Source organism: Trinickia sp., from assembly GCF_051954495.1.
Taxonomy (GTDB): domain Bacteria; phylum Pseudomonadota; class Gammaproteobacteria; order Burkholderiales; family Burkholderiaceae; genus Trinickia.
The window spans coordinates 1-57135 of record NZ_JBQCHR010000161.1; the positions used below are offsets into that span (position 1 = coordinate 1).

At 65.9% G+C, this 57135-nt stretch carries 46 protein-coding genes and 1 pseudogene (1 of these 47 only partly in view); 18 read left to right on the plus strand and 29 right to left on the minus strand.

Annotated features, from left to right (window positions below):
* Positions 1-107 (minus strand): annotated as a pseudogene (locus tag ACTHNR_RS22055) (glycosyltransferase family 1 protein); the annotation flags it as partial.
* A 274-nt stretch (positions 108-381) separates the two neighbouring features.
* Here ACTHNR_RS22055 and ACTHNR_RS22060 point away from each other — a divergent pair.
* Positions 382-1173 (plus strand): sulfite exporter TauE/SafE family protein, encoded by a 792-nt coding sequence (locus ACTHNR_RS22060; protein WP_440550117.1) that lies wholly within the window; start codon positions 382-384, stop codon positions 1171-1173.
* Positions 1174-1245: 72 nt separating this feature from the next.
* On the opposite strand, the gene ACTHNR_RS22065 is transcribed toward ACTHNR_RS22060, so the two are convergent.
* Complete coding sequence (locus ACTHNR_RS22065) at positions 1246-2976, minus strand: S10 family peptidase (RefSeq protein WP_440550119.1); 1731 nt, start codon at positions 2974-2976, stop codon at positions 1246-1248.
* 540 nt (positions 2977-3516) lie between these two features.
* Entirely contained in the window at positions 3517-4752 is a 1236-nt protein-coding gene (locus tag ACTHNR_RS22070; RefSeq protein WP_440550122.1) for an oligosaccharide flippase family protein, read from the minus strand.
* Between the two features lie 295 nt (positions 4753-5047).
* On the opposite strand from ACTHNR_RS22070, the gene ACTHNR_RS22075 reads away from it, so the two are divergent.
* The gene (locus tag ACTHNR_RS22075) at positions 5048-6295 is read left to right on the plus strand and encodes a glycosyltransferase (RefSeq protein WP_440550251.1); all 1248 of its coding nucleotides are present in this window, start codon (positions 5048-5050) and stop codon (positions 6293-6295) included.
* Here ACTHNR_RS22075 and ACTHNR_RS22080 read toward each other — a convergent pair.
* Positions 6292-7443 carry an acyltransferase family protein gene (locus tag ACTHNR_RS22080; protein ID WP_440550125.1) on the minus strand — a complete coding sequence of 384 codons (1152 nt, stop codon included), beginning with the start codon at positions 7441-7443 and terminating at the stop codon, positions 6292-6294. The genes ACTHNR_RS22075 and ACTHNR_RS22080 overlap by 4 nt on opposite strands.
* A 304-nt stretch (positions 7444-7747) precedes the next feature.
* On the opposite strand from ACTHNR_RS22080, the gene ACTHNR_RS22085 reads away from it, so the two are divergent.
* Both ACTHNR_RS22085 and ACTHNR_RS22090 read left to right on the plus strand, forming a co-directional pair.
* On the plus strand, positions 7748-9145 hold the full coding sequence (locus ACTHNR_RS22085) for a hypothetical protein (protein ID WP_440550128.1): 1398 nt from the start codon (positions 7748-7750) through the stop codon (positions 9143-9145).
* Positions 9142-10341 carry a glycosyltransferase gene (locus tag ACTHNR_RS22090; RefSeq protein WP_440550131.1) on the plus strand — a complete coding sequence of 400 codons (1200 nt, stop codon included), beginning with the start codon at positions 9142-9144 and terminating at the stop codon, positions 10339-10341. Before ACTHNR_RS22085 ends, ACTHNR_RS22090 begins: the two co-directional genes overlap by 4 nt.
* Positions 10342-10358: 17 nt before the next feature.
* On the opposite strand, the gene ACTHNR_RS22095 is transcribed toward ACTHNR_RS22090, so the two are convergent.
* Together ACTHNR_RS22095 and ACTHNR_RS22100 are read right to left on the minus strand one after the other, a co-directional pair.
* Entirely contained in the window at positions 10359-12110 is a 1752-nt protein-coding gene (locus ACTHNR_RS22095) for an FAD-dependent oxidoreductase (protein ID WP_440550133.1), read from the minus strand.
* A gap of 163 nt (positions 12111-12273) precedes the next feature.
* Positions 12274-12837, minus strand: coding sequence for a putative colanic acid biosynthesis acetyltransferase (locus ACTHNR_RS22100; protein ID WP_440550136.1), 564 nt, complete (start codon positions 12835-12837; stop codon positions 12274-12276).
* A 179-nt stretch (positions 12838-13016) separates the two neighbouring features.
* On the opposite strand from ACTHNR_RS22100, the gene ACTHNR_RS22105 reads away from it, so the two are divergent.
* A complete protein-coding gene (locus ACTHNR_RS22105; RefSeq protein ID WP_440550139.1) occupies positions 13017-13547 on the plus strand; it encodes a hypothetical protein in 531 nt (176 codons plus the stop codon).
* 3 nt (positions 13548-13550) lie between these two features.
* On the opposite strand, the gene ACTHNR_RS22110 is transcribed toward ACTHNR_RS22105, so the two are convergent.
* The 9 genes from ACTHNR_RS22110 to ACTHNR_RS22150 form a co-directional block, all read right to left on the minus strand.
* Positions 13551-14801, minus strand: coding sequence for a glycosyltransferase WbuB (locus ACTHNR_RS22110; protein WP_440550142.1), 1251 nt, complete (start codon positions 14799-14801; stop codon positions 13551-13553).
* Positions 14798-15985, minus strand: coding sequence for a glycosyltransferase family 4 protein (locus tag ACTHNR_RS22115; RefSeq protein WP_440550145.1), 1188 nt, complete (start codon positions 15983-15985; stop codon positions 14798-14800). The genes ACTHNR_RS22110 and ACTHNR_RS22115 overlap by 4 nt, the downstream gene beginning before the upstream one ends.
* A 6-nt stretch (positions 15986-15991) precedes the next feature.
* On the minus strand, positions 15992-16945 hold the full coding sequence (locus ACTHNR_RS22120) for a GDP-L-fucose synthase family protein (protein ID WP_440550148.1): 954 nt from the start codon (positions 16943-16945) through the stop codon (positions 15992-15994).
* A 10-nt stretch (positions 16946-16955) separates the two neighbouring features.
* Entirely contained in the window at positions 16956-18083 is a 1128-nt protein-coding gene (gene gmd / locus ACTHNR_RS22125) for a GDP-mannose 4,6-dehydratase (protein WP_440550151.1), read from the minus strand.
* 79 nt (positions 18084-18162) lie between these two features.
* On the minus strand, positions 18163-20403 hold the full coding sequence (locus ACTHNR_RS22130) for a polysaccharide biosynthesis tyrosine autokinase (protein ID WP_440550254.1): 2241 nt from the start codon (positions 20401-20403) through the stop codon (positions 18163-18165).
* Between the two features lie 73 nt (positions 20404-20476).
* Positions 20477-21625 (minus strand): polysaccharide biosynthesis/export family protein, encoded by a 1149-nt coding sequence (locus ACTHNR_RS22135; RefSeq protein WP_440550153.1) that lies wholly within the window; start codon positions 21623-21625, stop codon positions 20477-20479.
* A 133-nt stretch (positions 21626-21758) separates the two neighbouring features.
* Positions 21759-23156 carry an undecaprenyl-phosphate glucose phosphotransferase gene (locus ACTHNR_RS22140; protein WP_440550156.1) on the minus strand — a complete coding sequence of 466 codons (1398 nt, stop codon included), beginning with the start codon at positions 23154-23156 and terminating at the stop codon, positions 21759-21761.
* A gap of 19 nt (positions 23157-23175) precedes the next feature.
* The gene (locus tag ACTHNR_RS22145; RefSeq protein WP_440550159.1) at positions 23176-24684 is read right to left on the minus strand and encodes a mannose-1-phosphate guanylyltransferase/mannose-6-phosphate isomerase; all 1509 of its coding nucleotides are present in this window, start codon (positions 24682-24684) and stop codon (positions 23176-23178) included.
* Between the two features lie 15 nt (positions 24685-24699).
* Positions 24700-25698 carry a GlxA family transcriptional regulator gene (locus tag ACTHNR_RS22150; RefSeq protein WP_440550162.1) on the minus strand — a complete coding sequence of 333 codons (999 nt, stop codon included), beginning with the start codon at positions 25696-25698 and terminating at the stop codon, positions 24700-24702.
* Between the two features lie 369 nt (positions 25699-26067).
* Between ACTHNR_RS22150 and ACTHNR_RS22155 the strand changes: the two genes are divergently transcribed.
* The 4 genes from ACTHNR_RS22155 (at position 26068) to ACTHNR_RS22170 (ending at position 32450) form a co-directional block, all read left to right on the plus strand.
* A complete protein-coding gene (locus tag ACTHNR_RS22155; protein ID WP_440550164.1) occupies positions 26068-26382 on the plus strand; it encodes a hypothetical protein in 315 nt (104 codons plus the stop codon).
* Positions 26383-26872: 490 nt separating this feature from the next.
* A complete protein-coding gene (locus ACTHNR_RS22160; protein WP_440550167.1) occupies positions 26873-28888 on the plus strand; it encodes a hypothetical protein in 2016 nt (671 codons plus the stop codon).
* Between the two features lie 155 nt (positions 28889-29043).
* A complete protein-coding gene (locus tag ACTHNR_RS22165) occupies positions 29044-31071 on the plus strand; it encodes a hypothetical protein (RefSeq protein WP_440550169.1) in 2028 nt (675 codons plus the stop codon).
* Positions 31072-31295: 224 nt separating this feature from the next.
* On the plus strand, positions 31296-32450 hold the full coding sequence (locus ACTHNR_RS22170) for a helix-turn-helix domain-containing protein (protein WP_440550172.1): 1155 nt from the start codon (positions 31296-31298) through the stop codon (positions 32448-32450).
* Between the two features lie 6 nt (positions 32451-32456).
* Here ACTHNR_RS22170 and ACTHNR_RS22175 read toward each other — a convergent pair whose 3' ends face one another.
* From ACTHNR_RS22175 to xdhA, 7 genes are all read right to left on the minus strand, one after another.
* Complete coding sequence (locus tag ACTHNR_RS22175) at positions 32457-33413, minus strand: LysR family transcriptional regulator (protein WP_440550256.1); 957 nt, start codon at positions 33411-33413, stop codon at positions 32457-32459.
* 26 nt (positions 33414-33439) lie between these two features.
* Entirely contained in the window at positions 33440-34081 is a 642-nt protein-coding gene (locus ACTHNR_RS22180) for a DsbA family protein (protein WP_440550174.1), read from the minus strand.
* Between the two features lie 95 nt (positions 34082-34176).
* On the minus strand, positions 34177-35679 hold the full coding sequence (locus ACTHNR_RS22185; RefSeq protein ID WP_440550176.1) for a TAXI family TRAP transporter solute-binding subunit: 1503 nt from the start codon (positions 35677-35679) through the stop codon (positions 34177-34179).
* Positions 35680-35744: 65 nt separating this feature from the next.
* A complete protein-coding gene (locus ACTHNR_RS22190; RefSeq protein ID WP_440550178.1) occupies positions 35745-36860 on the minus strand; it encodes an NADH:flavin oxidoreductase/NADH oxidase in 1116 nt (371 codons plus the stop codon).
* A 230-nt stretch (positions 36861-37090) separates the two neighbouring features.
* Entirely contained in the window at positions 37091-37645 is a 555-nt protein-coding gene (gene xdhC, locus ACTHNR_RS22195; protein WP_440550181.1) for a xanthine dehydrogenase accessory protein XdhC, read from the minus strand.
* Entirely contained in the window at positions 37642-40023 is a 2382-nt protein-coding gene (xdhB, locus tag ACTHNR_RS22200; RefSeq protein WP_440550183.1) for a xanthine dehydrogenase molybdopterin binding subunit, read from the minus strand. The genes xdhC and xdhB overlap by 4 nt, the downstream gene beginning before the upstream one ends.
* 76 nt (positions 40024-40099) lie before the next feature.
* A complete protein-coding gene (gene xdhA, locus ACTHNR_RS22205; RefSeq protein WP_440550186.1) occupies positions 40100-41686 on the minus strand; it encodes a xanthine dehydrogenase small subunit in 1587 nt (528 codons plus the stop codon).
* A gap of 279 nt (positions 41687-41965) precedes the next feature.
* Between xdhA and ACTHNR_RS22210 the strand changes: the two genes are divergently transcribed.
* The 3 genes from ACTHNR_RS22210 to ACTHNR_RS22220 all read left to right on the plus strand — a co-directional run bounded on the left by ACTHNR_RS22210 (position 41966) and on the right by ACTHNR_RS22220 (position 45573).
* On the plus strand, positions 41966-43189 hold the full coding sequence (locus ACTHNR_RS22210; RefSeq protein ID WP_440550189.1) for an MFS transporter: 1224 nt from the start codon (positions 41966-41968) through the stop codon (positions 43187-43189).
* Between the two features lie 277 nt (positions 43190-43466).
* Positions 43467-44861 (plus strand): selenium-binding family protein, encoded by a 1395-nt coding sequence (locus ACTHNR_RS22215; RefSeq protein WP_440550191.1) that lies wholly within the window; start codon positions 43467-43469, stop codon positions 44859-44861.
* A 70-nt stretch (positions 44862-44931) separates the two neighbouring features.
* Positions 44932-45573: a hypothetical protein gene (locus ACTHNR_RS22220; RefSeq protein WP_440550194.1), complete on the plus strand. Its 642-nt coding sequence runs from the start codon at positions 44932-44934 to the stop codon at positions 45571-45573.
* 58 nt (positions 45574-45631) lie between these two features.
* Here ACTHNR_RS22220 and ACTHNR_RS22225 read toward each other — a convergent pair whose 3' ends face one another.
* Together ACTHNR_RS22225 and ACTHNR_RS22230 are read right to left on the minus strand one after the other, a co-directional pair.
* Entirely contained in the window at positions 45632-46852 is a 1221-nt protein-coding gene (locus tag ACTHNR_RS22225; RefSeq protein WP_440550197.1) for a pyridoxal-phosphate-dependent aminotransferase family protein, read from the minus strand.
* 162 nt (positions 46853-47014) lie between these two features.
* Complete coding sequence (locus ACTHNR_RS22230) at positions 47015-47575, minus strand: plasmid fertility inhibition factor family protein (protein ID WP_440550199.1); 561 nt, start codon at positions 47573-47575, stop codon at positions 47015-47017.
* Between the two features lie 170 nt (positions 47576-47745).
* Here ACTHNR_RS22230 and ACTHNR_RS22235 point away from each other — a divergent pair, with 170 nt between their 5' ends.
* Positions 47746-48564 (plus strand): crotonase/enoyl-CoA hydratase family protein, encoded by an 819-nt coding sequence (locus tag ACTHNR_RS22235; RefSeq protein WP_440550202.1) that lies wholly within the window; start codon positions 47746-47748, stop codon positions 48562-48564.
* 66 nt (positions 48565-48630) lie between these two features.
* Here ACTHNR_RS22235 and fahA read toward each other — a convergent pair whose 3' ends face one another.
* Positions 48631-49977: a fumarylacetoacetase gene (gene fahA / locus ACTHNR_RS22240; protein ID WP_440550205.1), complete on the minus strand. Its 1347-nt coding sequence runs from the start codon at positions 49975-49977 to the stop codon at positions 48631-48633.
* The gene (gene hmgA, locus ACTHNR_RS22245; protein ID WP_440550208.1) at positions 49974-51314 is read right to left on the minus strand and encodes a homogentisate 1,2-dioxygenase; all 1341 of its coding nucleotides are present in this window, start codon (positions 51312-51314) and stop codon (positions 49974-49976) included. The genes fahA and hmgA overlap by 4 nt, the downstream gene beginning before the upstream one ends.
* Positions 51315-51655: 341 nt before the next feature.
* On the opposite strand from hmgA, the gene ACTHNR_RS22250 reads away from it, so the two are divergent.
* Complete coding sequence (locus ACTHNR_RS22250; protein ID WP_440550259.1) at positions 51656-52471, plus strand: EAL domain-containing protein; 816 nt, start codon at positions 51656-51658, stop codon at positions 52469-52471.
* 20 nt (positions 52472-52491) lie between these two features.
* Here ACTHNR_RS22250 and ACTHNR_RS22255 read toward each other — a convergent pair whose 3' ends face one another.
* Complete coding sequence (locus ACTHNR_RS22255; protein ID WP_440550210.1) at positions 52492-53352, minus strand: IclR family transcriptional regulator; 861 nt, start codon at positions 53350-53352, stop codon at positions 52492-52494.
* Between the two features lie 98 nt (positions 53353-53450).
* Here ACTHNR_RS22255 and ACTHNR_RS22260 point away from each other — a divergent pair, with 98 nt between their 5' ends.
* The 4 genes from ACTHNR_RS22260 (at position 53451) to ACTHNR_RS22275 (ending at position 56350) form a co-directional block, all read left to right on the plus strand.
* Complete coding sequence (locus ACTHNR_RS22260; protein ID WP_440550213.1) at positions 53451-54641, plus strand: acyl-CoA dehydrogenase; 1191 nt, start codon at positions 53451-53453, stop codon at positions 54639-54641.
* A gap of 322 nt (positions 54642-54963) precedes the next feature.
* A complete protein-coding gene (locus ACTHNR_RS22265) occupies positions 54964-55266 on the plus strand; it encodes a DUF883 family protein (RefSeq protein ID WP_440550216.1) in 303 nt (100 codons plus the stop codon).
* A 144-nt stretch (positions 55267-55410) separates the two neighbouring features.
* Complete coding sequence (locus ACTHNR_RS22270; protein ID WP_440550219.1) at positions 55411-55797, plus strand: phage holin family protein; 387 nt, start codon at positions 55411-55413, stop codon at positions 55795-55797.
* A 157-nt stretch (positions 55798-55954) separates the two neighbouring features.
* Complete coding sequence (locus ACTHNR_RS22275) at positions 55955-56350, plus strand: DUF3318 domain-containing protein (protein WP_440550222.1); 396 nt, start codon at positions 55955-55957, stop codon at positions 56348-56350.
* An 80-nt stretch (positions 56351-56430) separates the two neighbouring features.
* Here ACTHNR_RS22275 and ACTHNR_RS22280 read toward each other — a convergent pair whose 3' ends face one another.
* Positions 56431-56910, minus strand: coding sequence for a type IV pilin protein (locus ACTHNR_RS22280; RefSeq protein WP_440550226.1), 480 nt, complete (start codon positions 56908-56910; stop codon positions 56431-56433).
* A protein-coding gene (locus tag ACTHNR_RS22285; protein ID WP_440550229.1) for a pilus assembly PilX family protein crosses the window boundary here: on the minus strand, positions 56907-57135 show its 3' portion. It continues 248 nt past the right edge of the window; only the last 229 of its 477 coding nucleotides appear in the window; its start codon lies off the right edge, out of view; it ends in the stop codon at positions 56907-56909. The genes ACTHNR_RS22280 and ACTHNR_RS22285 overlap by 4 nt, the downstream gene beginning before the upstream one ends.

The following is a 57135-nucleotide window of genomic DNA, read 5'->3' on the forward strand; positions in this document are numbered from 1 at the left end:
GCGACGCAGACGGCATGACCGCTCGCCCGATGGCCGATCGCGATGCCCTTGACGAGCATTTCCGCGCCGGAAAGCCGAGGCGCGAGTACCAACTGAAGAATGCGCATGGTGTCGTTGCCCCGAGCCGAACTGCTCGAGCGCCATCGGAACCGTACCGCACCGCCCCCTGCCCCCGTGCGCCATCGTCTAGTCGTCTTCGGACGCGGCTCGCTGTTTGGGCGCGCCGAATCCGACGCTCATTTATCGCCGAATGTTCTAACGATATCGCGGAATGTTCTAAAGGATGCGGCGGCCGCGGCTTACAATCGCTCCCTCATCCGCGCTGATCCACCCTCATCCACCGTCCTCCAGCCCCGGCCGCTCGACCATCCCTATCGCACGATGCATTTGCCCCACATCAACCTCCTGTACTCCGCGTCCGGCCTAGGCGTCGGCTTTCTCGTCGGCTTGACGGGCGTGGGCGGCGGGTCGTTGATGACGCCATTGCTCGTGCTGCTCTTCGGGGTGCACCCGGCCACCGCGGTGGGAACGGATCTGCTCTACGCCGCCGTCACGAAGGCAACGGGCACGCTCGTGCATGGGCTCAAGGGTTCGGTCGACTGGCGCATCACCGGCCGGCTCGCCGCCGGCAGCGTCCCCGCGGCGATCGTCACACTATGGCTGCTGCATCGCTTCGGCATGCATTCGAGCGCGGCCACGTCGCTGATTCAGCACGTGCTCGGCACGGCGCTCTTGATCACCTCGGTGGCGCTGATCTTCCGGCCCCAGCTTGCCAAGTTTGCGGCAGGCCGCGGCCCGCGATCCATGAGCCCCACGCGCACCGCGCTCCTCACGGCGCTCACGGGCGCCGTGCTCGGCGCGCTCGTGTCGCTCACCTCGGTCGGCGCCGGCGCCATCGGCGTAACTGTTTTGCTGCTGCTTTACCCCCTGCTGCCTACATCGCGCATCGTCGGCTCCGATATCGCACATGCGGTGCCCCTCACGCTGGTCGCGGGCATGGGCCACTGGATGCTTGGCTCGGTCGATGGCGCCATGCTCGTCTCGCTGCTGATCGGCTCGCTGCCCGGCATCGCACTCGGCAGTCATCTGTCCGCACGCTCGCCCGAGGCGCTGCTGCGCAATCTGCTCGCGGCGGTGCTCGTGCTCGTCGGCGTGCGGCTCGTCTGGGCGTAGCGCCGGGGGGCGGGACGACCGAACCGCCCCCGCCCCTTCCGGCGCGCCTTTCCCTACCGGCTAAGACGCGCGCTAGTTCGCCATGCCCGGCGGATGCTGCCGGTTCAGCACGCGCATCAACGCCGAGCGGTTCGCCATCACGGTGTCGTAGAAACCCGCCAAGTCGCCCTTCATCGCCGTACGGGACGGATCGTCGAGGTAGATCATGTGGCCTGACGGATAGCGCCGCGTGAGGATGTTCGACTGCAACGACGGATCGATCGGCATGCTCGCGAGCGTGAGCGCCGTTTGGAAGAACGGCGTGACCGCGTCGTAGTAGCCGTTGGCCGAGAACACTTTCAGATCCGGGTTCAGCGTCATCGTCGCGGCCAAGTCGCCGGCCGTGTAGAGCGTGTTGCCCCCGCCCTTGGCGGCCCCCGTCGGATCGACGTGACTGAAGTCCCAGTTGTTGAAGACCTGATCGTTCAGATCGACGAACGAGGACGTCGACGTGTATTTCAAGCCGTTGTGCAGGTAATCGTTCCACTCGACCGTATAAACGCCGGCCACATTCGTGATCGAAGGGTCGTTGCCGCCCGCGTTCGGCAGGATGAACGGGCCGATGCCCGTATTGATCGATGTCGCGCGGCCGTCGTACTGACCGATGGCGGTCCCCGGCACGAGCGTGCCGAAGAAGTTGCCGAAGCCGGCCGGGTTGCCGTATTCCTGAATCAGCGTGATCGGATCGACGCCCAGGTACTGCTGCATCTGCTGAGCGACGGGCAGCGTCATGTTCAACCGCGTATTGACGAAGCCGCCGTCCCCGGGGTTGGGCGCCTGCGCGAGCGGCATCAGCGTATTGGTCGCATAGTTCATGACTTGCTGCATATAGGTGGGCAAGTCGGTAGGCGGCGGAAAGATGCTGTCCTTCTTGTAGTAGTACGCATCGGCCGCAAGCGTCGGGAATAAGCCGATGGCGCTGACCGCGTTCGAGTAGTCGAGAATCGACGATTGCAGCGTGATCCCGTTCAGCTCGATGCCGTCTTCGTGCAGCACCCACGAAACGACTGCACTGCGCGCCGTGCCGTACGATTCGCCGAACAGAAACTTCGGCGAATTCCAGCGGTTGTACATCGTCAAGTAGCGCTGGATGAAGCGATCGATGGAGCGCGCGTCTTGGTCGACGCCCCAGAAGTCCTTGTTCTTGAACGGCGCGATGGCCGCCGAGTAGCCCGTGCCCACGGGATTGATGAAGACGAGGTCGGAGTGGTCGAGCAGGCTGTCGGGGTTGTCGAGCAACTTGTACGGCGCGGGGGGCGTGAAGTTCGGGAACGACGATTGAATGCGCTTGGGCCCAAACGAGCCGAGCAGCAGATAGACCGACGACGAGCCGGGGCCGCCGTTATAGAAGAACGTCACGGGGCGCGGTTTGGTGGGATCGGGATTGTCCGCCGTATAGGCGACGTAGAACATCTTCGCGTTCGGCTGCGACGTCGAGGCGTCGATCGTGGTCAGATGGCCCGCGCGCGCCGTATAGGCGATCGTCTTTCCACCGATCGTCACCGAATGGTGAGAAATGGCGACGGCCTCCTTCGCGTCGGCCACCGAATCGTTCGGCCCGGCGCCGTAGACGTCGTTGTCGTTCAACGCCACGTCGGCGGGCGGCGTGGCGGAAGTCGGCGCCGAGGTCGCGGCCGAATTGGCGGCCGCGCCGCCGTTCGTCGACGAACCGTCGCCACCGCCGCAACCGGCGAGTACGATGGCGGCAAACGCCGCGGCCGCGAACGGCGCCGCCTTGCTTCTCGATAGCCACATGTTTTTCATGATTGTTATCACCTTTATGGAAAATTCACTTTGAATACCACCGCCTGAAACACACGTTTTCGGCGACGCTTTTCGCGTAGCCGCCGAGCATTCAGACTGAAGCCGCACGGCGACTCGCAACCCAATACGATTTCGAGCAAAAGAGATATCGAACGGCGAGATGCCGCGAAATAACGCAGGCAATACGGCACCGCGAAGCACTAAGCCCCGTAGTTATTCCGACACCGATCGTTCAAGGACCGTGAAGCCGATCGCCTCACATCGAATAACGCATATGCACACCGTCACACGCGCATACGCGTAATCGACCGTTATATTTCGCCGCCAAAAATATCCCAAGAAAATCGAAAATAATTAACGGCGATTCATTCGAGGCATTCGTCGAATTTCATCATAAATCGATATACTGATTTGTCATTCTCGCGCATATCGATTCATTTCGATTCTTTCAAATTGATTATTCTCGATCGAAGAAGCGATGCATTGACGCTATGCGCATGCCGTTGCACGACATTTCGCATGCTCGACGTTCGGCGCCGGTCAGCGCGGCTTCACCGCCCGGTAGACCATCCACAGGCCCGCGACCGCGAGCCCGGCGGTCATCCCCCATGCAATGCCGATCACGCCCCACGCATGCAATGAGACCGGTACGACCGCGAACAACACGACGACTTGCATCGCCGAAGCTTGCGCCGCCGTACGCGCATCGCCCCGCGCACGCAGATAAGCGACCAGCACGGCGATCAAGGAGCCGAGCGCCATGTTGACGACGAAGACGCGAAAGAGCGGCACGGCCGACATCCACTGCGGTCCCAGCACGAGCGCGAACAACGGCGCCGCCAGCGCGCGCAGCACGAGCACGATGAGCACGACGGCGCATGCGCCGAGGGCGAGCCATCGCTTGAAAAGCCGTGCCGCTTGGGCGGCGTCGGCGCGATGATGGGCGGCGAACGTCGGAAACAGATACTGCGACAGCGCGAGCGCCGCATCGGCGAGCAGCATCTGCGCGAGTCGAGACGACATTTGATAGGCGCCAAGCTGGGCCGGCCCGAGCATCTTGCCGACGACGACCTTGTCGAATTGATTGAGGACGAGGTTGACGACGCTGCCGGCCCAGATCCAGCGCGAGAACCCGAGGTAGTGGCCGATGCCCGACCAGCGCGGCGCGAGCGGCGGGCGGTGCGCCAAGACGGCCCATGTCAGCGCGCTTTTGATCGCTTCGCCGCACAACATGCCGATGAGGACCGAGGACGCACCCGCGCCCGTAAGGGCCAATGTCAGGCCCACACAGCAATCGGCCAGCGCCGCGCCCACTTCGATGGCCGCTAGGCGCGAGAAGCGGCGCTCGCGCTGCGCGACGTAATAGCCCGGCGAAGCGCAACCGCGCACGAGCGGCAATATCGCCGCCATCTGCAGCAGCCACGCGCCGCCCAAATGGAATTGGCCCGCCATGAACGGCGCCAGCGCGAGCAGCACGAGCGCGACGCCTGCCCCGCGCGCGACCAGCGTCGTAAAAACCGCGCCGAGTTCGTCACGCGTAGGGGTGTCCTTGCCTTGGACGACGGCTTGCGCGAGCCCCGTGTCGGACAACGATTCGGCGATCGCGACCGCCAACAGCGCCACACTGACGCTGCCGATCGCCGCCGGCCCGAGGATGCGGCCGATCGCCAAGAACTTGACCGCAACGAGCCCGCGCACGGCCACTTGCTGCGCAAGCACCCACGTCGCGGCGTTCGGCGCGAGAGACGCGCGCAGCGACGACGCGGCGAACCGCATCGATCGCGCTCTGTGCTCCGGCAAGGTGTTCACATTGGCAGGGCGAGGTAAAACGGCAAATGGACCGCGAAACAAAGTAACGCGTCGATGCCGCCGAGAAACGCCATGTGATAGCGACGATCCGCCAGACCCGCGCGCGCGGCGCGCCCTGGCGGAAACGCGCGAGACATTGGCGGCGCACGCCTAGTCGCCGGTGCTACCGTTTTCGCGATCGATGCCACGAGGCGCGGCGAACGCCGACGCGAAGCACACCGCCATGCCGGCGCCCTTTTCCCGTCCTTCCCTGCCGTCGACCATGCCGCATACGCCGCCCTCGTCATACTCGCCGCTCCACACGAAAGTGCTCGTCATCGAGCCGAACTTCACCGGGCATCGCTGGCGTTACGCGCAATGGGCCGCGCAAGCCTATGCCGAGGCGGGTCGACCCTGCTTGATCGCCACGGCGCCTTGCAACGAAGACCACCGTCTCGCGCGCGAGATCGTGGCCGCGCGCCACCCCGATCTCGAAGTCGCGTTCGTCGACGATCCGCCGCCCGCGCGCGGCATCGCGGCCCGCATCGAGCGCGTCCCCTACGTGCGCTATCACCGCTATTTCGAACACGTCTACCGCGTCGCACGCGAGCTCGTACGCGATCGAGTGGGTCTTGTCGTCGTCCCTTACGTCGACTACTTTCTCTACGCCGTGCCGTTTCTCGGCTCGCCCTTCGGTGACACGCCGTGGATCGGCATCACGATGCGTTCGACGTTTCATCATCGCTCGGTCGGCATCAAAGCGCCCGACCGTCCGCTCGTCGACATCGTGAAGGCGCAACTGTTTCGCCGCGCCGTCGGCGCACGCGGGCTGCGCACGCTGCTCTCGATCGATCCGACGCTGCCCGAATGGACGGAGCGCGCACTGCCGGCTCGGCACGCCGCGATCAGCTATCTCGCGGACCCATTCCCCGACGCGCGCGCCGATGAGCCGGCGGCGGCGCGCGCGCGGCTCGGCTTCGCACCCGGGCCGCATCTGCTCGTCTATGGGTCGATCACCGAACGCAAGGGCATTCGCGAACTCGTCGCCGCGCTCGAGCGCATGGAGCGGGCCCCCACCCTCGTCGTGGCAGGCGAGCAAGACGCCGATACCCGCGCGTTCTTGAGCGAACACGCGCCGCACTTGACGCCGCCACCCATCGTCGTCGATCGATTCATCCCGAACGACCTCGAGTTCGATCTGTTTTCCGCCTGCGATGCCGTGTGGCTTGGCTATAACGGCCACTACGGCATGAGCGGCGTACTCGTGCAGGCCTATCGGTTCGACAAAACGGTGATTGCGACGTCGGAAGGATTGATCGGATGGTTCTGCGCGAGCGGGGCACTCGGCCCGGTGCTCGACGATCTGTCGGAAGCGGCCATTGCGCGGGCCGTCGCCCAAGCTTTCGACGGTTCGCCTAGAACAGCTCGGTCGCAGACCAGCGGACATCAAGCGCTGCTTGCGCGCAACACGCTCGACGCATTCAAGCGCACGCTGCGCGAGGCGTCGACGGCGGAGGGCGTACGCGTCTAGGACTGGGCTGTACGCATCGAGCCCGTGGCCGGCGCGCTCGTGTCTCGCAGAGCCGGAAACAACGCGTTTCGTAGACGCAGGAACGGAAACTCGATGGCTCGCGTCGTCACGTAGCCGACACCGATCGCGATCGCCGATTGCAAGGCGAGCGCGGCGGCCCAGATCACTAGGCGCGGCACGCCCGCTCCCGTGGCCTTGGCGATGAATGCGTCGCCCGGCGCGAGCGCCAGCGAATGCCAGAGATAGATTCCGTACGAATAGACGCCCACCCATGCCACCGCGCGGAACCACCACGTATGGCGTATTGCGGCGGCATGCTCGAGCATGAGGACGATCAGCGCGACGAAGCCGATCGATTGAATCGTATAGCCGATGCTTTCATCGAGCGCGTAGTGCGGCGTCGCTAAGCCGAGCCATGCGGCAAGGCCGGCGACGAGCGCGACGAGCAGCCAAGTTTGACGCGCGAAACGTCGATACAGATCGGGGAGCATCCAGTAGACGACAGCGAGCATCACGCCGGCCAGCAAGCTGTCGATCCGGTATTGCGTATAGCCGAAGGCAGCGTCCAGGCGCCCTTGTGCGACCGCAACCGAGCGCATCGCCAATACGCTCAGGCAAACGAGGCCCAGCAACGCGAGTATCCCGCGCGCGCCCAGACGCCACCGCGCGAATAGCAGCAGCACGGCTGGCAGAAACAGATAAAAGTGCTCCTCGACCGCCAAGCTCCACGTTTGTGAAATCGAGGTGCCGAGGTAGTTCTGCAGGTGCGTGAGATTCTGAACGAGAAAGGTGTCGAGCGGATGCCGCCGTACGATCGCATGAAACGCGATGAGCACGTAATAGGCCGGCCAAATCTTAAAGATCCGTCTGACGATGAAGCGCCGCGCATCGATTGCGCCGCGTTCGGCGTATTGCTTCAGCAGCAGCCCGCCGACGAGAAACCCGCTCAGCGTGAAGAAGAGATTGACGCCCTCTCGACCGAAATGCGTAAACGGATATTGGGCGATGGAAACGATCGTCAGCCCCGGATCGACCGAGCGAAAGTGATACCCCATCACGGCGAGAATCGCGATCCCACGCAGGAAATCGAGTTCGATCGACCGATTGCGCACGAGGGCTTTGGCCCCTCCGAACGGATTCTTGATCATCGTCGGTTCCTTCCCCGTGGCCGCCGTCGATTCGGCCCTTCGATCTTCGGTCGAGCGGTGCAGATGCATCCGCCAATATCGCGGCGGCAGCCGACAACATGCGCGGCGCCCATGATCGCGGCACGGCCCTTGCCGGACGACGCCGCATGCGGCCACGCGTCGACCCGTCCCCGTCCGCCGAACGCTAGTCGGGCGCCGCCAGCCGACGCTTTCCGCACCCAGGCGAGCGGTATAGTCGGCTCGTGAATCGGGCCTGTGACGAACGACGGGCCACCCCTCGCCAACGAATGGAAACCGCTCCGTCATGTTAGAGGCGCAATACCGATTCGCATTGGGGGTGCGTCAAGCGACGCGCAATCCCTATGCGCACTTGTGGATCTGGCTATTCGTCTTCCCGCTCGCCATGGACTACAAGGCGGCGGCGACGGGCGACAGCCATGTCGCGCAAATTCTGCTGACGATCCCAACGCTCGGCGCGGGCGTCATTCTCGCGCTGATCGGCCCGCGCTTTCGCGACCGCTCGCCGCTGCGCGCCGCGCTGAGCCTCTCGCTGATACTGGCCGTACCGGCGAGCCTCGTTACAGAGTGGATCGAAGCAAACACCGTGGGGCACTACCTGCGCGTATTGCTGCCCTTCGCGTTGTTTCAACTCGGGTTCATCGCGGCTTGCAGACCGTGGCAGGAAGCGCGCATCGAACAGTTCGAGAAGGCGCTGTTCTGGGGCAACGTCGTGAGCCTCGCCTTTACCTGCCTCTATGGGCTCATGGTCGCAGGTCCGCTCGCGGAGGTCCGCTATCGGATCGTCTCCGTGACCTTCCTAGGCTTGCAAGGCGTCTTGCTGCACGAGTTCGTCATCGCCAAACGCTTTACCGCTCTCACGCTTGCGCTGTTCATGGCGACCATCGTCATCGAACTGTTGAGCGTGACCCGCTCGCTGCTGGTCGGCACTGCGTTGCTGTTTGCGCTGGCGGTGTGGATGAGCGCCGCGGGGTCGCACTACCTTGCACACGCGACGCTGCGCGCGGCGCTGGGCGCCGCACTGCTCGGCGCGATGGCCGTGGGCGCCGCGTCGTGCTTTCCCGACGTCACCGAGCACTGGGTGCAGCGCATCGAGTTCGCGAAAGACGCCACGCGGACCGGCGAAGACCCGACGACGATCACCCGCCTGGCCGAAATGCGCGATCAATACGACCAAACCGTCGACTCGTTCGGTTCGTTGCTGTTCGGCAAGGGCTATGGCCACGCGTACGGCTATTCCCCCGCCTTCTTGCCCGACGTCGCGGGACAAATCAGCAAGAAGGATTATTTTGAGCAGCGCGACTGGGCCGCGGGACATAACTTCTGGGTCTATCAGTTCTTCGCCGGCGGCCTGCTCTTCGGCCTGGCCTTTCCCCTCGCGCTGCTTTATGCGCTAGCACGTTGCGCGCTCGCGTACCGACGCTGGCGCATCGATGCGCCCGACGCACCTCAGTTGCCCGTGCTGGGCCGCGCCATCCTGCTCACGGCTGCGCTGCCCGCCACCTCCGTGGGCGGCAATCCGCTCGGCCCGCGCTTTTCCGGGCTCGTATTCGGCGTGTCGCTCGGGCTGATGGTGGCCATGCATGCGCAGCTGTCTCGGCGCGCGGCCGCCGCGAACGCACCGGCCCTCGCACCGCGCGCTCACGCGCCGCCGCCCAAGCTCGAAGCCCTCGACGCGCCATGAAGCTCCTCAACGTATTGCCCACGCTCGACCCCGCCGCCGGCGGCCCGGTCGAAGGCATGCGTCAAAGCGCGCTCGCTTTGGCCGCGATGGGACATCACGTCGAAGCGGCGACGCTCGACGATCCGCGCGCGCCGTTCCTCACGGCGGCGCCGTTGCCCGTGGCCCCGCTAGGGCCGGCGCGCGGCAGATACGGCTATGCTCCGCAGGCGCTCGGCTGGCTGCGCACGCATGCCCCGCGCTTCGACGCGATCGTCGTGCATGGCCTTTGGCAATATCCCGGCTTCGCAACGCGTCAAGCATTGCGCGCGCTCGACGTACCGTATTACGTGTTTGCACACGGCATGCTCGATCCGTGGTTCAAGCAAACGTACCCGCTAAAGCATGCGAAGAAGTGGCTCTATTGGCCGTGGGGCGAATATCGCGTGCTGCGCGATGCCCGGGCCGTCCTCTTCACGACCGACGAAGAGCGGCTTCTGGCGCGGCAATCGTTCTGGCTCTACCGCGTGCGCGAACGCGTCGTTTCGTTCGGTGCGGCCGCGCCGCCAGGCGACGCGGCGCGCCTGCGAGCCGCGTTCTTGGCGGCGTACCCGTCGCTGTCGGGGCAACGGATACTGCTTTTTCTCGGTCGGCTTCATCCGAAGAAAGGATGCGACATCGTGCTGCACGCCTTTGCACAGGTTGCGCAGAGCGACCCGACGTTGCATCTCGCGTTCGCCGGCGCGGGCGATGACGACACGATCTCGCAGCTTCACGCCCTCGCCGCCCGGCTAGGCATCGCCGGACGCGTCACGTGGACGGGCCTGCTGCAAAACGATCTGAAGTGGGGAGCGCTCGCCGCGAGCGACGCCTTCGTCTTGCCGTCGCATCAGGAGAACTTCGGCGTGGCCGTCGTCGAAGCGCTCGCGAGCGGCACGCCCGTGCTGATCTCCGACAAGATCAATATCTGGCGCGAGATCGCGGCCGATCGCGCCGGCTTCGTCGCATCGGACACCGTCTCCGGCGCGCTCGCCAATCTGCGCCGATGGCTGGCGCTCGACGCAAGTTCACAGGCCCGCATGCGCATGCAGGCGCGCGACGCGTTCGCCGCGCGCTTCACGGTCGATGCGCACGCCCGGCGGCTGCTACAGGTGCTCGAGGAAGATCGCGACGCCACCTGTCGGGCGAACGCCGCGGCCGCGCCGCGCGCCGCCGCCTGAGTCGACGCGCCGTTCGGTCAACGCCGCCGCGCGCCGTCGGGCAACGGGTGTTTGACGATGCGGGCAAGGACCGAAGCGAACGGCAGCGCTGCCGCGAGCGGCGCGGCAACACGGTCCGCTCCTACGTCCGATGGCGCCTTGGAAGCGACGAACGCATCGGGCGTATGCAGCGACTGCACGAGATGACCGGCAAGTCTTAGCGCAAGCGCGGCGATCGTAATCGTCGGGAAATTCGCGCCCACCGTCGGGAACACCGAACTGCCGGCGACGAACAGATTGTCGATGCCGAACACCTTGCAGTCGCGATCCACGACCCCTTCACGCGGCGAATCGTGCATGCGCGTCGTGCCCATGTGATGCCACGTCCCTTCAAGCGTCTCGGGCCACGCGCGGCCCTCTAGCGGTGCATCGAGTTCCACCTGGCCGACGCCGCTTCGGCGCAATTCCTCCGCCATCAACGCGAACGTGCGATCGAACGTGCGCTGCGCGAGTTCGGTGAGCCGCCATGCGACTTTGACGCGCGGCATGCCGAGCCTGTCGCGCTGCTCGCTCAACGTGACGCGGCTGTCGCGATTGGGCTGCGCTTCTACGATCGCCTGCAGCTTGACGTCGCGGATCAGCGAGCGCGGCTGCAGCAGCCGCGTCAGGCCGAAGCCGGCCGTATCGAGCGGATGCGCCAGCATGGTCGCGAGATCCTCGCTAAAGCGCCAGCCCGGCTGATCCTTGCGTAGCAATGCCTGCTTGCAGCGGATCAACGCCTCGGCGCCTTCGCTGCCTTCGCCGTAAAACAGCGAGAAAAACCACACGCGCGAATTCAGCAGGCGTTCACGGCGCAGCATCTCGGGCGTCAGCGCGAACTGCGACGAGATGGGCGTGCCGTGCGCGGCGACCGCGGCGTTTTGATAGTGATACTTGATGTCGTAGAGCTTGTTGCGCGACCACGCTTTCGAGAATCGAACGCTCCCCGACATGATGCGCGGATGATCCATGAAATACCGGCCGACGTTGTCGAACGCGTTACCCAAACCCTCGGCCTGCACCCGATTCGACGCGAGGAGCAGCCGCGCGTTTTCGATCCCCCCCGCGGCAAGCACGAAGCGTTTGGCCGTGACGGTCATGCGCCGCCCCGTCAACGTCGCCACCTGCACGCGCGCCACGTGGGCCGCATCGGCATCGGTATCGATGTGCACGACGTTCGCGTGCAAAAACACGCGAATGTGCGGCGAGCGTTCGAGGTCTCCCCGATAGAGCTTGCCGAACCGGGCGGGCGGACTGAACTGCGCGATCGTATCGCGCACGTGCCCCGTGACGAGCGGAATGCGCTTGACGTCGGCGCGCCCGATCGATCGTTCCCAAAACGCAGGGTCGAACTCGTTGGGGCCGAGCTTGAGCAGCGCGTGCGTGCGTGCGTAGTGTGGTGCGAGTTCGTCGAGCCCGAACGGCCAGCCGCTGCCCGGCACCCAATCGCGCGCCTCGAAATCCCAAGGATCGAGCGGCCTGCACCAGCCGCCCCAGCAGTTGCTGCTGCCGCCGAGATAGCGGCTGCGGCTGCCGTCGGCAAACGCATACGGCAACCCGACGTTCTCGCCGCGATAGAGATCGCGCGTATCGTCGTCGGGCCGATACCCGCCGCTCTCGAGCAAGCAGGTGTCGATGCCGCAACGATCGAGTTCGAGCGCGAGCGTAATGCCGGCGACACCCGCGCCGACGATACATACCGTCGTTTCGATTTCCCGACCTTCGTCGATGCCCCGCGTATCGATGAACATGACTTCTCCGTTCCTTCTTTCCGCTTATCTTCGGGCCGCCGTGCCGCATCCATCCGACAACATCACGGCGCGTTTCGCCATGGCCGCGCGAGCTTGCATTCGCCTTGCATGGGCGAACGAATGCGGGCGCTCGGACACGCGTGTTTCGTTTTCGGCGAACGTTTCAGGAAGGAAATCGACGGCGAATGAAACGGCACGGATTGCCGCCGTAGACGCCGCCCGGCGCGAGCGAACGATGCACGACCGAGAGCGGTGTGACGAGCGCCGAGCGTCCGATGCGTACGCCCATTTGCACGACGCATTTGGAGGTGATCCAGACGCCGTCTTCGATGACGATCGGCGCCACGCGCAAATCCATCGTGGTGGCCGCTTCGTGCGAGCCGGTCGTCAGAAACGCGCCCTGCGAAATGCACACGTGCGAGCCAATGAGGAGCGGCGCTTGGTTGTAAAGCCAGACGTCCACGCCGAACCAGCAGTGATCGCCGACCTCCAGATTCCAAGGCGCCTTGACCCGCAGCGGGTGCGGGAAGCGGCAGCCCTCGCCGATCTTCGCGCCGAATAGACGCATCAATGCCACGCGTAAAGCGGAACTCGGATTGAGCTTGTTGTTGACGACGCATGCTTCCAGCACGAACCATAGCGCTTGTACGAGCCAAGCGCGTTTGGCCACGTAATTGCCCTTTCCGGCTTGACTCAGATCGATGACGGGCACGAGCGGGCGGTCCATAGCGGTTCGCAATACGACGACAGGTTGGCTGCCTGGGATGCCGACGATTATCCCGCGCTATAGGTCCCGCCTCGCGCTCCGGCATGAGCCGATGGCGGAGCGAACCGGTGTTTTGGCGGAGCGAGCAGCAGCGTGAGCGAGAGCATGCAAACGTGCCGATGCGTACAATGGAGGCCCGCGTGAATCTCGGATTTCGATGCCTGCGTGCGGCGCTGCTCGCGGCTTTACCGGCCTTCGTCGCCCCTGTCGGGGCGCAAGCGCAGCAATTCATGGGTGAGCGAGCCCCAAACAACGCGGCGGACCAGCGCCTAGCCCCTGAAGATCGCGATGCGGCCGCCCGCGCCGCCGCGGATCGGCTCGGAGGGATCGGCGGCGATCCTGAGGCATTGCTCGGCGCACCGGCGGCGCTCGACGATCCGTATCGCTCGGCGTACGACGCGGCAGGACGCGAGGGCTCGGCCTTGCGAAACACGCAACGCGTACCGCGTGGGGCGCTGGCGAACGAAGGATACGGGCCGAAGCCCGCGGCGCGAGGAAACGGAAAAGCTAAGGCGCCGCCCGATCTGGCCGCCAACGACGACCCGGGCGAAGCAAAAGCGAACAAAGCCGATCCGGGCGCTCAAACGCCGATGGGGTCGGCGCTGTCGATTTACCACGGGCCCGGCGATGTCGGGAAAGCCGCGGGGCAGGTGTACAAGATGCCTTGGTAACGCCTATGGGCGAGCCGGCTCCTGCCGGTACGTTGCGTCGCGGCATGCCTGCAACGTCGCTTCCAGCTTGGTCATGATCGCTGCGGGCGAAAGCGCGGTCACCGCGTAGTGTCTCGCCGCCTGTCCAAGCCGCGCGCGCATGACTTCGTCGTCCGCCAACGTTTCGATCGCAAAAGCCAGCGCCGCGCCGTTTTCAGGTTGGACCACGGCGCCGCGCCCCGCGAGCGCCTCGCAAAGCTGTGTGCCCTCGCGCGCCATGGCGACGATAGCGCGGCCGCTCGCCATCATTCCAGTCAGTTTCGACGGCATGACGAGATCGGCTGCGTCGGCGCGCTGCGGCAACACGTGGATATCGGCGAGATTGAGCAGTTCGTTGAGCCGCTCGGCCGGCTGCAGACCGATCATGACGCAGTTCGTCAACCGCTCGCATTCGCGCGCCAGCGTCTGTCGCCAGAGCCCATCGCCGCAAAACACGAATCGGATATCGGCGCGCGATTCGAGCAGCGCGGCCGCCGTCAACACATGTTCGAGTCCTTGCTTCGCGCCCATGTTTCCGGCATAGAGCACGACCTTGTCATGCTCTCCGATACTCAACTCTCGCCGGTACGCGCTTGCACGATCGAGCGGGTGGATCGCTTCGACATCGACCCAATTCGGCAGGCAAAGGGCGCGCGACGGATCCACGCCAAGCGCCGACAACTTTTGAACCATGCGCTCCGAGATCGACGACACGATATCGAACCGATGCAGCACAGCACGCTCGAAGGCATGGGCGGCGCGCTCGGCATAGCGCTGTTCCAGCAAGCCCAGTCCAAACGCCGCATCCACCTCGAAGTCCTGTACGTGCAGCCACGACTTGGCCCCCGTCGCGCGTGCGAGCGTCAGCGCCGCCGGTGCGCATAGCAAGGTAGGCGCGATAGACATGACGATATCGGGCCGCCAGCGCCACTGCGCCAGCACCGGCAGCATGGAGGTCAAGGCGAACGAGGCCAAATGCGCCACACGTGTCGCCCCGCCCGGATGCGACGGCACCCACAGCGGTGCACGGCGCACCGCGACGCCGCCGCGAAGCTCACGCGCATAACGCCACGCCGACCAGCCGGCCGCCACGCGCCACGCCGGATAATACGGCGGCGCGCACACCACGCGCACCTCGTGCCCGCGCGAAGCCAGCATCTCGGCCATCTCCGCCGTGTACTTGCCGGTGCCCGTCAGTTCCGGCGCATAGTTCAAACCGTAGATGAGCAGCTTCATTGCCGAGCACCGCGCGCACGCGCCGCGGCTTGATCGTCGGTCGGCTCTCGCAGCATCGTCGCGCAGCCGCGCTCGATGTTCGTCGCGGCGGCGCGCGGATCGAAACGCGCGATGCGCGCCATGCAGGCGCGCGCCGTCTGCCCAACGTCGCGAAAGCGCGATGTCGCTTCAAGTAACGCTTGCGCAAGCGCGTCGACGTCGCCGGCGGGAAACGACAGGCCCGTTTCGCCTTCCACGATGAGCTCAGGCATGCACCCGCAACGGTCGCTGACGACGGCCGGGCACCCGTGACTCAACGCCTCGTTGACCACGAGCCCCCAAGGCTCGCTATAACTCGGCAGCACGAGGCAAGTTGCGCCGAAGTACTCGTTCGACAACGGTTCGTCCTGCAGGCTGCCGACGAATTGCACGGCATCGCCGAAGTGCAGCGTGTGGGCTCGCGCGTGCAGCGCATCGTGCTGCGGCCCCGTTCCGACGATCCGCAACGTGGCGTTCGGTCGCGACTTTCGCACGCGCGCGAACGCATCGAGCAGCGTGCCAATCGCCTTTTCTTCCGACAGCCTGCCGACATAGAGAAACACAGGAGCCTCGTCGAGGCGCGCGGACGATCTGGCAGCCAGCGCGCGCTCGGCCGAGAACGTACGCGGCAGCGCGGCGGCTTGGCACGGTACGAAAATTCGATCGCGCTTCGCGCCGAGCGACATCAGGTACTCCCGGCTGCGTTCGCCGAAACCGAAGTAGCCGTCGCAGAGCGAGAAAAAGATCCGCTTGGGTATCGACGTGACGAGCCGGCGCGGCCGGTCGAACGCGGTGGAATCGCAAAACACGGCGCGCCGCTTGCGTGTGACGATGCATGCCGCCAGCATCGCCCAATACTCCGGCCGGTGGTACCCGGGCAACACGACAAGCTCCGATTTCGTCTGCAGCACTTCCGTCGTGAGCCGGGCGATCATCTTCCAGGTCGGCACGTCCTCGTAGCACCCGTCGAACAGTTTGCGCATCGGGTAGCGATGAAACGAATAGTCGACCTCGGAAAAACCGATCCGGTCGGTCTCCGTATCGGCAATCTGCACCATCGCATAGCGGATCGTGCCCGCCGCCGACAAGTTGTGGAGCGCGGAAAACACCGCCCCCTTGTGGCGCGACCAGACGACGTTATGAAAAATCGTCACTGTGGCTGTCATGCTCTCTCATCCGTGAGACGCCGCATCGAAAACACCCTGCTGCGCAGCGTACTGAGCGTAGGTGGCGCGAATGCCGTCCGCCAGGTCGATCGTCGAGCGCCAGCCCATCCGTGCAAGCCGCGACACGTCGAGCAACTTTCGCGGCGTGCCGTCGGGCTTGGACCGGTCGAATACGAGCTGGCCTTCGAAGCCGACGACGTCGGCAACGCATTGCGCGAGTTCGCGTATCGTCAAATCCGTTCCGGCGCCCACGTTCAATACGCCGTCGCGTACGTCGTGCTCGAGCACGAAGCGGGTCGCGCTCGCCAGGTCGTCCACATGCAAAAATTCGCGTCGCGGCTCGCCGCTGCCCCATACGGTCAGCGTTTTCGCGTGGGCGCGCTTCGCTTCGTGCGCCTTGCGAATCAGCGCGGGCAGGACATGGCTGCCCGCGAGATCGTAGTTGTCGTTCGGGCCGTAGAGGTTCGTCGGCATCAGTGCGACGTAGCGTGTGCCGTATTGACGGTTGTACGCTTCGCATAGCTTAAGGCCGGCGATCTTCGCGATCGCGTACGGTTCGTTGGTCGGCTCCAGCGGACCGCTGAGCAAATACGATTCGAGAATCGGCTGCGGACACAGCTTCGGGTAAATGCACGAGGAGCCGAAAAACACGAGACGTTCGACGCCCGCGCGATACGCACCGTCGATCACGTTCGTTTGAATCGCCAGATTGTCGTAGATGAAGGCCGCCGGCTTCGTGGAATTCGCGAGGATGCCGCCCACGCGCGCGGCCGCCAGCAGGACGACATCGATCGCCTCGTTCGCAAAGAAGGCGCGCACGGCCTGCTGGTCGGTCAAATCGAGGGTGTCGCGCGTGCGCGTGACGAGATTGCGATACCCGTGCGCCGCGAACTCGCGTACGAGCGCCGAGCCCACCATGCCGCGGTGCCCCGCGACGAAGATCCGTGATTGCCGATCCATCGTCGCGCACTCACTCGTGGTGCTCGAGCGCCTTGAAGCCGGCCAACGTCACGAGCGCATCGCGCCGTGCGATCTGGTAGTCGGCCAGCGCCATCTCGCGCACAAGCGATTCGAACGACGTGCTCGGCTGCCAGCCGAGCTTCTCGCGCGCCTTCGAACAATCGCCTAGAAGGGAATCGACCTCCGTCGGCCTGAAGTAGCGCGGGTCGACGCGCACGATCACGTCCCCCGGCGATACGCGCGTTTCGCGGCTACTCACTTTCTCGACCACGCCTACTTCCTCGAGCCCGCTGCCCTCGAAGCGAACCGTAATACCGAGCTCCGCCGCCGCACGCTGAACGAATTCGCGCACGCTGTACTGCGCGCCCGTCGCAATGACGTAATCCTCGGGCGAGTCTTGCTGCAGCATGAGCCACTGCATTTCGACATAGTCGCGCGCATGCCCCCAATCGCGCAGCGAGGACAGATTGCCTAGGTAGAGTTCGCGCTGCAGGCCCACCGCGATGCGCGCGAGCGCGCGCGTGATCTTGCGCGTGACGAAGGTCTCGCCGCGCACGGGCGATTCGTGATTGAACAAGATGCCGTTGCACGCGTAGATGCCGTACGCTTCGCGGTAATTGACCGTCGTCCAATAGGCGAACAGTTTCGCCACGGCGTACGGGCTGCGCGGATAGAACGGCGTGCTCTCGCGTTGAGGGGTCTCCTGCACGAGGCCGTAGAGTTCCGAGGTCGATGCCTGGTAGAAGCGCGTGCAGTCGTGCCGGCCGAGCATGCGGATTGCTTCGAGGATGCGCAGCGCACCGAGCCCGTCGGCGTTCGCCGTGTATTCCGGCTCGTCGAACGATACCGCCACGTGGCTCTGCGCGGCGAGGTTGTAGATCTCATCGGGCTCGACGTTCTGGATGACGCGTATGAGGCTCGTCGAATCGGTGAGGTCGCCGTAATGCAGATGCAATTGCGCGTCGCCCTCGCCTGCCTCGTGCGGATCGTGATAGAGATGGTCGATGCGATCGGTATTGAAAAGCGACGTGCGGCGCTTCAAACCATGCACCTCGTAGCCCTTGCCGAGCAGCAGTTCGGCAAGGTACGCCCCGTCTTGCCCCGTTACGCCCGTGATCAAAGCGATCTTGCGTTTCATCGTTCGTTTCCTCGTCGATGTCGAACGTGTCGCGCCGGCCCTTACGGCCGCGCGTGCTTCCTATCAGCCGTGCCGCCGGTCAATCGGCAATGCTCTCGTAGCCGTAATAGCCGCCGTTGTAAGAACCTCCGAGCAGCGGCACGGCCGGCGGCACGTCGGTGAGCAACACGCCTTTCAAATTCACGCCGCCCGTCTCGAGCCGCTTGGCCGTTTCGCTGATTTCTCCGATCGGATGCCGCCCGTGGCGCACGACGAGCAGCGTCGTGCCGACGTGCTTGCCGATGATCGTCGAATCGGTCACGGCCAGCACGGGCGGCGTGTCGATGATGACGAGTTCGTAGCGGCGCGACAGCGCTTCGAGCACTTCGCGAAAGCGCTCGCTCATCAAGAGTTCCGACGGGTGCGTGGGCAGCGAGCCCTTGGTCAGCACATCGAGTCCCGGCAACACCTCGTGTTGAATGACGCTTTCCCAATCCGCGCCTCGCAGCACATCGGAGAGCCCGGGTTGATGCCGCACGCCGAAATGCGAGTGCACTTCGCCGCGCCGCATATCGCCGTCGATCACCAGCACGCGTTTGCCGGCCGATGCGACCAGCGCCGCGAGATTGACCGACAGGAACGACTTGCCCGCATCGGGGCGTGAACCGGTGAGCATCACCACGTTGTTCCGCGCCTGATCGAGCGAGAGCTGCAGCGTCGTGCGCAAACTGCGCACGCCTTCGACGGCAATGTCTTGCGGCGATTGCGCGGCGAGCACGTGCAGCCCTTGGCGCCGCATCATGACGTTTTGCTGCAGCCGCAACTGCAGACCGCTGCGAGGGACCACCGCGAACACCGGCACGCCCAGCGCGCTCTCGATTTCATCCGCGCGCTCCACGCCGCCGTAGAGCGACTTCCTGACGAAGGCGGCCAGAATGCCGACGAAGAGGCCCCCGCCGAACGCGATCAAGATCACGACGACGCGCTTGGGCCACACAGGCTTGTCGGGCGTTTCGGCAAAATCGACGACGCGCACGTTGCCGATTTGTCCCGCTTTCGCCACGCGCAATTGCTGCGCGCTGTTGAGCATGTTCGTGTACAGCTCGGTATCGACACGCACGTCGCGCAAGAGGCGCAGCGCCGTTTGCTCGGTATCGGGCAACGCCGCGACGTCTTTCGTCATTTGCGATTGCGCGCCTTGCAGCTGAGCAATCTGCGCGTCGAGCGCGGCGACGGCCGGATGGCTGGCCGTGAACCGTTGCGACAGATCGGCCCGTTGACGCTGCAGATCGGCCAGCTTCGTCTTGTTGTCGACGATCTGCTGCAGCAGCAACCGGCTTTCCTCGCTCAAATCGACGGTGCCGTGGTTGTTGCGGAACGTGTTGTAGCGCTGCTCGGCCGAATCGAGCTCTCGACGCAGCTGCGGCAGTTGCTGATCGAGAAAGGCCAACGTATGTTCGGCTTCGGCGGACCGCCGATCGACGTCTTGCTTGATGAATTGCCTGGCGATGCCGTTGACCACGTCGGCCGTCAGCGCCGGGTTCGCGCCTTGGAGAGTCAGCGCGATGACGCCCGATTGCAGCGCCGTCTCCTTGACGCTCAACTGCTTCTGCAGCCGCTCCACCGTGTCGAGCGTGGAGGAACGCGTCACATCGAAGCGCGTGCCCGGCCGCCCCGTGAGCCGATCGACATGCAAGCGCACCGGGCCGGCCGACGTCTCGGCCGTCACGTCCTCGCCCACGCGCCCGCTCGCGATCGCGATGCCGTCGGGATCGCTGAGGGTGAACGCGCCGTCGGCGCCCAATGTGAGCGTAAACGTCTTGCCGAACAGCGCGCGCGGCGTGTCGAACAACGCGACGTCGATCTTCTCGTTGCCCCAGGCGAAGCCGGCCAAATCCATGAACGGCGGCATCGAGAAGCCGAACTTGCCCGTCGTCAGGGCCGTCAGCAAGTGCCCCACGAGCGGCGGCGTGTGCGGCTCGGCGGCGAGGTCCAGACGCAAATTGCGTACCGTCGCCTCGGTCACGAGCCGCGACTTGAGCAACTCGATTTGCGCGGCCGTGGTGGCCTTGGTCTCGAACATGCGCGAGAGCGGTTCGATCTGTTGGCGAGGGTTGGCCGCGCCGTTATCGGCGTTCGGGCTTTGCTCGACCTGGATGATTGCGTCGGCCTTATAGATCGGCGGCGCCAGAAACGCGTACACCGAGCCGAGCGCCGTCACGGCCAGCGTGACCGCGGCGATCAAGCGCCAATTCGTCACGATGCCCTGAAGATAGTCCGACAAGCGCAGCTCTTCGCCGGGCGTGAAATCGGTGTAGCGATGCTCGAAGTTCATGGCCATGTTGATTGCTCGCATCGAATGCGCGCCGTCCCTTTGGGGACGCGGCGCGCCTACTGGTCAGTCGGTCGGTCGATCACTTCGTGACGATGGCCGCGGTCAAGCCCGCGTTGATCGCCGGCAAGAACAAGCTCAGCACGCGGTTGAATTTCACGAGCGCGCCGTTGTCGACATAGACGACGTCCTTGGGCTGCAGCTCGAACTGATTCGCGAGCACCATCGACACGGGCGAGGTCGCATCGAGGTGATAGATCTGCGGGTTGCTGCCCGTCGAATCGCGAATCACGAAGAGCTGCTTCGCGTTGGACGTTCCGGGGTTGAGACTGCCCGCCTGCGACAGCGCCTCGGCCAGCGTGAGGCGGCCGCTGCGCATCGGCATGATCGTCGCGGGCTTGTTCACCTCGCCCATCACATACACGCCGTTTTCATCGCGCGAGCCTACGCGCACCATGTCGCCGGGCCTGAGCACGATTTCCGAGGGGTTGTGTCCCGCCTTCACGAGATCCGAGAAGTCGATCGGATAGCTATTGCCCTGGCGCACGAGCGTCACGCGACTCTGATCGGCGGCCGCGGTAAACCCGCCCGCCCGGCCGAGCGCTTCGGTCAACGACATCGGAATGTCGGTGATCTGCACCGCGCCCGGCTTGCCCACTTCGCCATCGATATAGATCGACTGCGCGCGGTACGACGCGACGCGCACCGTCACCTCCGGGTTCTTGTAGACCTTGCTGATGCGCGAAACGATTTTGCGCTGCACCTGTTCGACGCTGTCGCCCGCTACGTGCACCGTGCCGGCATAGGGGAACTGCACGTTGCCGCCTTCGTCGACGACGAAGCCCGGCGCCGCATCGTCCGTGCGCGTCGTGGGGGTAGGCTGACCGAGCGCGGCGGCAAGTTCAGGGTGATCCCACACGGTGATTTGCAGCACGTCGCCGGGCCCCAGACGATACGGGGTGGGTTTTCCGAGCAGACCTTGAATGCCGCCCGTCATCGGGTGCTGCGCCGCCTGTTGGTTCATTTGCCGAATGAGCTTCAGGTTGATGTCCGTGATGGGCACCTGAACCTTTTCGTTGGGCTCGCTGCTGTACTCGCCGCCGCTTTCTTCGACGGTGGGCGGCGTCTGCATGCGCTGGCCCGGCACGATCGAGCAGGCGGGCAGCGCGACGGCGATGGTCAGGATAACTAACGATAAAGCCGTGCGAACGCGCGGGTGCGAGTCGGACATGATGGCCTCCGTGCCGGTTATTCGTGACGCGCCACGCGCGCTTGCCCGATCGCTCGATCGAACCGCTGCGCGAGACAAACGTCGGTTGCCGAACGCTCGCCGCGGCTCGATGCCGCCGCACGAGCGCCCAGCGCTAGTAGGCATTGCTGTGCATGAACCCTTTCACGACCGTCGCCGCGATGATCCGCAAGTCGAGGCCGAACGACCAATTGCCGAGGTAGTACAAGTCGTGCGCCACGCGTCGCTCCATCTTTTCGATGCGATCGGTTTCGCCGCGGTAGCCGTTGATCTGAGCCCAGCCCGTGATGCCGGGCTTGATGCGATAGCGATGGATGTACCCCGCCACCACCTTCTGATACAGGTCGTCGTGCTCGAGCGCATGCGGGCGTGGGCCGACCACCGACATGTCGCCGCGCAACACGTTGAAGAATTGCGGCAGCTCGTCCAGACTCGTGCGGCGCAGGAACACGCCGAGCTTGGTCACGCGCGGGTCGTGCCGCACGGCTTGGCGCAACACGCCCTGCTCTTGCACGTGCAAACGCATCGAGCGGAACTTATAGATCGTGAAGACGCGGCCGTCCGCGCCTTTTCGCTTCTGCTTGAACAGGACCGGCCCGGGAGAGGACACCTTGATCGCGATCGCGATTGCGACGAGTAGCGGTGCGAGCCCGATCAGGGCGCACGCGGCGAACACGCGATCGAAGATCGACTTCGCGAGCAGCGCGTTCGGCGACAGGGGCGATGCGACGAGATTGAGAGCGGGCACGCCGAGCAAGTCGATGATGCCGCCGCTGTCGAACAGCGCCAGCGATCGCACGTCCGGCATGAATCGAATATTGACCAGGTCGTCGCGAAACTGCGCGACGACGCGCAGGATCGTGCGCTCTTCCGATAGCGGCAGCGCAAGCCACACTTCGTGCAGATCGCTGGCGCGGACATGGCGCGCGAAGGCATCGAGTTCGTCGAAGCGCCGCAGGCCGGCGGCCGAAGGCAATGACGACGCAGTCGCCGCGTCCCGATGCGGCTCATAGATCGCCGCCGCACGAAAGCCCGTCGCGGGCGCGGCCTCGATACGCCGCAGGATGGCCTCGCAATGCGCCCCCGCGCCGACGATGGCGACACGATGCAGATTGATGCCGGCGTGGCGCAGGCGAGCGAGCACGGCATGCGCGGCGAGCCGATAGCCGATCAGCGATGCGCCGCAGAGCGCGCTCCAATACACGAACCACAGTCGCGACACGAAGTCGATTTCGCGCAGCGAGAACATCGCCGTGAGCGCGCAAGCTTGCGCGACGAACCAAGCAAGCGCCACCTGCCCGGCCAACATGCGTTTGGCGCGGCCACGCCACGAGTCGTAGACGCCGAAGGCCGGAAACAAAACGAGCACGCAGGCGGCCGTCAGCATGACGAACGGCGCCACGAAGTCGTGCGGCCCGCCGTCGGCGAAGCGAATCCGCGACGCGAGCGCCGCCGCCGCGATCACCAGCGCGACGTCGAACACACGAGCCAGCAACCCTTGAACCTCACGCATCTTCGTCCTCCGCGACGATTCACGGACGCCCTTCGCTGCAAGGCGCCGTCTGGTTGCTCGTACATCGGCCATAGTTGTCGTCGAAGCGCACGATGTCGTCCTCGCCAAGGTAGGCGCCCGACTGCACCTCGATGATTTCGAGCGGCACCTTGCCCGGATTGGCGAGCCGATGCCGCACGCCAAGCGGAATGAACGTCGATTCGTTTTCGCTCAGCAAGAACTCGTCGTCGCCGCGCGTGACGAGCGCGGTGCCGCGCACGACGACCCAGTGCTCGGCGCGATGGTGATGCATCTGCAGCGACAGGCGCGCCCCGGGCGCGACGACGATGCGCTTCACTTGAAAACGGTCGCCGTGATCGATCGAGTCGTAAAAGCCCCAGGGGCGGCGCACCTTGCGATGTTCCTCGGCCTCGGGCGCATGCTCGGCCTTGATGCGTGCGACGAGCCCCTTCACGCGCTGCACGTGCGAGCGATCGGCCACCAGCACCGCATCGGGTGTTTCGACAACGACGACGTTCGTCGTGCCGACGCAAGCGACGAGACGGCTCTCGGCATGCGCAAACGTGGCGCTCGCGCCTTCCAGCACGACACGCCCGCGCGCCACGTTGCCGTCGCCGTCCTTGCCCAGCGCATCCCAGACCGCATCCCAGGAGCCGAGATCGGACCAGCCCGCCTCCAGCGGCACGACGACGCCGCGGCACGGCGCATCGGGTCCGCCCAAACGCTCCATGACCGCGTAGTCGATCGAATCGGCGGGCCCGCGCTCGAACGGCGACGCAGCGGGATCGAAGCGCGCGCCGTGCTCGGCCCCTTCGGCAACGGCCGCGAGACACGCCGTGTGCATCTCGGGGCGCGTGCGCCGCAATGCATCGAGCCATACCGACGCGCGCATGACGAAGATGCCGCTGTTCCACCAATAGCCGCCGTCGGCGAGATACTGCGCCGCCAATTCGGCCGGCGGCTTCTCCACGAAACGGCCGATCGCGTGCGCGCCGTCGCCGAGCGCCTCGCCGATACGCACGTAGCCGAAACCGGTGTCGGCGCGCGTGGGCGGGACGCCAAGGGTCGCAATGGCGCCATTCTCTGCATGGCTCGCGGCCAATTCGATCGCGCGTTGCAGCGCCTTCACGTCGGCAATCGCATGATCCGCCGGCATGACGACGAGGATCGCGTCGCCGTCTTGCTCTTGCTCGCATGCGCGCATGGCCGCAAGCGTCAGCGCGGGCGCCGTATCGCGCCGCGCGGGCTCGACGATGAGCGCGGGCGTGACGCCGCTCGCGCGCAGCTGCTCGTCGATGATGAAGCCGTGCTCGGCTCCGCAGACGACGAGCGGCGCTTGCGCCACTTCCCAGCTTTCGGGGAAGCCATCTAGGCGATGCACCGTGGCCTGCAGCAGCGTATCGGCGCCAAGGACATCGATGAGCTGCTTCGGATAGTGCTCGCGCGACATCGGCCAAAGGCGCGTGCCCGATCCGCCGGCCAAGATCACCGGAATCAAGCGGCGGCATTGCACAGGGGTGGCGATCATGCCGGTGCTCCTCGCTCAAGCGCCGTTCGTGCGGCGGCTTTGGGTCCGGAACTCGGTCGGCGAAATCATCATCCGCTTACGGAAGATCTTCGCGAGTCGATCGCCGTTGCCCATGCCGCTACGGCGCGCGATCTTGTCGACGGGCAGTTCCGAATCGACGAGCAGACTGCACGTGATGGCCAGGCGCGCCTGCAGCAGGTAGTCCGACGGGGTCATGCCGAGCTCGAGCTTGAAGCGCCGCAGGAAGTTGCGCTCGCTCATGGCCGCCACCTGCGCGGCGTCGGCGATCGAGATCGGCCGCTCGCAGTTATCCTGCAGCCAGCGCGCCGCCGCCCGGATCTTGTCGCCCGCACTGGCGGCGCCGCCCTCGCCGAGGAGCGGCACGAATCGCGCGCTCGATCCGGGCATCAGGCGCTCGGCGATACCGCGCGCCACATCGACGCCCAAGTCGCGTTTGACCATCGACAGCGCCCCCTTCATCGGTTCGAGACGCTCGTCGACCTCGGCCGATTCTTCCTCGCGATGGGTCTGGTGCAGATAGGAACCGAACTGGTGGATCCTCTCGCCCGTCACGATGCCGGCCGCGTCGAGCAGCAAGCTGCCCTCGCCGATGGAGCGAATGTTGGTCGTCATCGTCTGCACGCGGCGCAGCCAGCCGATCAAGCGTTCATCGCTCGCTGCGGCGCGCGCCCCCTTGCCGCCCGCGATGAACAGCGCGTCGAAGCCCGTGTAATGACGCGCGTCGAGCCCATCGGTCCAGACGCGCACGGAGGAAGCGCAGCGCACGTTGCCGCCGTCGGCCGACAAGAATGAAATGTCGTAAGCCTGTGCGCGGTTCGCACTCTTCGAACCCAGCTCGTTCGCCACGTGGAACACTTCGGCGACGAGCCCGGCTCCCAGCAGCGAAAAACCTTCATACAACACGATCGCGATCCGGCGCGTGGCGGTCGGGGCATTCTCCGCTCGAGCGCGCCACCATCCCATCAGGGCGGGTTCGGTACTCGCGTAAGGCATGGCATATTCCTCAAGAATCATTGCCGGCATGGATCGATTCCTCCGCGTTGCAGTGCATCGTAGGCAGTGCAAGAACGCGTTGGGCAGGCCGTGACGTAATTTGGCGACATCTTGTCGGATCGATTCCGGCGGATGACGCCTAATTCAGTCGTCGAATGTTTACGGCCCGTCGCCCATGCCTGGGCAAATCGGTCAAATCACCGTGAAAGCCGTCGCTTTCACCCATCGATTAGCCAAAAAGCGCCAAGCCGCGCCGGCAAAAGCCATGCCGAACGCAATACGTCGCCGACGCTCGAGAGTCCCCGCTTCGTCTTATGCGGCCAATGTGGTGCTTGCTGTGCTCGGCTTCGAAAGAGCCGATCGGAGGTGATGGGCCAAAAGCGCCACCCATCGGTGCGTCGCGACGGTGCCGCGGATCGCGTCGGCGGCGGACCGCCGGGCTCGGCTGCGTTGAGCGCGAACGCACGGGTAGACGATAAGCGCTACGCCGTCTTCACTGTGTTGCGGAGCCCACATTGGCGGGCAACGAAAGGCGAGCATGTGGCGGAATGCGACGTACTTCGTTCTTCCTTTTGTCTTTCCTATCCGAAGAATGCAATTGAAAACATTGCACTCGATGTTTCATTCATGATTCATTTTTATTTAATTGAAATCGGCCATTGTCTTGTCGATTTATTTAAATAACATTCGATTTGCATTATTCGTCCGTTCGCCTTTCGAGGCGACACATGCTTGGGAAGCGAGGCTGAGCGGCCTCGCCGCGGTGCAGCATCGAGCGGCCGGCGCGCCCTCGTTCGAAGACGCCCGCGAGGCGCAGGCGTAAAAATCCGCCACGGCGGCGTGCGCAAATCGACTAGATCGAATGCTCCTAAAAATAGCGTAAAACTTGTAGTCTCTCGCCAGCGATTCGTGTGAAATCAGTGTTTCGTCAGACTAGGCGTCTGATCGAAGAGCGCTATTCCTCACGCGATTTCTCGCCCGTTCGTTGCGGCTGACCCACGCCGCACGGATTTCTCGCGGCTCGACCGCCTTCGCCGACATGCACGCGCATCGAGGCTACGGCGTGTGCCCCTTTCGTTGATCCCGCTCGTCAAGCGGCCTCGCGCGCATCGCCCGCTCGATGTGCGTGGCGTCCTTTTTGCCGAGCGTTGCGCACTCCTAACGATTACGATCGATGACACATCATTCGCCCTTCCTTGCCCGCTCTCTTCGCTTGTCTCGCTGCGCATCCGCCGTCGCCCTTTCGTTCTTGACCGCTTGCGGCGGCGGTGGCGGAGGCGGGGGAACGGGCGCGGCGGCGGGCAGCAACGCGAACACGCAAAGCGCCGCGCCTGCGGGCCAATCGGCCGCGATCACGCCGATCGTCGCGGCCGGCAAGCAAGCCATGAGTTGTGGCGTACCCTCGACGCCGACGAACGCGAGCGGCACGGGCGCGGCCATCGAAGCCGACACGCCGGGCAGCGACGGCACACGCACGTTCGCGCTCGGCAGCGCATTCGATCTCGCGATCACGACGCGCGCGGCGCAGAACGACACGGTCGCATGGCAGGTGCAGGACGATTGGGGCGTGGCGCGTGCAAGCGGCGCCTTCCCCGTGAAATCCGGCGCGCAGACCGTGACGCTCAGTTGCGCGTCGACGCTCGCGGGCTACTTCTCCGTATCGGCCTCGCTCGTATCGTCAGGCAATTCGCTCGCGTCGCTCGGCACTCGGCCGGCGGGGATCGCGACGTTCGGGGTGCGCCCCGACGTATCCGACGTGCTGCCAGCCGTGGCCTACACGCATGAAGACCAGCACCGTTTCGGCGGTCAAGGCACCGATTACCTGAAGGCCGGCCAAACCTGCTGCAGCGGCGACGGGTATCGCCCGCTCGACACCGACTTGGGCTTGTCGTGGGCCAACGATACGCGCAGCTGGTACGTCGAAGAGCCGAACGGTCCGAACACGTTCGCGCCGGGCACGAGCACGCTCGCCCCGTATCTGACGCAAGGCGACATCATGCGGCTCATTCAGCTCGACGGCATCCCGGCTTGGGCCAGCCCCACCGGCGCGCAAACCGAAGGGTATGCGCCGAAGACCGAGTCGGCGTTTCAGGACTATGCAAGCCGCGTCGGCACCGACGCGGCGCAGATTCGCGCGGCGTACTTTCCCACGCAATCGAGCAACTACTATCAGATCACGTGGGAGCCGGACGGCGGCGGCCCGACGCAATGGGCCGATACCGACGCCAACTTCGTCGCGATGTATCAGGCCGCCTATAAGGGCCTGCATTCGACCGATCCGAACGCCGTCGTCATGGGCGTGACCGCGGCGATGGTGCGCACGAACACGGCTTGGCTCAAGCGGCTCGCGCCGCTCGGCATCGGCCAGTACCTCGACGGTCTGACGATTCACGGCTACTACGATGCGGGTACCTCGCCCTCGCACCCGCCCGAGCGGCTCGCGACCGCCCCCGATCCGGCCACCGCGGCCAACGCGCTGCCCGCGTCGATGCGCGAACTGCGCGCCACGATGACGCAAACGCTCAAGCCCGGCGCCAAGCTCTTCGCGACCGAAACCGGCATCAGCTACGACAACGGCACGTCGTACGGCGCGAACTATCCGACGCCGAACGTGCTGTTCGCGCACGGCGCCGTCGTCGCCCGATCGCATTTGATCTTGCTCGGCGAAGGCGCCGACATGACTTACGTCTTCTACGCGTCGGACACGCCGGACTCGCCGCCCGGCTATGGCATGTTCTTCGATCTCGATCATGCGAACGGCACCTACGGCGCGAGCAACATCAGCCCGAAGCCGGCCGCGATGGAAGTGGCCGCGATGACGCGCATCGTCGACGGCACGACGACGCTCGGCTATCTGAACAACGTGCCGGCCGGCGTCTACGGCTATGCGTTCCAGCGTTTGAATGGCGGCAAGATCGTCACGGCGCTTTGGACGCACGACAACGCGCATTGGAGCGCGAGCACGGGCTTCAGCGAAACGTATAGCGTGCCCTATGCATTGCAAGTCGACGCGGCCGGCACGTCGGGGCAAGTCACCGTGCTCGATGCGATGGGCAATGCGGCGCAGTTTCCGTATAGCGACGGGCAAGTGAAGCTGACGCTGACCGAATCGCCCATCTATGTCGTTTCGACGAATGCTTCGGCGATGAAAGCGAATGTAACGGTACCGGCGGGATACGTCGGGCAGTAGCGAACGGCGGGCGGCGCGAGCGCGATCGGCCGCTTCGCACCGCCGCTTTCGCCGCATCTGTCGTACTTAGTTCGTTCGTTGTGTTCGATCGGCGACTGACGCGGTGCGCCCTTGCGTGATGAAGTCTCGAGTTCGCATCGGCCCCACTCGACTTCATGCGCACCTCACGGATCGCCGCCGCTCGAATGCTCACGCTCGCGTGCGTCGCGCTGAGCGGATGCGGGCGCGCCGATTCGAGCTCGCCGAGCGGCGCGACCGGCGATGCCGCGGCGCTGAGCAGCCCATCCATGCTGCCGACGATCGGCACGCTCGCCTGCGCCGCGCCTTCGGCGATGCTGCCGGAATCGGCAGCTTCCTCCCCATCGGCATCGGATACAAGCGTTTCATCGGGTCCGGGTACACCGGCCTACCGCCCCACCCTAGCCGACGGCATCGAGGCCGATACCCCCGGCAGCGACGGCACGCGCACGTTTTCGCTCGGCGCACCCTTCACCGTGACGTTCGCGACGAAAACGAGCAAGGCCGATACCGCCGAATGGACCATCCGCGATGCGTGGAACGTCGTACGCGCGGCCGGGCGTCTTCCCGTCCCCGCCGGCGAGCGCACCTTCGCCATGCGCTGCACGTCCTCGCGCGCCGGCTACTTCGCCGTCACGGCTTCGCTCGTCCATGGCGGACAACGCCTCCCGCGACACGGCACCCGGCCCGCGGGTATCGCCACGTTCGGCGTGCTGCCCGACGTATCGAACGCACTGCCGCCCGTTGCGTACGCCCATCAAGATCAGCATCGCTTCGGCGGCCAAGGCACGAACTATCTGCGCCCCGGCGAGCGCTGCTGCAACGGCGACGGCTATCGCCCGCTCTACACCGCACTCGGCCTATCGTGGGCCAACGACACCCGCAACTGGTATGTGGAGGAGCCCGAGAAGCCGAACAGTTTCGCACCCGGACCGGACACGCTCGCGCCGTACTTCAGGCAGGGCGACATCATGCGCCTGATCCAGCTCGACGGCATCCCCGGATGGGCGAGCCCGACCGGCGCGGCGACCCACAGCTATGCGCCGGTATCGGAGGCGGCCTATCGCAGCTACCTGAACCGCGTCGGCGCCGATTCGGCGCGCATTCGGGCCACCTATTTCCCCGCGCAGTCCCACAACTACTATCAGGTCACCTGGGAGCCGGACTACGACGGCGGTCTCCCCTGGCGCGATACCGACGCGCATTTCGTCGCGCTCTACCGCGCGACGTACGAAGCCATCCATGCAGCCGATCCACATGCCGTGGTCATGGGTCCGACCAACGCATCGGTTCGCGAAAACGTCCGCTGGCTCGCACGCCTCGCGCCGCTTGGCATCGGCAAGTATCTCGACGGTCTGTCCATTCACGGCTACTACGATGCGGGAACGTCGCCGTCGCACCCGCCTGAGCGCTTGGCCGCCGACCCGGATCGCGCGGTCGCGGCGAATGCGCTTGCCGCGTCGATGCGCGCGCTGCGCGCCTCGATGACCAAGCTGCTCGCGCCCGGTGCAAAGCTGTTCGTCACCGAAACAGGCATCAGCTACGACCTCGGCACGTCCTACGGCAACGACTACCCCACGCAGAACGTCCTGTTCGCGCAGGGCGCCGTCGTGGCGCGCACGCACTTGATCTTGCTGGGTGAAGGCGCCGATATGACCTACGTCTTCTATTCGTCCGACATACCCGAATCGCCCCCCGGATACGGGCTCTTCTTCGACCTTCGCCATGCGAACGGGGCCTACGGCGCGAGCGAAATCAGCCCGAAGCCGGCCGCGATGGCGGTCGCGGCGATGACCCGCATCGTCGACGGTACGACCACGCTCGGCTATCTGAGCGAGGCGCCCCCAGGCGTCTACGGATACGCCTTCCAGCGGCTGAACGGCGGCAAGGTCGTCACGGCGCTCTGGACGCATCAAAACGCGCATTGGAACGCAACACAGGGATTTAGCCCCGCCTATAGCGTGTCCTTTGCGTGGCAAGTAGACGCGCCCGGCACGTCGGGACAGGTCGCGGTCTTCGATGAAATGGGCAATGCAGCCGAGTTGCCCTACGCCGACGGCCGCGTCGCGCTGCGGCTGACCGAGTCGCCCATCTACGTGGTGTCGGCCCATGCGTCGGTCGTCAAGACCCATGTGACCGCGCCGGCGGGCTACGTCGCTCAATGAGACCGCGACCGCTGCAACGCCGCATCTATTTCGCCCTGCACCGTATCGAAGGCAACTGACAACATCTCGCCCTTTTCCGACTCGATCGCGACGCGGCGCCCGGCCCGCGCATACCATGCGACGCAATGGGCTCGCGCGGCGTGCTTCGCAAGCGCATACCCGCCTGCCCCCGCGCGAAGTCGTCCTCCCCATCGAACGCCCTGCCGTCGCTCGACTGCGCTCACATGGCCAAACGCATCGCTATCCTCGTCTTCGATGGGTTCTCGCTCGTCGAAGCGAGCACCATCGCGGAAGTGTTCCGGCTCGCCGACGAGATCGAAGGCGAACGCATGCGCGTCGCGCCCGCGCCGCCGGCGCACACGGACGCAGGCACGGATGCATCGCATCCGCCCGGTCCGCCCCACGCGCAGCCTCCCCCGCCGCCCGCGCGCGAATTGCCGGAACCCTATACGCTCATCGTCGTTTCGGGTACGGGCGGCAGCATTGCGAGCAGCGCCACGATGCGCGTCTGGTCGGACAACCTCGACGCCTATGCAACGGCCGGTCTGCACGCGCTGTTCATCCCCGGCGGCAGCGGCGCGGCGCGTCTTTCGACCGACGAATCGTTCGTTCGCCGCCTACGTGCGCTGATGCAGCGCACGCGGCTCGTCAAGGCCATCGGCGAAGGCGGCGCCATCGCAGCGGCGGCGGCCGCTTCCAACGGCGAAACGAGTGCGTCCGCCGCGACGCCCGCCGCCCATGAGACGCCCTCCGCGCCAGCAACCCCGGGCGCCCCTAGCGCACACAGCGCACCTGCCGCGCCCGCCACGTCCGCCATGCCGGCGCTCGTCGCCGCGCTCACCGCCTCCGGCGCGGCGCCGGGCCAGAAACCGGTCGAGCACGCGGTCGCGCTCGACGACCCGCTCGGCCCCCTCGCGGCCGCCTTGTCGATCGTGAAACGCGACCGCGGCGCCCAGGCGGCGCGCGAGATCGCGGAGCGATCGTCGCCCGGCGCATGGCGACGCCTCGGCGCCGTCTTGGGCGAACTCGACGAAGGCGGCACGCGCGAAAAGATCGACACCGCCGCGCGATGGATGCGCGAAAACTACGGGCAGCCGATTTCGGTGGCCAAGGCGGCCGAGGTCGCGGCCATGAGCGAGCGCAGTTTTCTGCGCCGCTTCAAATCGCAAATCGGCATTACGCCGTCGGAGTTTTTGCTGCGCGCGCGGCTGGACGCGAGTTGCCTGCTGCTCGTCGCCACCGATTTGCCCGTCGATAAGATCGCGCGGCGCTGCGGCGTGGGCAGCGGCGATGGGCTCGCGAAAATGTTCCGCAAACGGCTTTCGATTTCGCCCACGGAATACCGGGCCGCCGAGCGACGGCGAGCACGGCAGCGCTGAACTGCATCAGGCGCGGCGGGCGGGCGAGGTCAACCGCGCGGACACTTCGTCGACGAGCGCGCGCAGCCAGGCGATATCGTGCGGCCGGTCCGGCTGCGGATGCCAGAGCTGATAGCACTTGATGCGCGGAAATGGGATGGGCGCTTCGAGCACGGCCAGCGGCAGCATCCGCGCGTAGTGCGTGGCGAAGCGCCGCGTCGTCGTGAAGATCAAGTCCGAGCGCAGCAGCACCTGCGGCACGAGCCCGAAATACGGCAGCGTGGTGACGATGCGCCGCGTGGCGCCCGCCTTCGCCAAACCGATCTCGATCGCGTTGCGCCGCGCGCCGCTGTAGGGCGTGGGCGCGAGATGCGCCGCGGCCAGATAGGCCTCGCGCGTGAGCGGCCCCTGCGAGAGCGGATGTTCCGCGCGCATGAGGCAAACCACCGTGTCGCTGAATAGGTCGCTGCGCGCGAAGCGCGGATCGGGCTTCGGCCAGTTGCCCACCACGAGATCGAGCTCGCCCGCCTCGAGCGCCGCGGCGTGATCGAGCGCGGGATTGAGCGAATCGATCTCGAGCCGAGCCTGTGGCGCCGCCTCCCGAAAACGCGCAATCAGCGTCGGCATGAAGAAATCGTTCAGATAGTCGGGCGCCGCGATCCGAAACGTGCGCCTCGTCGCCTCGGGGTCGAAGTTGCCGTGCGGCGTGGCGACGAAGTCGACCTCGCGCAGCGCCCGTTGCGCGGGCCCGAGCAGCGATTGACCGAACTCGGTCGGCACCATGCCGGTCTTGCCGCGCACGAGGATTGGATCGCCGAGCGCCTCGCGCAGCTTGCGCAGCGCGGTGCTGATCGCCGGCTGCGTCTGATTGAGCCGCAGGGCGGCCTGCGTCACGCTGCGCTCGGTCAAGAGCGTGCGCAGCACGCGCAGCAGCCAGATATCGAGCGCCTCGGTGTTGCGCTCGGTATCGGTATCGGCGTCGATCGACGGCTCGCGGCGCGTCGGCTGAGTCACGAGCCTATCCCGCTCGGCAATTCGCTGATGCGCTTGACCTCGGGCGATTCGAGCCAGCCCGGCGAACGCGCGCAGTACAGCACCATCGGCAACGCATCTTCGCCCCAAAACAATTGCCGATGAAGCCTGAACGTCGGCACGCCGAATACGCCGAGCGCGATCGCGTCGTCGAAATGGCGCTGCAGGCGTGCCTTCGTTTCGGGATGCTCGATCAAACGCTCGCCGTGCGGCAGGTTCAGCACTTGGCACAGATCGGCGAAACCGTCGGGTGTGGAAGGGTCGCGCCCGTCGCGCCAGATGAAGCGAAAGATCGAGCAGACCGTGGGCACGTCCGCCTCGATGGCGGCGGCGAGCAGCAGCGCCTTCGTCGAATCGAACGGATGAGCGGGCGGCATCTTGAACGGAATCCCCAGTTGCTCGGCCCGAAACAGCGCGTGCCGATGGACGAACAAGCGCTTTTGCGGCACCTCGGCCGCGGGCCGCTGGCCCCAGTGCCGATATAGCGCATAGACGGAAACCGGCACCAACGAAAACGGCATGCTCGGCCATTTGTCGTGCTGCTCGAGCAGCAGATACGAAAACGGCGACACGAAATCGTAGAACCACAGCGGCGACGCCGCGTCGATCGATTGGGCCATGAAAGACTCCGAGGGTTCGGTTGCTGCTTGGCGCAAGGCGGCGGTGCGCTCGCCCACCGCCGCCCGTATGGGAAGCATCTTACGCGCCGCCTGTATCAAATGTGCGTTTGCTCCTCATATGCTTGGGCGAGCCGCGCCCGTACGAATCCGATATGTTCCCGCAGCACGTAGAACTGATCGGCGTAGGCGAGCGGCATCTTGAGCCGGTTCACGGCCCCTTCGATTTCGGCCAGCTTCGCGAGCGAGGCGGCGCGCTCGTCGGCCGACGCCGTTTCGTCTAGCGCCGAGCGCTCGATCGCGATCAGCGCGCCGTACCATCGATAGATGCGCGACTTCACGCGCCAGGCGTACAGCGACGGAATGAGCCGCGCCCCCGGGATCAGCACGACGACGATCGGCACGATGAGCACGACCAGGCGGTCGACAAGACTTGCCAGCCAAAACGGCAGGACGCGGTACAAGAAGCCCTTGCCCGATTTGTAGTAGCGCGCCGCGTCGTCGCTGATCGGAAAATCGTGCATGACCGGCGACGGAAATTCGCCGGCGTTCTGCAGCAAGCTCGCGCGGCCGTGCACCTCCTTGGCCGCTTCGATGAGCAGGTCGGACAGCGCCGGGTGCAGCGAATCGCGGGCCACGAGTTCGGCCGTCGGCGCAACCGTATGAACGGGCGCGGGCGGCAGGTTCTTGCCGAGGTCGAACGCGCCCATCGGCACCTCGACATCGGTGAGGTACGGGAAGCGGCGCGCGTAGGCGTGCGCCTGCGAGAAGGAGAACAACCGCACCCCCGGCGTGCGCAGCAACCCTGCCATCACGGGCGGCTGCGCCGAATCGCCGGCGAGAAAAGCCGCGTCGATCTCGTGCGCCGTCAAGGCGCGCGCCGCGGCTTGCCCCGTGAGCGGCAGCAGCGTCGTGTCGCCCCCGGGCTCGATGCCATTCGCCTTGAGCAGCGCGAGGGCCAGCGCGCGCGTCCCGCTGCCCTCGGGCCCGATCGCGATCCGCTTGCCCGCGAATCCCGACAAGCGCGAGCGCTCGCGCCCTTCGTAGAAGATCACGAGCGGCACGTACGATACGCTGCCGAGCGAGACGAGCGGTGCGCTCGCCGAGCCGCCCGAGGCCGGCTGCGACGCGCCTGGAGGCAACGATGCCGATGCCGATGCCGATGCGCTCGCCGATCCCTCGCCTGCACCTGGCGCGGCGGCCGCACTTGCCGCACTTGCCGCACTTGCCGCCCTCGCCTCCGATGCAGCCGCGGCGACGAGCGTCACGCCGCTCTGCACGAACCCGACGTCGACGGAAGCCTTCGGATCGGACAAGCGTTCCAGGTTCTCGAGCGAGCCTGCCGAAGGCAGCACCTTCAGCGTGATGCCGTTGCGCGCGAGGATCGTCTTATAGCGTTGCGCGGAATTCCAAAACGAGCTGCCGGGCGGTCCGGCCGTCATCGTCAGGGTATTGGGCGGCGCGGGCTGGATCAGCCGAATCGCGAGCCAAATCGCCGCGGCCGAAATCAGCACGATCGGGCCCATCGATACAGCCAGATCGCGCCAGGACACGGCGATGACGCGCGCGACGAAACGCGAGGGCCGCGGCGTGAGCAGCATGCGCGGCACCTTCGGCATGCGGGGCAGCCGCGATTTGCGGGAAGGGGGCTGATCGTCCGACATCGTCACCGCTGGCCGAACCCGGCGCCGAGAAACAGATCCTTGTACTCGCGCGGCTGCGAGCGCCAATACTGCTTGGGCGCATGCACCTGCGCGCCCAGCCGTGCGGCCGCGTGCCACGGCCAGCGCGGATCGTAGAGCATCGCGCGGGCGAGCGACACCGCGTCGGCCTCGCCGTTTTCGATGATGGCCTCCGCTTGCTCGGGGTCGGTGATGAGGCCCACCGCAATCGTCGGCAGGCCCACGTCGGCTTTGACGCGCTGCGCGTACGGCACTTGGTAGCCGGGGCCGAGCTTGATGGCCTGCTCGGGCGAAACACCCCCCGTCGTCACGTGGATCGCCGCGCATCCGCGCGCTTTCAGCGCCTTGGACAGCGCCACCGTGCCTTCGATGTCCCACCCGCCCGGCACCCAATCCGTGGCGGAGATGCGGGCCCAAACGGGGCGCTCGGCCGGAAACGCGGCGCGCACGGCGTCGAACACTTCGATCGGAAAACGCATGCGGTTTTCCAAGCTGCCGCCGTACTCGTCCTCCCGGCGATTGGCGATCGGCGACAAAAACTGATGCAGCAAGTAGCCGTGCGCAGCATGGATCTCGATACCGTCGATACCGAGCCGAGCCGCCCGCAGCGCGGCGACCACGAAATCGTCGCGTACCTTGTCGAGCCCGGCCCGATCGAGCATGACGGGCGGCTCCTCGTCCTTGGCATGCGGCACGGCCGAGGGCGCGACCGTCTTCCAGCCGAGCGGCTCGTCCGAGCGGATCTGCGCGCCGCCGTCCCACGGCGCCTGGCTCGATCCCTTGCGCCCCGCATGGGCGAGCTGCACCGCCACGGCGATCGGCGAATAGGTCCGCACGGCTTTGAGCACACGCGAGAGCGCCGTCTCGTTGGCGTCCGAATACAGGCCGAGATCGCCCGCCGAAATGCGGCCTTCCGGCGATACGGCGGTGGCCTCGAGAATGAGCATCCCTGCTCCGGACAGGGAAAGATGGCCCAGGTGGATCATGTGCCAATCCGTGGCGTTGCCGCTTTCGGCCGAATACTGGCACATCGGGGCGATCACGATGCGATTGGTTAACTCAAGATTGCCGATCGACATCGGCTCGAACAAACGGCTCATGACGGGTTCCTCGGTCGGTTGGCGCGCTTGGGGCGCGCGGGCCTACGGAGCGCGGGCCCGCGCCGTCGAGCGGACGCCTTTGCTCGACGGCGCGGACACGCGTTGCGCGGACGCATCGCCGAGCAGCATACGGGATGCCGCCGGAAAATGCTGCAGGCAAGCCAGGCGAATCGAGGGAAAACGAGGGGGAAAGAAGTAAAGCGCGGTCGCTCCGACCGGCGGCCCCGCCGTTATGCAAGCGCCGAAAAAAAGGTCGGGATCGGCGACGATCGGCGCGCCGTACCCGCCGCGTGCGCGCCCACCTGCATCAGCTGCGCGCAGACGGCCACGGCGATCGACGCGGGAGCCTTGTCGACGATGCCCGTTACGCCGATGGGACACACCATCTCGTGCAACCGCTCCGGGGCGACGCCGCGCTCGATCAGTCGGCGTTCGAATTTCACGCGCTTGGTTTTCGAGCCGATCATGCCGAAGTAGGCGAAATCGCGTCGCCGCATGATCCGCACGGCTAACGCGAAGTCGAGGGCGTGGTTGTGCGTCATGACGAGAAAGCAACTGCCGGGCGGCGCGGCGTCGATCACCGCCTCGGGCGTATCGGTCGCCTCGACTTGGACGTTGGCGGGGACTTCTTCCGGAAAGCACTCGTCGCGCGCGTCGATCCATTGAACGACGCACGGCAATGCGCCGAGCAGCGTGACGAGCGCATGACCGACGTGCCCCGCGCCGAACAACACGACGTGAAGCGGCGCCGAGCCGGAGCGCGCCGCCGATGCGCGGGTGCTCATGCCGCCGCCCCCGCTTTCGCTCGTGCAGCGCGCACGGCGGCCACGGCCTTCAGAATCTCTTCGGCGGTGGCCGGCGCGTTCAACGGCGGATCGACTTCATGGTCGCCCACGCTCGAGATCGCATCGCGAATCGCGAAGAAGACCGAGAACGGCAGCAGCAACGGCGGCTCGCCCACCGCTTTGGAGCGATGGATGCTGTCCTCCGCGTTGCGGTTATCGAACAAGCGCACGCGCAGATCGGGCGGACAATCGTTGACCGTCGGAATCTTGTAGGTGGACGGCGCGTGCGTCATGAGCTTGCCGCCCTCGTTCCACCAGAGCTCTTCGGTCGTCAACCAGCCCATCCCTTGGATGAAGCCGCCCTCCACCTGCCCGATGTCGAGCGCGGGATTGAGCGAAGCGCCGACATCGTGCAACGCGTCGGCGCGCAATACGCGCATTTCGCCGGTGAGCGTGTCGATGACGACCTCCGACACGGCGGCGCCATACGAGTAGTAGAAAAACGGCCGCCCCTGCAGCTTCTGCTGATCCCAGTAGAGCTTCGGGGTCGCGTAGAACCCGTCGGACCACAACTGCACGCGCGCGAGATACGCCTTCGCGATCACTTCCTCGAACGGCACGCCGGCTTCGCCGACATACACCGTGTCATTGTCGAACACCACGTCGCTCGGCTTGCTCCGGCCGTTGCCGAACCGCTCGGCGGCGAACGCCGCGAGCCGATCGCGCAACTGGCGCGCGGCATCTTGCGCCGCCTTGCCGTTCAAGTCCGAGCCTGTCGACGCGGCCGTGGCCGACGTATTGGCCACCTTGCTCGTGTCGGTCGCCGTCACGCGCACGCGCGCGAATGCGATGCCGAGTTCGTGCGCGACCACTTGCGCCACCTTCGTGTTCAGCCCCTGGCCCATTTCCGTGCCGCCGTGATTGACGAGCACCGAGCCGTCCGTATAGATGTGCACGAGCGCGCCGGCTTGATTGAAGTGCGTCACGTTGAACGCGATGCCGAACTTCACCGGCGTGAGCGCGATTCCCTTCTTGAGCACGGTGTTGCACGCGTTGAATTCGCGCACGGCCGCGCGGCGACGGCGATAGTCGCTCGACGCTTCCAGCTCGTCGATGAGTTCGTGAATGACGTTGTCTTCGATCGTCTGGCCGTAGGGCGTGACGTTGCGTTCGTTCTTGCCGTACAGATTGCGTCGGCGCACGTCGAGCGGATCGAGCTTGAGCGCGCGCGCGACGTTGTCGATGATGTATTCGATCGCGAAGGCGCCCTGCGGCCCGCCGAAGCCTCGAAACGCCGTGTTCGACTGCGTGTTCGTCTTGCCGCAGAAACCTTCGATCGTCACGTCGGGCAGCCAATACGCGTTGTCGAAATGGCAGAGCGCACGCGTCATCACCGGGCCCGACAAATCGGCCGAGAAACCGCAGCGCGAGCTCATGTCGACCGAGACGCCTTCGATCGCGCCGTCTTCGCCGTAGCCAACCTCATACCGGTAGTGGAAGTCGTGTCGCTTGCCCGTGATCATCATGTCGTCGTCGCGATCGGGACGCAGCTTCACGGGGCACAGCAACTTCCAAGCGGCGAGCGCCGCGCAGCAGGCGAACAGCGCCGACTGCGATTCCTTGCCGCCGAAGCCGCCGCCCATGCGCCGGCATTCGATCAGCACGTTGTGCGACGCCACGCCCAATGCGTGCGCGACGTGGTGCTGCATCTCGGTCGGGTGCTGGGTCGAGCACCAGACATGCATGCCGTCGTCGTCCTTGGGCACGGCATAGGCGATCTGCCCTTCGAGGTAGAACTGCTCTTGCCCGCCGAGGGTGAACTCGCCGCCGTTCCGATGCGGCGCGCGCGCGATCTTGCTCGCGCTCTCGCCACGCGCGAGCTTCATCGGCGGCAGCACGGACTGGTTGGCCGCACGCGCCGCCTGCGCCGTCAACACGGCGGGCAATTCCTCGTATTCGACCTGCGCCCGGCGCGCGGCAAGGCGCGCCGTCTCATGCGACGTCGCCACCACGATGAACATCGGCTGCCCGACGTATTGCACGACGCCGTCCGCGAGGATCGGATCGTCGTGAACGATCGGCCCGCAATCGTTCTTGCCCGGGATATCCTCCGCCGTGAAGATGGCGACCACGCCGGGCGTCGCGCGCACCGCGTCGAATTGCATCGAGACGATTTTGGCGTGAGCTTTCGCCGATAAACCGAGCGCCGCGTGCAGCGTGCCGGCCACGAGCGGGATGTCGTCGGTGTAGGTCGCGCGCCCGCTCACGTGCAGATGCGCGGATTCGTGCGGACGCGATACGTGCACTTGGCCGGTCGCCTCGCGCTCGCGTTCTTCGCGCGCCAGCTCGGTCAGGAACGGTTCGGCTTGCTGATTCATCGTTGGCTCTCTTTCTGTCTCTCTGTCTTTGCGACGCTTCGATTCCGGGGCTTGTCTTCCATTGCCGCGCGCAAGTTCACGCCGGCGTCTCGAGATCCACCAACCGGACGTTCAGGGCCTGCGGCGGCAGCGGATCGTTCGCACGCGTCTCGAGCCAAAAGCGATACAGCAGGTTCTGCGCGGTTTGCAGCCGGTATTCATCGGTGGCTCGCATATCCGAGAGCGGCGCATAGTCGCGTGCGAGCGCTTGCATGGCCGCTTGCGCCGTAGCTTCGTGCCAGGCCGCGTCAGCCAGCACGGCTTCGGCATGGGTCGCGCGTTTGGGCGTCGCGGCCATGCCGCCGAACGCGATGCGCGGCTCGCGAATCGTGTCGCCCTCGGCAATGAACGAAAACGCCGCGCAGACAGCGGAAATATCGGAGTCGAAACGCTTGGACAACTTGTAGGTGCGAAACCGCAGCGCCGCACGCTTGCCCGTGCGCGTCGGCACTTTCAGCGCGGCGACGAATTCGTGCTCGGCCATGTCCTTCTTTTGATAGGCGAGGTAGAGATCTTCGAGCGGCAGTTCGCGCTCGACGTCCCCGCCGCGCAGCACCACACGTGCGCCCAGTGCGATGAGACCCGGCATCGAATCGCCGATCGGCGAACCGTTGGCGACGTTGCCGCCGAGCGTGCCCGCATTGCGGATCGGCAGCGAGGCGAAGCGCTTCCACATTTCGGTGAGTTCGGGGTAATGACGCGCGAGTTCCGCATACGCCCGTTCCACACTCACGCCCGCGCCGATCTCGATCCAGTCGGCCGACGTCGCCATGCGTTGAAGTTCGGCCACGCGGCCTACGTAGACAATGTCGCCCAGGGCGCGCATCTGTTTGGTGACCCACAGGCCCACATCGGTGCTGCCCGCGAGCAGGCGCGCCGCGGGGCGCTCGACCTTGAGCGCGGCCAGCGCATCGATCGTGCGCGGCGCGTCGAACGCGTTGCCGCCGTGCTCGTAGTGGAAGGTGTCGTCGCGCTCGATCGTCGCGAGCGTGCGCGACAGCGCGGCGATGTCGACCGGCGAGCGCGGCTTCGGCAGCTCGAACATCCGCTCGCCCGCGTCGATGATCGGGCGGTAGCCCGTGCAGCGGCAAAGATTGCCGGTCAGCGCATCGGCGATTTCCTGGCGGGAAGGCGCGCAGGATCGATCGCACGCGTGGGCATGAGCGTGGGCATGAGCGTGGGCCCGCTCCGGCTCCCCCACCTCGCCCTCGTTCCGCCCCGGCGTATCCTCCCCGCCGTGCTGGCGGTAAAGCGCCCACATCGACATAACGAAGCCCGGCGTACAGAAGCCGCACTGCGAACCGTGACAGTCGACCATCGCCTGCTGCACCGGGTGCAGCGAACCGTCGGGCTGGCGCAGATCCTCGACGGTGAACAGCGCCTTGCCGTCGAGCGTGGGCAGAAACTGAATGCAGGCGTTGACCGCCGAAAATTTCATGCCGCCCCCTTCGTCGCGCTCGGCGACGACGACGGTGCAGGCGCCGCAGTCGCCTTCCGCGCACCCCTCCTTCGTACCCGTGCAGTGCGCGTCCTCGCGCAGGTATTGCAGGACCGTACGCGTGACGGGCGCGTCGCTGACTTCGCGGATGGCGTTGCGATGGTAGAAGCGGATCGGTTGGCTCATGGTCGTGGAAGCGGAAATCCTCAGGGCGCGCGTGTTGGGTCGTACGATCGAAAGCTATCACTGCCAATATGCGCCACCCATAGGCGGCATCGCATGCCGCTCATATTCGCGTACCGATATGCCCCGCCGCACCGGCCTTTGCTCGTAATTCCGCCCTAAATTGTTGCGCTGCAATGAAACCGGTTCCATGAGACAATGCGCGTTTAGTTCATACTGTCGACCTCGCTTCAAGTCTGGTTTTCCCTTACCATCGTCGCCGCCTCGTCTTTGCGTCCGCCCATGTCCGCCGCCTCTCCCGCCTTATCCGATCGCGCCGCCACGGCTCAAATCGTTCCGATCGTGTTCTTCACGTTCATCTGCTACCTGATCATCGGCTTGCCGCTGCCCGTGCTGCCCGGCTTCGTGCAGGGGCAACTGGGGCTCGGCGCGGTGCTGGCCGGCGCGGCGGTCAGCGTGCAGTACGCGGCGACGCTGTTCTCGCGCGCCCATGCCGGACGCTTCTCCGATACCCTCGGGCCCAAGCAGTCGGTGGCGATCGGCCTCGCGGCGTGCGGGCTGAGCGGCGCGCTGCTGATCGCCGCCGTGGCCTGCCGCCACTGGCCCGCCGTGAGCCTTTGCGTCCTGGTGGCAAGCCGCTTCGCACTCGGCTTCGGCGAAAGCTGCGTCGGGACGGGTGCGATTTTGTGGGGCATCGGGCGCGTCGGGGCCGCGCACAACGCGCGCGTCATCTCTTGGAACGGCATCGCCACATACGGCGCCCTGGCGATCGGCGCGCCGGTCGGCGCGGCGCTCGCCCATTCGGTCGGGCCGTGGGTGCTCGGCGTGGTGACGATCGCGCTCGCGGCGTTCGGCTACGCCCTCGCCCGACGCATCGAAGCCGTGCCGCTCGTGCACGGCGAACGCATGGGCTACGCGAGCGTGTTCGCGCGCGTGCTGCCGCATGGCGTGGGACTCGCGCTCGGCACGGCCGGTTTCGGCTCGATCGCGACCTTCATCGCGCTCTATTACGCCGCGCGCGGCTGGTCGCATGCCGCCCTCGCCTTGACGTTGTTCGGCTCCTGTTTCGTCGGCGCACGCCTGCTGTTCGCCAATGCGATCCGCACGTACGGCGGGTTTCGCGTGGCGCTCGTCTCGTTCTCGTTCGAATGCGCGGGCCTAGTCGCGCTATGGCTCGCCAGCGCGCCGCTCGCCGCGCTCGTCGGCGCGGCCGTCACGGGCTTCGGCTTCGCGCTCGTGTTTCCGTCGCTGGGCGTCGAAGCGGTCGAACTCGTTCCGCCGGCTAGCCGCGGCGCCGCGCTGGCCGCCTATTCGGTTTTCTTCGACCTGTCGCTCGGCATCATGGGGCCGCTCGCCGGCTACGTGGCCGGCGAGTTCGGCTATCCGTCCGTCTTCCTCGTCGCCGCGATCGCGGCAGCGAGCGCCGCGCTGCTGTCGATCAGCCTCTATTTGCGGCAAACGCGCGGCCGCGGCCTCTCCGGCCGCCGCGCGCTCGACGCGGGGTGATTCGCTCGGCCGTTACGGCCGCCTCGCGCGTGAGCGCACTCACGCATCGGGCGCGGCATTCACACATTTGGCATTCTTGCCTTATTCGAAATAGGAATCCGGCGGTCAGCGGGAATGAATACGAACTGTTAAATAACTACCCCCAGAATTGATAGGAAAATTATGTAAAATATTCCTCACCGCCATGCTTTTATTCTTATTCCTTTTTGTTTCTTGATTTTTCGTTCTCGCGGCTCTTACGATACCCGCCTCACCCTATAAAAAGAGGAAGAGGCTCATGTCGTCTTGGAAACCCGATCCGACTTTTTACCCTTCCGCGCGCCTTGCCGCCACGGCACCGAAAGAAACGCTGGCGTATGTCGCGAGCTTCGATCCGACGCGGCGCATTCCCGACGAACTGGCCGTCATCGATATCGACCCGGGTTCGGCCGATTACGGAAAAATCGTAGAACGCATCGCCATGCCCAATACGGGCGATGAATTGCATCATTTCGGCTGGAACGCCTGCAGTTCCCATTTGTGTCCCAACGCACCCCATGCGCATTCCGAACGACGCTATTTGATCGTGCCCGGCCTGCGTAGCTCCCGCATTCACGTGCTCGATACGAAGCCCGATCCGCGCCGGCCACGCATGGTGCGCGTGCTGGAGCCCGACGAAGTCGCGCGCAAATCGGGCTATACGCGCCCGCACACGGTTCACTGCGGCCCGCAAGGCATCTTCGTCGTCTCGCTCGCCAACGCGGAAGGCGACGCGCCCGGCGGCATATTCCTCATGGATCACGACACGTTCGACATTCGCGGCCAATGGGAGATCGACCGCGGCCCGCAGCAGCTCGCCTACGATGCCTGGTGGCATCTGGGCTTCGACACGCTCGTCTCGAGCGAATGGGGCCTACCGGCCACGTTCGAAAACGGTCTCGTGCCCGAGGTGCTGCTCGGCGGCAAGTACGGCCATCGGCTGCACTTCTGGGACTTGAACACGCGCAAGCACAAGCAAACGATCGATTTCGGCGAGGAAAATCAGCTCGTGTTCGAATTGCGCCCGGCGCACGATCCCACCAAGGCGTATGGCTTCGTCAATTCGGTCATCAGTTTGAAGGATCTGTCCGCATCGATCTGGACGTGGTATCGCGACGGCGATCGCTGGGCCGCACGCAAGGTCATCGAAATTCCGGCCGAGCCCGCCGATCCGGCTCGGCTGCCGCCCATGCTCAAACGCTTCAACGCCGTTCCGCCGCTCGTGACCGACATCGCGCTGTCGCTCGACGATCGCTACCTGTACGTGGCCTGCTGGGGCACGGGCGAGCTGCGCCGCTACGATGTTTCCGATCCGCATCGCCCGGAACTCGTCGGATCGGTCAGGATCGGCGGCATCGTCGATCGGGCGAGCCATCCGGGCGCGGGCAACCGGGCATTGAACGGCGGGCCGCAGATGGTCGAAGTGAGCCGCGACGGTCGCCGCGTCTATTTCACGAACTCGCTGTACGGCGCCATCGACGAACAGTTCTATCCGGACGGCATCGAAGGCTGGATGGTCAAGGTCGACGCGCCGGAAGGCAGCGGCCTGGCGCTCGACCGCGAGTTCTTCTTGGAGTGGCCCAAGACACACCGCCCGCATCAAATCCGGCTCGAAGGCGGCGACGCCTCGTCCGATTCCTACTGCTATCCGTGAGTGGGATCGAGATCGTCGCACTCGAGCGCACGGGTTCGGCGGCGAGCCGGGCGATGACGAGGTGGCGACGATGATGTTCGCTTCCGATGCCGGCGCGACGGCCGGCTGGCTGGCCGTGCTCGGCAGCGGCATCTTCCATGGCGTCAATCCGGCGATGGGCTGGCTGTTCGCGACGGCGCTCGGATTGCAGCGCGGCAGCCGCACCGCATTGGCCGCGGCGTTGCCGCCGCTCGCGCTCGGGCATGCCGCCTCGATCTTCGCGGTGACTTCGTCGGCGCTCGTGCTCGGGCTGGCGGTCCATGCGGCCGCGTTGCGGCTCATCGCGGGGCTCGTGTTGCTCGGATGGGCGGCCTATCACCTGCTCTATGGGCATCGGCATCGGGTGCGCGTGGGCATGACGGCCGGATTCGCCGGTCTTGCGCTGTGGTCGGCGGCCACGGCCACGGTGCACGGCGCGGGGCTCATGCTGGTACCCGCGCTGATGCCGATCTGCGGCGCCGCGACCGCCGCCGGGGCGTCCGGCGCGCTCGCGCCCGCCGCGCTCGTCACGCTCGTCCACACGGTCGTGGCGACCGCGACGAGCGCGGCCATCGCCTTTGCCGCCTACGAATACCTGGGGCTCGGCATGCTGCGGCGCGGCTGGATCAATTTCGATTGGCTGTGGTCCGGCGCGCTCGCGGTAACGGGCGTGGCCCTGCTGGCACTGGCCTGACGACGGGACGCAGCGCCTGCCGCCGCGCCTTCGTGCGCCTTCGCGCGCCTTTGCGTGCCTAACGCCCGCGCGCGTTTTCCGATAACGATTGCTCGAGCGCCGCGACGCCGGCCGGCAGATCCACGCGTGCGCCGAGTTCGAGCATCGTGCGCCCAAGCGCATGCAGCGTGCGAAACAGGTTGTGCTCGCGGCACTGCTCGCCCATCTGCCCGATCCGCACGATCGGCAACCCGAAGGAGCCGGAGATTTCCACTTGATGATGACGGGAGACGTGACCGCAAACGTCTGCGGGACTCAACCCCGCGGGCGTCGAAATGCCGACGACCGAGTTCAGACGGCATGGCTCCGGCGCGAACAGCGAAAGACCCATCGCCGACACGCCGGCCTGCAGCGCAAGCGAACACTTGAGGTGGCGCGCGAAGCGCTTTTCGAGCGTCTCGGCGCAGACGAGCCGCAGCGCCTCGTGCAGCGCGAGCACGCCCGAGACGGGGGCCGTGTAGTGATAGCCGGCGTTGTGCCAAAAGTTCTCGGCGAGCGAGGCGTCCAGGCACCAGTGCGCGCCCGCCTGCTCGCGCGACTTCAGGCGCTGCCACGCGGCGTCGGAAAATGCGATCAACGACACGCCTGGAATCGACGAGAGCCCCTTTTGCCCACCCGTGATCACGGCGTCGATGCCCCACGCGTCCATTTCGAGCGGCATCGTGCTCAGCGTGCAGACGGCGTCCACGACGACGAGCGCGCCGGCCGCCTTCGCCAGCGCCGCGATCGCCTTCAGTTCGTGGTTCCACACGGTGTTCGACGTCTCGCCTTGCACGATGGTCACGATCTCGGGCCTCTCGCGCGCGAGGGCGTCGGCCACCTCGGCCAGACTCGCGACGGCGCCGTCGGGCACCTCGAGCATCGCGACGTGCGCGCCGCAGCGCTTGGCCATCTCGGCCATCCGCGCGCTGAAAAAGCCGTTCTTGATCGACAAGACGCGCGTGCCGCGCCAAGCCAGATTGGAAATCGCCATTTCCATCGCGGCGGAACCGGGGCCCGCCACGCCGAGCACCCATTTCGAGCGCGTTTGAAACACATAACGCGCCATGTCCTTCACCTGCCCGATCACCTTCGACATCGTCGCCCCGAGGTGATTGATGACGATGGCGTTCGCCTTGGCGACGGCGGCCGGGATCGGCACGGGGCCGGCGCCCATCATCAGCAACGGTTCTTCGGGAAGGATCGCGTCGAGCGACACGACGTCGGGGCAAGGGATGGAGGAGGACTCTGTGCTGGACATGGGCTGGGGCGTCGGCGATTGTGGATTCGAAAAAAGCAGCCCCGCCGCGCACGGTTCGGCGCGAGAAAATGGTGCACTGCGGCGACGGGAATCTCGATCATTGCCCCATTTGCGCGCATCCGCAAGTATTTTCTACCGGCGGTCGGCGCGGTGCCGGGCGAATTACAGCGGATCCGGCGTGGCCGTGGATGCCGCGCTGCCGAGCGTCGGGTCGGATGCTGCCGCCGCAGGCGCCGTATAGCCGCAGAACGCGATCAGCAGGTCGGCCTCCCGTTCATGAACCTCGACGGGGAACGCGGCCGCGCCCGCATGCAGCAGATATCGCGCGCGGTGCTGCCCGTTGCGGAACCCGACCACGCCTTCGCGCTGCAGCCCGAGCCAGCCCAGCAAGCCGGGCGCGCGGCGCGTGGCGATCGTCACATACGGCATGGCCGGAATGCGGTCGTTGCTCGGATCGAGGAATTCACGGATGCCCTTCACCTTGCCGCTGTGCCAGTTGCCCACCGGCGGCAGCACGTAGTCGGTGTCGTCGCGGTCCGCGCACGCGAGCAGCTTGCGCGCATCGACGATCACCACACGGTGCCGGCTTTGGTCGTCTTCGAAAACGCGTTTCATCCGCACGTGGTCGTAATGCGGATGATGGGCGAGCGGGACCAGCCAGAGCGGCCCGGGTCCGGCCGTGGGTGCGAGAGAAACCGCATCAGTGAATGCGGATGTAGGCATGACGAACGTATGATTGTTGAAACGCGCCTGGCGCGGTACGCGCCGGCCCTCGACAGACGTTTCGTCGAGAAAGCCGGCAAGGCTATCGTCCGATCATGACAGGTCCGTGACAAACGGAGTACTTTCGTCTGACTCGTTGCCCGAACCCGTCCCGGAAAGAGGGAGCCGCGATGTCTGAAACCTTCGGCCCGCACGTTCGGATCGAGACGCGCGAGGATAACGTTGCAACAATCGTGCTCGATCGGCCGCAATGCAGGAACGCCGTCGACGGCCCGACCGCCGCCGCGCTCGCGGCCGCCTTCGAGCGCTTCGAAGCCGAACCCGGCTGGCGCGCGGGCGTGCTGTTCGGAGAGGGCGGCACGTTTTGCGCGGGCGCCGATTTGACGGCGATGAGCGACGAGCGGCGCCGCAACGCCGTGCGGGCTGACGGCAGCGGCCCGGGTCCGATGGGGCCGACGCGCATGATGCTCTCGAAGCCGGTCGTCGCCGCGATTGCGGGCCATGCCGTCGCCGGCGGCCTCGAACTCGCGGCCTTTTGCGATATGCGCGTCGTGGAGGAAGATGCCGTGCTCGGCGTATTTTGCCGGCGAGTCGGCGTGCCGCTGATCGATGGCGGCACGATCAGGCTGCCGAGATTGATCGGGCTCTCTCGTGCGCTCGATTTGATTTTGACGGGGCGGCCGGTCGACGCACAGGAAGCGCTTGCAATCGGACTCGCCAACCGGGTCGTGCCCAAAGGCGCGGCACGCGAAGCGGCCGAAGCGTTGGCCGCCCAGCTGGCCGCCTTCCCGCAGGCCGCGCTGCTTGCCGACCGCCGCTCCGCGATCGAAAACGGCATGCAGACCGACTTGGCCGAGGCGCTGCGCAGAGAAGGCGCCGGCGGTTACCGGGCCCTGTTCGACGAAGGCCTTGCGGGCGCGGCCCGGTTCGCCGCAGGCGCGGGCCGGCACGGAGACACGATCGCCGGCCCAGACGCAGACGATTCATAGCGCGCACCGGCCGCCCGCGTGGCGCCTGATCGCTCGCCGCCTTTAAGCCGCCTTTACGCGCCGCTTTTACGCCCCGCCTTTACCCGCACTAGCAGGCAGGATCTTGCCGACGCACGCGCCGAACCCGACACGGTAACCCGCGCCTTGGCACCAGCCCGCCAGCGCGAGTTCGTCGCCGTCGACGATGAACGTGCGCGTGCCGCCGCCCTCGATCGAGAGGGGCCGCGCGCCGTTCCAGGTGAGTTCGAGCAGCGAGCCGAACGAATCGGGCGTCGGCCCGCTGATCGTGCCCGAACCCATCAAATCGCCCACACGCGTATTGCAGCCCGATACCGTGTGGTGCGCGAGCTGCTGCGCCATCGTCCAGTACATGTACTTGAAATTGGTGCGGCAGATCGTAGTCGGCTTATCGACGCCCTCGGGCCTTAACGTCACTTCGAGCGAAATATCGAATGCGTGCCGTCCCTCGTGCCGCAAGTAGGCGAGCGGCTCGGGCGATTGCTCGGGCTGCGAGACCCGGAACGGTTCGAGCGCGTCGAGCGTCACGACCCACGCCGAGATCGTCGTCGCGAACGTCTTCGCGTTGAACGGGCCAAGCGGCACGTATTCCCATTGCTGGATATCGCGCGCGCTCCAATCGTTAAGCAGCACCATGCCGAAGATATGGTCTTCCGCTTCGTCGCAGGCAACCGGTTCACCGAGCGCATTGCCGCGCCCGATGATGAAACCCGTCTCGAGTTCGATGTCGAGCTTGCGACAGGCGCCGTATATCGGCCGCTCCGCGTCGGGCAATTTCAACTGCCCCATCGGCCGGCGCACGGGGGTGCCGGTGACGACCACGGACGACGCGCGGCCGTTGTAGCCGATCGGCATCTCGGACCAGTTCGGCAGCAACGCGTTCTTCGGGTCGCGGAACATCGAACCGACGTTCGTCGCATGCTCCTTCGACGAATAAAAATCGGTGTAGCCCGGAATGTCGACAGGCAGATGCATGGTCGCGTCGCGCATCGGCACGAGCACGCGCGCGCGCAGCGCCGCGTGCTCGCGCAGCGTGGGGCACTCGGCGTCGAGCAGCGCGCTCAACTGCACGCGCACGCTGCGCCATTCATCGCGGCCGAGCGCGATGAACGCATTCAATGCGGGGCGTGAGAAGACGTCCGCGTCGCCGGCGACCGACAATAGCCCCGCCGCTTGCAGCGCGGCCAGATCGACGATCGCGTCGCCGATCGCCACCCCGGCGCGGGGCGCGTCGTTGAGCGGATCGCTGAAGATGCCGAACGGCAGATTTTGGATCGGAAAATCGCAGGCCGCGTCGTTGGCCGCCGCGAGCCAGCTACGTTTGGCCGGATCTCGCGTGGCCGCGAGTTGAGCCGGTTGCGTCGATTGAGCCGAGAGATGGCTTGCCGTGGTCATCGTTGCTCCGGGTTGAAATGCTTCTTCAGCCCTTGCCAGCACTCGAAGTAGTCGGCTTGAAGCTGCGCGCTGTCGAGCGCGAATTGCGTGGGCTTGAGCAGCGTGCGCGTTTCGAACATGAACGCGAGCGTGTCGCTCACCTTTTGCGGCTTCGACGTGTCGCTCGCCGAAGCCTTCTCGAACGTATCGGCGTCGGGCCCGTGTCCCGACATGCAGTTGTGCAGGCTGGCGCCGCCGGGCAGGAAACCTTCCGCCTTCGCGTCGTAGACGCCATGGACGAGCCCCATGAACTCGCTCGCGACGTTGCGATGGAACCAGGGCGGGCGGAACGTATCCTCGGCGGTCAGCCAGCGCGGCGGGAAGATGACGAAATCGATCGTATCGACGCCCGGCGTATCGCTTTGCGCCTGCAGCACGAGGAAAATCGACGGGTCCGGATGGTCGTAGCTGATCGTGCCGATCGTGTTGAAGCGGCGCAGGTCGTATTTGTACGGCGCGTAGTTGCCGTGCCATGCGACGACGTCGAACGGCGAATGGCCGATGTCGGCGCGCCAGAGCCGGCCGTTGAGCTTGGTCACGAGTTCGAACGCGCCTTCGCGGTCTTCGTAGGCCGCGCACGGCGTCTGGAAATCGCGCGGATTGGCGAGACCGTTCGAGCCGATCGGGCCCAGGTCGGGCAGGCGCAGCAGCGCGCCGAAATTCTCGCACACGTAGCCGCGCGCGCGGCCGTCGACGAGCGTCACTGCGAAGCGAACGCCGCGCGGCACGACCGCGATTTCGAATGGCGCGAGATCGAGCACGCCCATCTCCGTCGCGATCCGCAACCGCCCTTCTTGCGGCACGATGAGCAGTTCGCCGTCGCTGTCGTAGAAGAAGCGGTCTTGCATCGACCGGTTCGCCGCATACAAGTGAATCGCGCAGCCCGACATCGCTTCGGCCGACCCGGTGCCCGCCATCGTAACGAGGCCTTCGACGAAATCGGTCGGCGCCTCCGGCATCGGCAGCGGGTCCCAGCGCAACTGATTGGGCGGCGTGGGCGGCGTTTCGGCAAAGTTGGCCACGAGCCGGGGCTGGGCCGCGCCGGCGCGCGGCTGGAAGGGCTCGAACGGCCGATGAACAGCCGCCGGCCGGATGCGATAAAGCCAGGTACGGCGGTTATGCGCGCGCGGCGCCGTAAAGGCCGTGCCCGACAGTTGTTCCGCGTAGAGGCCGTAAGGCGCACGCTGCGGCGAATTGCGGCCGATGGGCAGCGCGCCGGGCAACGCCTCGGTGGCGAATTCGTTCGCGAAGCCCGACAGATAGCCGGGCGATGCATCGCGGCGAGAGACGTCCTGCATGATTGTGTTCTCCGATGAAACGATAAAACGGTGAGGCGGGGCCGCGTCTCGCGCGCCCCGCGCATCAGACGGCGGCCGGCGACCGTACGCCGCGGCCGGCGTGTCGCCGGCCGGCACGATGACGAACCTGCCGAACGAGCGCCATCGCCTCGCGCAGCACCGCCAAATCGCCGATGTGGCTCGCGAGCCATCGCAATTTACGAATAGTAAAACGGATTTCGCATTGTTAAATCAACGTAAACCCCGATGGAAGAACGCGCGTGTATGTCGATATAAGTATTTGGCTGATGCCGACGACGCGCAGCCTGCTAATATCGTCGCTGCGTGCCTTTTTCTTCCCGATGATCCCGCCCACCATACCCGCGCTCGTTGCGCGAGCCGCCGACAACCCTTCCCTGCGCGAGCACGTGTCGCTCGATGAGCGCGAGGGTTACGCTTACGCGCGTTTTCGCGGCGTACGGCTGGAAAGCGCGTACCAGCCGATCTTCGACGTCAGCATGAACGGGATTCAAACGCTGTGGTCCTCACCCGAGCGGGCGGATCGTTTCGGCGACGAGCTGGGCTTCCAGGCCCTGACCGAACGCGCGGACGGGGCGCTCTTCGACCCGTTCGAGACGGTGACCGACGATCCCGAACTCGTCACGCTCGATCGGCTCGCGCGCACGCTGCATGCGATCAATTTCTTCGGTGCGCAGCGTCACGGCATGCTGTTTCTACGCGTCCACGAGCGGCTGCTCAAAAGCGTCAAGTACGATCACGGACAGCATTTTTCGTCGGTGCTGCTCGGGTTCGGCTTGAGCCCGGCCCGCGTGATCATCGAATTGCCGAGTGCGGCCGTCGCGCATCGCACGTTTCTCGGCTATCTCGTGAACAGCTATCAGCGCTACGGGTTCAAGGTGGCGGGCAATCTGCCCAATGCCGGACACATTCTGTCCGTATCGGATATGGCGCGGCTCGATTTCATCAAGATCGACGGCGGCGCCGTGCTGCGCGACGCCATGGCCAAGCCGCTGATCAGCTACGCCAACCGGATCGGCATCCCGCTCATCTTCGATCGCGTCTCCAACGAGGCGCAGTTCGATTCGCTGCAGCAGTTCGGCGCGCGCTTCGTTCAAGGCCCGCTGTTCGAGCCCAAAGCCTGCTCACGCGTGAATTGACCGTTGAACCAACGCTCGAATTAACGCGATTGTCCTAGCCGGCGCGCCAGCGCGCGCAGCCGCGGTGCGATGCGCTCGCGAAACACCGCTTCCCCCATCGATGAAGCCGGCCCGCTGCAGCTGAGCACGAGCCATCGGCCGTCGCGCGGGTCGCGAAACGGCACGGCCACGGCATTGACATCCCCGTGCCAATCACGAAACGAGAAGCAGCAGCCTTCGTCGGCGAACGCGGCGATTTCGCGGCGCGCGGCGGCCAACGCCCGCCTCGTTTCCTCCGCCCCCCTCGCCGGCATCGCAATGCCTCCGCGCCCCTTGCTCGCCGCTTGCAGGAGTTCCGCGATGACGGCCTCTCGTTCGGCTTCGCCCAAAACGGCCAGGTAGGCCCGCCCCATCGAACTCGTCAGCATCGACAACCGGGAACCCGAGGCGAGCCCGAGCGTCAGCGCCGTCTCGCTGCGAATCGTCTCCAGGTAGATCATGTCGAGCCCGTCCCTGCAGCCTAGCGAAACCGCCGCGCCCACCTCGCGCGCGAGCGCGCGCATGTGCGGCCGCGCAAGCTCGAGCGTATCCGTGCCGGCCAACAGGCCGAAGCCGAGCGAAAGCACGCCCGCATCGAGCGCGTACCTGCCGAGCGCCTCGTCGAATCGCAAGTACCCGAGAACGGTCAGCGTGTAGGCGAGCCGGTTGACGGTCGCCTTCGGCAGACCTGTGCGCGCGACGAAGTCGCGGTTGCCGAGCAGCGTATCGCCCGGACGAAACGCGCGCAGCAGCTCCAGCCCGCGGGCGAGCGCGACGACGAACTTGCGCTCGTCGACGCCCTCGGGCAGCAGCGCGTCGTCGGAGGACGTGCCGGCGGAAGAAACGGCAGTGGATGTAACCATCGGCGGGTGCTAAACTCGATGCGAGTTGAATTGCAAAACAGTGTTCCGCATAGCGGAACTTAAGTCAAGCTTGAGTCAAGCATCGAAAGGAGATCACGATGGCCGACGCCGCCCGCTTTCAATGGGACGATCCGCTGCTGCTCGATCAGCAGTTGACCGAAGACGAACGGATGGTGCGCGACGCCGCGCACGCCTACGCGCAGGACAAGCTGCTGCCGCGCGTCACCGAGGCGTTCCGCCACGAGCGCACCGATATCGAGATCTTCCGTGAAATGGGCGAGCTGGGCCTGCTCGGCCCGACGATTCCCGACACGTACGGCGGCCCGGGGCTCAACTACGTCAGCTACGGGCTGATCGCGCGCGAAGTCGAGCGTGTGGATTCGGGCTACCGGTCGATGATGTCCGTGCAGTCGTCCCTCGTCATGGTGCCGATCTTCGAATTCGGCTCCGACGCACAAAAGGCGAAATACCTGCCCAAGCTGGCGACCGGCGAATGGATCGGCTGCTTCGGCCTGACCGAGCCCAACCACGGCTCCGATCCGGGCAGCATGGCGACGCGGGCGCGCAAGGTCGACGGCGGCTACTCGCTGTCGGGCGCGAAGATGTGGATCACGAATTCGCCCATCGCCGACGTCTTCGTCGTCTGGGCGAAGCTCGCGGAAGACGGCGCGGACACGATCCGCGGCTTCATCCTCGAAAAAGGCTGGAAGGGTCTTTCCGCGCCCGCGATCCACGGCAAGGTGGGCCTGCGCGCATCGATCACGGGCGAGATCGTCCTCGACGAAGTGTTCGTCCCTGAGGAAAACATGCTGCCGAACGTGGGCGGCTTGCGCGGTCCGTTCACCTGTTTGAACTCGGCCCGCTACGGCATCGCCTGGGGCGCGCTCGGCGCGGCTGAATCGTGCTGGCACACGGCGCGCCAATACGTGCTCGACCGCAAGCAATTCGGCCGGCCGCTCGCGGCGAACCAACTGATCCAAAAAAAGCTGGCCGACATGCAGACGGAAATTACGCTCGGCCTGCAGGGCGTGCTGCGTCTGGGCCGCATGAAGGACGAAGGCACGGCGGCGACGGAAATCACGTCGATCATGAAGCGCAACTCGTGCGGCAAGGCGCTCGACATCGCCCGGCTCGCGCGCGACATGCTGGGGGGCAATGGGATCTCCGACGAGTTCGGCGTCGCGCGCCACCTCGTCAATCTCGAAGTCGTGAACACGTACGAGGGCACGCACGACATCCACGCGCTCATCCTCGGCCGCGCTCAAACCGGCATTCAAGCATTCTTCTGACGAGAGTTCGTCACGAACGCCCCGCCCGCAGCGGGCGGCGCGTTCGTTGTAATTTCGCATCGACGCGTCGTATTTTGCCCGGCTGCATCCTCGCTTCCTCCTCGCTTCCTCCTCGCTCCCTTCCCGCGTTCTCCTTGTTCGCTCGAGCCCTGCGTGAACCGCGCTCGCGCCGTTTGACCCACGTCATCATCTTGCGCAGCCCCGCGCGCATGCTATTGCCCTATGGTCGGGAATGTTTCGTGCAGCGCCCGAACCATACCGCGGTGCGCCGCCATTCGACCTATCTTTGATACGATGCGTGGAAGTGACAAAGGGGGCACTCATGTCAGAAGTCAACAAGGAGAGATTGATGTCCGATATCAGAACCGTCCTCGCGGACGCCGAAGATCTGCTGAAACAAGCCGCGAGCGCGACGGGCGAGCGCGCCTCCGAGCTGCGCGAAACGGCGCTCGGCCGCCTGAAGCAAGCGAAGGAAAAAGCGGCGGATGTGCAAGTCGTCGTCGTCGAGAAAGGCAAGAAGGCTGCGCGCGCCACCGACGACTACGTCCATGAGCACCCTTGGACGGCCATCGGCATCGCGGCCGGCGTCGGCGTGCTCGTCGGCTTGCTGATCAACCGCAAGTAAGCGCGCTCGCGCGCAGGGCGGCCCGCGGCCGATCTCATCGCGGGCTTTCGCCGGGTAGGGCCGGCGGCGAGCGGCATGCGCTGCGGGCGCTGCCCTCGACGCCTGCCCGGCCGGCTGTCTCATTGCACGCTTACTCGCCATCCCATGCCAAACGATACCCACTCGCCGCATGCCGGCCACGGACCGTTGCGCCGCATGATCGCGTCGGTCTTCGCCTTGCTCCACTCGCGTCTCGAACTGATCGGCATCGAGCTTGCCGAGGAGCGCGAGCGCATCATCGCGGTCATCTTCCTCGGGCTGGTGGCCGTGATGTTCGCGATGATGGCGCTGATCAGCCTCACCGCACTCATTGCCGTCGCGTTCTGGGACAGCTACCGATGGCAGGTATTGGCTGCCATCACGGCCTTCTACGGCCTCGGCGCCCTAATCTGTGCGCTGCGCGCGCGCAGCGGCTTGCATGCCGCGCCGATCGTCTTCGAAGCCACGCTGCACGAGTTCGAAAAGGACCGCGACATGTTTCGCGAACCTTGACCGTGCTCCGTGAATCGTCGGCCACGGCTTGCGCAACGATGCCGCCCCGATCCACGGCCTTTTGGACGACCCACCTTTCGCCCCCATGAGCCAAACCACCTCGCCAAACTCGACGCACCGCAGACAGTCCCCGGTGCGCGATCCGAGCACCCCGCAGATGCGCGCGGTCCGCAAGGAGTTGCTGCTGCTGCGCGCGGAAGTGGAGCGCGCCGAGTTCGTGCAGGCGCGTGCCGACCTGCACCGAAAGTTCGCGAACCTAAGCTGGCTCAAGCTGCTCGTGCCGGGGTTCGGGCTGGGCCGTTCGCGCGGCAAGGGCGCAGGACGCGGGGCCGACGGATCGATCACCGAATGGGTCTTCAGTCACCCGCTCGTCAGTTCGCTCGCCTCGCTCGTCTTGACCAAACCCTTGCGGGCCACGGTAGCCGCGGGCGCGAAGCCGCTGCTGAAGTGGGGGGCGCTCGGCGCCGCTGCTTGGGCGGGGCTGCGCGCTTGGAGCCAATACTCCCGCAAACAGCGTGAACACGCGCAGGACGAAACCAGCGACGAGGAGTAAACCCCTCGCCTACCGGCCATCTCCCCCGCTCCTATTGGCGGCGCCGCGGTTGCGCTCGCTACGCGCTCGGCCCGGACGCTTTACGGCGACTTGCCCGCCCAACAGGGATCCATAGCCGCGCCATGTGCGCCCGCTTGCCCGCGGTTCGAGCGGGCGCCGAAGCCGTCGAGCGCGAATGTTCCGCATGGGTCGCCCTGCATCGGGCCGCCGTCGACCGGTATCGCTCGAAGTTCATATCCGCCGTTGGCCTCGGTCCCGGGCAGCAGTTCCAATCGGTAGACCGCGCGGCCTTGTTCCGGTGCGCGGTCCAAGCCGGGCGGCAGCGCCGACGCAAAGCCTGAAACGGGCGGATTCGCGACGACGTGTTGCGCGGCGCGATGCAGCGCGATCACCGCGTCGATCCGATAGCCACGCGCCAGATAGCTTACGTAAGCAGGTACCGCATAGGCGGCGATCACCGCCGCCATGGCCAGCACGATGACGAGTTCGAGCATCGAAAAGCCCGTCGCCCCACGCTCGAGACCGGCGGCACGTCCATGCCGCATCTCCCGGAGGGTCATTCGACTGCGCCTAACGTGACGACCCGTCGCCATGCCCTTCGCTCGCGACCGCCCTCCTGCCATAGCGAGAGCTGCAGCCAAGCTTGCGTCGATCGCGTCGCGCCGAAGCCGCGCGCGGTGATTCTATAACCGCCCGCGTCCGCGCGGCCTTCGCCATGCAGCGCCTCGATCACGCACCGCGGTGCGCTGGCCGAGCCCGGCCATGACGGCACGGGCTCGTAGGCT

What these genes read in the sequence shown, in the direction of transcription:
- ACTHNR_RS22260 (WP_440550213.1), top strand. Translation starts at nt 53,451, where the DNA reads ATGGCCGACGCCGCCCGCTTTCAATGGGACGATCCGCTGCTGCTCGAT.
- ACTHNR_RS22230 (WP_440550199.1), bottom strand. Translation starts at nt 47,575, where the DNA reads ATGCCTACATCCGCATTCACTGATGCGGTTTCTCTCGCACCCACGGCC.
- ACTHNR_RS22155 (WP_440550164.1), top strand. Translation starts at nt 26,068, where the DNA reads ATGGGCCAAAAGCGCCACCCATCGGTGCGTCGCGACGGTGCCGCGGAT.
- fahA (WP_440550205.1), bottom strand. Translation starts at nt 49,977, where the DNA reads ATGACCACGGCAAGCCATCTCTCGGCTCAATCGACGCAACCGGCTCAA.
- ACTHNR_RS22100 (WP_440550136.1), bottom strand. Translation starts at nt 12,837, where the DNA reads ATGGACCGCCCGCTCGTGCCCGTCATCGATCTGAGTCAAGCCGGAAAG.
- ACTHNR_RS22135 (WP_440550153.1), bottom strand. Translation starts at nt 21,625, where the DNA reads ATGTCCGACTCGCACCCGCGCGTTCGCACGGCTTTATCGTTAGTTATC.
- ACTHNR_RS22080 (WP_440550125.1), bottom strand. Translation starts at nt 7,443, where the DNA reads ATGATCAAGAATCCGTTCGGAGGGGCCAAAGCCCTCGTGCGCAATCGG.
- gmd (WP_440550151.1), bottom strand. Translation starts at nt 18,083, where the DNA reads ATGAAACGCAAGATCGCTTTGATCACGGGCGTAACGGGGCAAGACGGG.
- ACTHNR_RS22275 (WP_440550222.1), top strand. Translation starts at nt 55,955, where the DNA reads ATGCGCGCGGTCCGCAAGGAGTTGCTGCTGCTGCGCGCGGAAGTGGAG.
- ACTHNR_RS22180 (WP_440550174.1), bottom strand. Translation starts at nt 34,081, where the DNA reads ATGGCCCAATCGATCGACGCGGCGTCGCCGCTGTGGTTCTACGATTTC.
- ACTHNR_RS22070 (WP_440550122.1), bottom strand. Translation starts at nt 4,752, where the DNA reads ATGCGGTTCGCCGCGTCGTCGCTGCGCGCGTCTCTCGCGCCGAACGCC.
- ACTHNR_RS22220 (WP_440550194.1), top strand. Translation starts at nt 44,932, where the DNA reads ATGATGTTCGCTTCCGATGCCGGCGCGACGGCCGGCTGGCTGGCCGTG.
- ACTHNR_RS22210 (WP_440550189.1), top strand. Translation starts at nt 41,966, where the DNA reads ATGTCCGCCGCCTCTCCCGCCTTATCCGATCGCGCCGCCACGGCTCAA.
- hmgA (WP_440550208.1), bottom strand. Translation starts at nt 51,314, where the DNA reads ATGCAGGACGTCTCTCGCCGCGATGCATCGCCCGGCTATCTGTCGGGC.
- ACTHNR_RS22145 (WP_440550159.1), bottom strand. Translation starts at nt 24,684, where the DNA reads ATGATCGCCACCCCTGTGCAATGCCGCCGCTTGATTCCGGTGATCTTG.
- ACTHNR_RS22255 (WP_440550210.1), bottom strand. Translation starts at nt 53,352, where the DNA reads ATGGTTACATCCACTGCCGTTTCTTCCGCCGGCACGTCCTCCGACGAC.
- ACTHNR_RS22270 (WP_440550219.1), top strand. Translation starts at nt 55,411, where the DNA reads ATGCCAAACGATACCCACTCGCCGCATGCCGGCCACGGACCGTTGCGC.
- ACTHNR_RS22085 (WP_440550128.1), top strand. Translation starts at nt 7,748, where the DNA reads ATGTTAGAGGCGCAATACCGATTCGCATTGGGGGTGCGTCAAGCGACG.
- ACTHNR_RS22065 (WP_440550119.1), bottom strand. Translation starts at nt 2,976, where the DNA reads ATGAAAAACATGTGGCTATCGAGAAGCAAGGCGGCGCCGTTCGCGGCC.
- ACTHNR_RS22215 (WP_440550191.1), top strand. Translation starts at nt 43,467, where the DNA reads ATGTCGTCTTGGAAACCCGATCCGACTTTTTACCCTTCCGCGCGCCTT.
- ACTHNR_RS22140 (WP_440550156.1), bottom strand. Translation starts at nt 23,156, where the DNA reads ATGCGTGAGGTTCAAGGGTTGCTGGCTCGTGTGTTCGACGTCGCGCTG.
- ACTHNR_RS22185 (WP_440550176.1), bottom strand. Translation starts at nt 35,679, where the DNA reads ATGCTGCTCACGCCGCGGCCCTCGCGTTTCGTCGCGCGCGTCATCGCC.
- ACTHNR_RS22115 (WP_440550145.1), bottom strand. Translation starts at nt 15,985, where the DNA reads ATGACAGCCACAGTGACGATTTTTCATAACGTCGTCTGGTCGCGCCAC.
- ACTHNR_RS22170 (WP_440550172.1), top strand. Translation starts at nt 31,296, where the DNA reads ATGGCCAAACGCATCGCTATCCTCGTCTTCGATGGGTTCTCGCTCGTC.
- ACTHNR_RS22225 (WP_440550197.1), bottom strand. Translation starts at nt 46,852, where the DNA reads ATGTCCAGCACAGAGTCCTCCTCCATCCCTTGCCCCGACGTCGTGTCG.
- ACTHNR_RS22250 (WP_440550259.1), top strand. Translation starts at nt 51,656, where the DNA reads ATGATCCCGCCCACCATACCCGCGCTCGTTGCGCGAGCCGCCGACAAC.
- ACTHNR_RS22150 (WP_440550162.1), bottom strand. Translation starts at nt 25,698, where the DNA reads ATGCCTTACGCGAGTACCGAACCCGCCCTGATGGGATGGTGGCGCGCT.
- ACTHNR_RS22265 (WP_440550216.1), top strand. Translation starts at nt 54,964, where the DNA reads ATGTCAGAAGTCAACAAGGAGAGATTGATGTCCGATATCAGAACCGTC.
- xdhC (WP_440550181.1), bottom strand. Translation starts at nt 37,645, where the DNA reads ATGAGCACCCGCGCATCGGCGGCGCGCTCCGGCTCGGCGCCGCTTCAC.
- ACTHNR_RS22075 (WP_440550251.1), top strand. Translation starts at nt 5,048, where the DNA reads ATGCCGCATACGCCGCCCTCGTCATACTCGCCGCTCCACACGAAAGTG.
- ACTHNR_RS22090 (WP_440550131.1), top strand. Translation starts at nt 9,142, where the DNA reads ATGAAGCTCCTCAACGTATTGCCCACGCTCGACCCCGCCGCCGGCGGC.
- xdhB (WP_440550183.1), bottom strand. Translation starts at nt 40,023, where the DNA reads ATGAATCAGCAAGCCGAACCGTTCCTGACCGAGCTGGCGCGCGAAGAA.
- ACTHNR_RS22120 (WP_440550148.1), bottom strand. Translation starts at nt 16,945, where the DNA reads ATGGATCGGCAATCACGGATCTTCGTCGCGGGGCACCGCGGCATGGTG.
- ACTHNR_RS22190 (WP_440550178.1), bottom strand. Translation starts at nt 36,860, where the DNA reads ATGAGCCGTTTGTTCGAGCCGATGTCGATCGGCAATCTTGAGTTAACC.
- ACTHNR_RS22165 (WP_440550169.1), top strand. Translation starts at nt 29,044, where the DNA reads ATGCGCACCTCACGGATCGCCGCCGCTCGAATGCTCACGCTCGCGTGC.
- xdhA (WP_440550186.1), bottom strand. Translation starts at nt 41,686, where the DNA reads ATGAGCCAACCGATCCGCTTCTACCATCGCAACGCCATCCGCGAAGTC.
- ACTHNR_RS22235 (WP_440550202.1), top strand. Translation starts at nt 47,746, where the DNA reads ATGTCTGAAACCTTCGGCCCGCACGTTCGGATCGAGACGCGCGAGGAT.
- ACTHNR_RS22110 (WP_440550142.1), bottom strand. Translation starts at nt 14,801, where the DNA reads ATGAAGCTGCTCATCTACGGTTTGAACTATGCGCCGGAACTGACGGGC.
- ACTHNR_RS22160 (WP_440550167.1), top strand. Translation starts at nt 26,873, where the DNA reads ATGACACATCATTCGCCCTTCCTTGCCCGCTCTCTTCGCTTGTCTCGC.
- ACTHNR_RS22280 (WP_440550226.1), bottom strand. Translation starts at nt 56,910, where the DNA reads ATGACCCTCCGGGAGATGCGGCATGGACGTGCCGCCGGTCTCGAGCGT.
- ACTHNR_RS22095 (WP_440550133.1), bottom strand. Translation starts at nt 12,110, where the DNA reads ATGTTCATCGATACGCGGGGCATCGACGAAGGTCGGGAAATCGAAACG.
- ACTHNR_RS22130 (WP_440550254.1), bottom strand. Translation starts at nt 20,403, where the DNA reads ATGGCCATGAACTTCGAGCATCGCTACACCGATTTCACGCCCGGCGAA.
- ACTHNR_RS22060 (WP_440550117.1), top strand. Translation starts at nt 382, where the DNA reads ATGCATTTGCCCCACATCAACCTCCTGTACTCCGCGTCCGGCCTAGGC.